Here is a 57,671-nt window from a genome sequence, read left to right as displayed (position 1 = left end):
ATTATTGTTAACATAACATAAAGTTTTACGGTTTTAAAGGGGGGAAAACGTTTTCACATATTTTTATAACTTTTGTTTGTAGAAAATATGTTTTTTTATTTCATTCTTTTATTAATTTCGCACTCAAATGAGAGTAATTATAAATACAATATGGCTTTGCCTTTTTCTGCTTGTAGGTGGACAAGATCTGCATGCAGATACATCGTCTATAGTCATAAAAGATTTCTCTCCGATTACTTTCATTAAAAAAGGGCAAATAAAACATAAAAAAATAGAACCCGGTAGCGTACTAATCGAGGAAGAGGGTGTTGATTTAGACGAGGAATTCCATCGAACTGATAATATCAATAACGGCGCTTCTAAACTTATTCCTGTTAGACACAGTTTATTGGACAGTTGGTATTTAACCTTTTCCGATAAATTTCTTTTAAAGGATTCTACTAAAAAGTTCGAAATAATTACGCCCAATTGTGGCTATTCCAGCCCTATTTACCTACGAATAGGAGTTTTACGAATTTGATTTTACATGACACATCGGTTTCCGAAGATGTGATCATGTTTTGCAAATAAACATTTTCTGATTTTTGATCTTGTAAACGGTTCATATTCTGTACCGGTAACTGATGGTTTTTATACCTAAAGGAATTTTTATTCCATTTACTTATTGCTTAACTACCATTTTATTTTACAATGAAAAAAACACTCGTGTTAACTGGTTTAATTGCCATGTTGTGCCTAACAAGCTGTACAACAAAAAAAGAAGAGAAAGAAGAAGCTGTGAAGTTTACGGTTACTAATCCCGTTCAAATTGATACTTCATTTACCAAGCAGTATGTTTCGCAGATTCGTTCCGTTAGAAATATTGAAATCCGTGCTCAGGAAAAAGGTTTCCTGCAAAATATTTATGTTGATGAAGGACAATTTGTAAAAGCCGGTCAGGTTTTGTTCAGAATTATGCCAAAAGTGTATGAGGCTGAATTATTAAGAGCCAGAGCAGAAGAAAAAGCGGCAGAAATCGAACTTCAAAATGCTAAAACCTTAGCTGATAAAAATATTGTTTCAAAAAATGAACAGGCTGTAGCCCAGGCAAAATTAGACCAAGCCAGAGCTGAAGTTTCATTGGCAAAACTTCATTTGTCATTTACCGAAATCAGAGCTCCGTTTGACGGAACTATTGACCGTATCCCTAAAAAATTAGGAAGTCTTATAGACGAAGGAGAATTATTAACCAGCCTTTCGGACAACAGCAATATGTTTGCTTATTTTAATGTATCCGAACCCGAATATTTGGATTATCAAGTCAATAAAAGTGACAGAGCAAGCAGTACGGTAACTTTGCTTTTGGCAAATGGTCAACCTTTAAAATACAAAGGGCAGGTTGAAGTTATAGAAAGTGAATTTAATAGCGAAACTGGTAATATTGCCTTTAGAGCAAAATTCCCAAATTCGGAAAAATTATTGAGAAACGGTGAAACAGGTTCTGTTTTAATGACTGTTCCGTTGAGAAATGCATTGGTTATACCTCAAAAAGCCACTTACGAAATACAGGATAAAAAATATGTATTTGTAGTAGATAAAAACAACGTAATTAAATCCAAAGAGATTACGATTAAAGGGGAAATGCCTGATTTATATGTTATCGAATCTGGTATAACTGCCAATGATAAAATAGTTTTTGATGGTATTCAAAAAGCGGATGATAATGAGAAAATTCAGTATGAGTATCTAAAGCCGAAAGAAGTATTGTCTAGCTTAAGATTAAAAGCAGAGTAGTCATTTTAACTATTTAAAAAAAGATAAAAAATGTTTAATAAATTTATACAGAGACCCGTATTATCGATAGTAATATCGTTAGTTATTGTCTTTTTAGGGATATTGGCAATGACTAGTTTGCCGGTAACACAATTCCCTTCCATTTCACCTCCAAAAGTAAATATTACTGCCGATTATCCTGGAGCTAATGGTGAGTTGATGATTAAAGCGGTTGTAATTCCTCTTGAAAGAGCCTTAAATGGAGTTCCGGGAATGAAATACATCACATCGGATGCAGGAAATGATGGAGAAGCAAACGTTCAGGTGATTTTTAATCTTGGGACCGATCCAAACCAAGCAGCTATTAACGTACAAAACCGTGTATCTTCAGTAATCAATAAGCTTCCTCCTTTGGTAGTGAGAGAAGGTTTGAAAATCACACGCGAAGAGCCTAATATGCTTTTGTATATTAACTTATTCAGTAAAGACCCAAAAACAAGTCAAAAATTCCTTTTCAACTATGCGGATATCAATATTCTTTCTGATATTAAACGTGTAAATGGTGTTGGGGTTGCTGATATTTTAGGAAATCGTGAATATGCGATGCGTATTTGGTTGAAGCCAGACCGAATGTTGGCTTACAAAATTTCGGCCGACGAAGTTATGGAAGCATTGAGTAACCAAAGTTTGGAAGCTTCTCCCGGTAAAACAGGGGAAAGTTCCGGTAAAAGATCTCAGGCTTTTGAATATGTATTGAAATACAAAGGGAGGTACACTACACCTCAAGGATATGAAAATATCGTAGTACGTTCCAATGCTGACGGTGAAATGCTTCGATTGAAAGACGTTGCCGATGTAGAGTTTGGAAGTTCCATGTATGATATTTATTCGAGTATCGACGGAAAACCATCTGCGGCAATTACTATAAAACAATCGTATGGAAGTAATGCCAGTCAGGTAATTGAGGATGTTAAAGCCAAAATGGAGGAATTAAAGAAATCGTTCCCAAAAGGAATGGATTATGAAATAAGTTATGACGTTTCTAAATTCCTTGATGCTTCGATTGAAAAAGTAATCCATACATTAGTAGAAGCTTTCATATTGGTGGGTCTTGTGGTGTTCATTTTCCTTGGAGATTGGCGCTCAACACTTATTCCTGCTATTGCAGTACCCGTTTCGTTAGTAGGTACTTTTGCTTTTATGCAAATGTTCGGAATTACCATCAACTTGATTACGTTATTTGCGCTTGTGTTGGCAATTGGGGTCGTGGTCGATGATGCGATCGTTGTTATTGAAGCCGTCCACGCCAAGATGGAAGAAGAACATCTCTCGGCCAGAAAGGCAACCAAAAAAGCGATGAATGAGATTGGTGGAGCGATTATCGCAATTACCTTCTTGATGGCCGCGGTATTTATTCCTGTAGCATTTATGTCTGGTCCGGTAGGGATTTTCTATCGTCAGTTCTCGATCACGATGGCAACTTCAATTATTTTGTCAGGGATAGTAGCATTGACATTGACTCCGGCATTGTGTGCTTTGATGCTGAAAAATGTTCATGGGAAACCACGTCCTAAGAATTTAGTTAATAGATTCTTGGATGGTTTCAATAAACAGTTCAATTTCTTATCAGAGAGATACCAAAAAATATTGGCGATGGTCATCAATAGAAGATCAGTTTCTATTGGGGTTTTAGTTGGATTTTGTATCGGGATATTTTTTATAAATAATAGTCTTCCTTCAGGATTTATTCCGAGTGAAGATCAGGGAATGTTTTATGCAATTATTCAGACTCCTCCTGGTTCATCATTGGAAAGAACCAATGCGATAGCTGAAAAACTTCAAAAAGTTGCTGAGAAAGTTGAAGGAGTGAAATCGGTATCTGCTCTTGCGGGTTATGAAATCTTATCTGAAGGAACTGGTTCTAACACGGGAACTTGTTTGATCAACTTAAAAGATTGGCATGATCGTAAACACAATGTTGAGGAGATTATCAAAGAATTAGAGGAAGAAACCAAAGACATTTCGGGTGCTACCATTGAGTATTTCCAACCTCCGGCTGTTCCCGGATATGGAGCTGCAGGTGGATTCGAATTACGTTTATTGGATAAAGCTGGCTCCGGGGATTATAAAAAAATGGAAACGGTAAGTAGGGAATTCGTTAAGGAACTAAAAAAACGTCCTGAATTAACTTCTGTGTTTACATTTTATAGTGCAAGTTTCCCTCAATACATGCTTGATATCGATAATGATTTGGCACAACAAAAAGGTGTTAGTATCGATGATGCCATGAATACTTTGTCAACACTTGTGGGTAGTAACTATGAAACAAACTTCATTAAATACGACCGTCAGTATAAAGTAATTGTTCAGGCATCTCCACAATACAGAGCGCTTCCTGAAGACATATTGAAATTGTACGTGAAAAATAACAGAGACGAAATGGTACCTTTTTCTTCTTTTATGAAAATGAGAAAAGTATATGGACTTTCTGAAATTACGAGACACAATATGTACAATGCAGCCGAAATTAGTGGAGCTCCTGCAATTGGTTACAGTTCCGGAACTGCTATTGAAGTGGTAAAAGAAGTTGCTGCCAAAACACTTCCTAGAGGATTTGGTATTGACTGGGCAGGTATCTCTGCCGATGAGGTTGCCAGAGGAAACGAGGCGATTTATATTTTCTTAATCTGTCTTGGCTTCGTTTATTTGGTTCTTGCAGCTCAATACGAAAGTTTCATATTGCCGCTTGTTGTTATTTTATCATTGCCGGCAGGTATTTTTGGAGCCTTCTTGTTCTTGAAATTATTTGGTCTTGCTAATAATATCTATGCTCAGGTTGCTTTTGTAATGCTCATCGGATTGCTGGGTAAAAATGCTGTACTTATTGTAGAGTTTGCCGCGCAGAAGCATAGTCAGGGCGCGTCGGTACTCGATGCAGCGATGCAAGGAGCAGCAGTTCGTTTCCGTCCAATTTTGATGACATCGTTCGCGTTTATTGCAGGTTTGATTCCGTTGGCAATTGCTTCCGATCCGGGTAAAATTGGAAACAGAACACTTGGTTCTGCGGCAGCAGGGGGGATGCTTATTGGTACAATTTGCGGGGTATTAATTATTCCTGGCTTGTATTACATTTTTGCAAAAATTTCTGAAAGACATCAGTTCTCTAAAAAAGATGATGAAAATCCATTTACCGAATATTTGAATGATCATGAATAAAATAAAGTCCTATAAATATATTGTCCCGCTAGGTATTTGCCTGGCGGTGGCAAGTTGTACTCCGGCTCTTGCACCTTTGGCAGAAACCAAAGCTGTTCCTCAATCTTTCGATAAGAGCACTGATACGACTAATACATCTACCACATCTTGGCGTACTTATTTTAAAGATCCAAATTTGGTAAACCTGATTGATATTGCTTTAAAAAACAATCAGGAGTTGCAAATTACTTTGCAGGAAATCGAAATTGCAAAGAATGATATCCGAGTAAGAAAAGGTGCGCTTTTACCATCAGTTGGTATTGGAGCAGGAGCAGGGATAGAAAAAGTAGGAAGATATACTAGCCAAGGAGCTGGTGATGCTTCTACTGAAATTAAACCTGGTCAGGAAATGCCTGATCCATTGGGTGATTTAAAAATCGCTGCCTATGCACACTGGGAAGTAGATATCTGGAAAAAACTGCGCAACTCTAAGAAAGCTGCCGTTAGCAGATATTTATCAACTGTTGAAGGTAAAAACTTTGTGATTACTAATTTAATTGCTGAAGTAGCCGATTCGTATTATGAATTATTGGCTCTCGACAGTCAGTTAGAGATTGTAAGAAAGAATATTGAGCTGCAATCAAATGCTTTGGAGGTTGTAAAAATCCAAAAGCAAGCAGCAAGAGCCACTGAATTGGCGGTTCAAAAATTCCAGGCAGAGGTTTTAGCTTCCAAAAGTATGGAGTTCGATATTCTGCAAAACATAAAGGAAACCGAAAATAAAATCAATTTTCTGTTAGGGCAATATCCACAGGAGATAAAAAGAAGTAAAGGCAGTTTCATGGACTTGATGCCTGCGATTGTAAAATCGGGTATTCCGTCTCAATTATTGGCTAATCGTCCTGATATTAAACAAGCCGAATTGGAATTGGAAGCTGCAAAGTTAGACGTGAAAGTGGCTCGCGCCGAGTTCTATCCTTCGCTTGACATTACTGCTGCAATTGGGGTAAATGCATTCAAGCCTTCTTATTTGTTTACGCTTCCTGAATCGTTGTTGTATTCCCTGGCGGGTGATATTGCTGCTCCGTTAATTAACAGAAATGCGATTAAAGCAGAGTATAGTTCTGCCAATGCAAGACAAATTCAGGCTTTATATAATTATGAGCGAACTATTTTAAATGCCTATTTGGAAGTATCAACTCAACTTTCGAAAATCAATAATTTGGAAAAAAGCTATGATTTAAAATCACAGCAAGTGACTGCGATGAATCGCTCGATTGATGTTGCGGGCGATTTGTTCAAGTCAGCCAAAGCCGATTATTTTGAAGTTTTGATGACTCAGCGTGATGCTTTGGAATCTCAACTTGAATTGATTGATACCAAAAAAGAACAACTAGCAGCCTCAGTCCATGTGTACAGAGACCTGGGAGGAGGTTGGAAATAATACCATTTTTTTAGTTTGCCAAAGCCCTAAACATGTCAAAGTGTTTGGGGCTTTTTTTTACTTCGTCATAAGTTGGTTGGTATAATTGCGTTTAGGGGTTTCCAATAGATTAAAAAAATTTTTATTATTTGTAATCTTTTTCTGCTATTTTTGGAGATAAATAATTTGAAAAGAAGTATGCGCATAACATACCAATTTGGAATAAAACTGGTTTAATTTATGCTTGTATAAACTAGTTAGCTGCCATTTTAAAGCACCCGTTACGACAAAAATAACTTGAATAAAAATAAACTTGCATATTATAAGCGCACTTATTATATTTGCACTGACAAATTTATTTAACTTTTAAAATTCAAGAAAATATGTGGACTAAATCTCACTCAATCGTAACAAATGAAGTTACAAAAGAACAAATTTGGAAACTCTTTGCAGATGTCAATAATTGGCATACTTGGGACAACGGAGTTGAATTTGCAAAATTGGAAGGCAGGTTTGAAAAAGGAAATCATTTTATGTTTAAGCCGAAAGGCGGACCAAAACTTAAAATTGGAATTGTAGAGGCAACCGAGAATAAGAGCTTTACGGACTTTACAAAATTTCCATTGGCTAAAATGTATGGAGAACATATTTTTGAAGAAACGCCAAATGGACTGAAACTGACAACAACAATGACAGTAAAAGGAATTTTGAGTTTTTTATGGGTAAAAATTGTAGCTCAAAAAATTGTTGATACATTGCCAGAAGATATGCAACAACAAATAAAAACTGCAAAAAATCTATGAAAAAAGACGATAACACTTTTAGCGTAGAAAAGGCGGAAGATAGTTCAGGTTTTTTATTGTGGCAAGTAACAAATCTTTGGCAACGTGAAATCAAAAAAGCATTAGAACCTTATGACTTGACACATTCGCAATTTGTTTTAATGGCAAGTATTCATTGGCTGACATTGCAGAAACAAGATGTAACACAAATTTTGTTGTCATCACATACAAAAATTGACCCAATGACAACTTCAACAGTTTTGAGAACGTTACAAAAAAAAGGGCTTGTTCTGCGACAAGAACACTTAACTGACACAAGAGCAAAAACCGTTGGACTTACTGAAAATGGGAAGAAAATTATCAAACAAGCAGTAAAGACAGTTGAAACTTTTGACAAGACTTTTTTTACAATACTTGGCGCCAAGACACGAAAATTTAATGAACAATTATTAACTTTACTCGGACAGAAAAAATAAAAACGGCAGGTAACAACGGTTTGGCGAAAGTGGGGCATTTGGGTTAAATTGAACATTAGTATTTCTATTGTACATTTTTGCTAAACTGAACATTTGTGCGTGTAAATCCCCACATTCGCCAAGCCGCAAAACGTTATAGGCAACCAACCAAACGTAGCTTAACAAAAAAGCTGTAAAAATTAAAAAAAAATAATTTCTTTGCATCTTTAATTAAAAATAATTTAATATTTAGTATAAATAAATGAAAATTTTACAAAAATTAACTGTATCTTTGTCACTTATTAATATAATATTTTTATGAACGAAGGAACAATTAAATTTTTCAACGAAGCAAAAGGCTTCGGATTTATCACTCCAAACGGTGGTGGTAATGATGTATTCGTGCATGTTACTGGTCTTAATGAATCAGTACGTGAGAACGACTCGGTAACTTACACCGTAGAAAACGGACAAAAAGGACCAACTGCAACTAATGTAAACGTTATCTAAGATATATTTTACTTATTACAAGTAAAGCCAGTCTCTTGAGATTGGCTTTTTTCATTTAATTAATTCTGCAGCTTATAATAGCGGTTAGGCGCAATAGTTACTATCTATTCCGCCAGAAACCTAACGATTTACTGAAACTTTTTCTTCATGCAAAATATTTTTTCTTAAATATACCGCTAATACGCCTAGTCGCGGCACGTTAAAAAAAAACTCAATATCGAAACGTCTAAAAAAGCAAAGCCATTAACATGTTAAAGTGTTTAGGGCTTTTTTCAAAATATTGAGGATACAAAATGGATTAAAGTTTTGTATTATTACAAAAAAATAATGAAGATGAAATTATCAACAACTATCAAAGTGGCTATTGTAGCTCTTATGACTCAACAATCGATACTGTCGCAAGAGGTAATGAAAGAAGTAACTGCGACTGATCAAAAATATACCATCGAAAATTGTGTTAACCATTTCGAATTGGATAAGGCTGTTAAAACCAAAGTGGGTTACCAATATTGGTTTGCCGATAAAAATTTTACTCTGGAAAATACACTCAAAATGAGTATCGTTGAGCCTGGGAAATCAACTCATGCGCCACATCATCACATTGAAGAGGAACTTTTCTATATTCTTGAAGGTACAGCCGAGTTTTTTTTAGATGGAAAAACGGTAACTGCGGGGCCTAACACTAGTTTTTATTGCCCATCCAATGTTGAACACGGCATCAAAAATGTTGGAAATACCAATTTGAAGTATTTGGTTATAAAGAAAGATCTGAAATAGTTTTTTCAGTGATTAGTGACAGCTTTTGGTAAGCGACTTCCAATATTCACTAATCACTATAAATCTACAATGATTTGCGTTCAATATAGTTAAACGGATTTTTGTAGAATTTCTTTTCATTGCTCAATACCATTTTAGCTGCTAGTTCGCCCATTACTTTAAAATCGCTGCTAACTACTGTAATATCCAATAAAGCTTTTAGGGGAGTTTCGTTGTAAGAAATAACTCCTACATCTTTACCCATGGTCAAATTTTTGTTTTTAATTTGTTGCACCAAATTCACCAAATCTTCCTCAATAACCGTAATATAAGCTTCTTTGGATTCGAATTCCAGATGATCGTAAATTTGGTCTAAAACTTCGAAATTCAATTGATGTAGTTCGCAAAATTGTATAAATCCCGTCAGAATTCCTTTGGGGTAGGGGAATACCGCTTTTGGTGAAAATACTAAATTTATTTTGGAGTAATTCTTTATTCTTTCAAGGCCTTGTTCCAAAGCTTCCATTATATCCTTTTCATAATCCTGATAAATAGAGACAAAATTTCCCGAAATTTCATCATGAGTATTGTCTATTATTACGAGCTGGTCTTTGGGGATCGATTCAATCGCTTTAATCACTTTTGGCGTATAGTTAACATGGGTGTTTGCCTTGTTTTTAAAGTGAGGCATAATCACGAAATAGCTGTAGTTATTGATGTTGTTTTTTAATGTATCTATAAAAAGGTTTTCGTCGCAATAGTACAGAGACATGTTTACATGTCCTTTGGATCCTATAGTGTCTACAAATGCATTATAGACTTCCATTTTATAGGAACTGGGCTTATTCATGAAAAAGAAAATATCAGTACTGGATTTTGATTTCTTTGGATTTACAAAATTACCTACGCCCATAACCGAAAAAACCAATTCCTGATCCCTTAAAAGTTTGTATGCTTTTTCGATAGTGTCACGTGACAATGAATTCCATTCGCTTAGTTCATTAATAGAAGGAAGTTTTTGATCAGTTCTTATTTTACCGGTTATAATATCATTTGTGATACTGTCAGCTACTTGGATGTATTTGGGGATGCTGGAATCTTTTTTTATATTAATTAAAATACGTTCAGTTTCTTGTGCCATTTGCAATTGTACTATTAATTATGTGGTTTGAAAAAATGGTTTGGTTGAGTTAATAAAATTGAAACAAAAAACAGATAAAACCAGAATCTTATTTTGCTTGAATTTTTGTAAATATATCGTTAAAAAATTGGTTAACTGTCATGTGCTGTCCTGTACGCGAGGTGGTTATTTTACTCGTTTTTAAAATATTGTAGCTTGGGATTACACCTGTTTCTTTAAATTGGTTTAATTATTATTTGTTTTGGTTTGTAATCATTGTTTTCTGTTAAAATATAATTAGTGATTTTTTTATTTTTTTTTGAGAGTGAATTAAAATTATTTTGACGTTATAAGTAAGAATGTTTTGAAACTAGCTAAAAAGCAAAAAACTCGAAATTCATATGAATTTCGAGTTTTTATATCTATTAAATTTAAATCAGCCTAATACTCCCATCTCACAAAAGCCTCCATTGCGGCATAAGTCGCCAATCCAAGCTGTTTGTAGAAGTTTGCAGTTTCAGCGTTTCTATCCTCGGCTCTTTGCCAAAATTCCCTTGCATCAGTGCCTTGGAATACCACACCGTCTTTTTGGGACTGGTGTTTGAAGATTCCGTGACGTTTTGCCAAAACTTGGTCAGGGCTCATCGGAACGGCCATTTCTATTTCGTCAATACCCCATTCTTGCCATGCGCCGCGGTACAACCACAACCAGCAGTCTTTCATATAATCATTTGGTTTTAGTCGCTTGCAAGCTGCAAAAACGGCATCCAAACATACTTTGTGCGTCCCGTGTGGATCTGCCAAATCGCCTGCGGCATAAATTTGGTGTGGTTTGATTTTGTCGATCAAATCCATTGTGATTTGGATGTCTATTTCTCCGATAGGATTTTTTTCAATGGCTCCCGTTTCATAGAAAGGAAGTTCCATAAAGTGGATCTGACTGTCAGGTAATCCCACAAAATGGCTTGTGGCGCGGGCTTCCCCTTTTCGGATCAAACCTTTGATGTAACGCACTTCGGGAATGTCGATTTCGCTTGCTTTTTTGTTTTTAAGGAAGTTTTTTGCCTTTTGGAAAATTGCATCTGCCTCAGGACTTTTGATTCCGAATTTTTCATTGTAATCGGTAACAAAATGTGCAAAACGAAGTGCCTCGTCATCGGCAACGGCAATGTTTCCTGAAGTTTGGTACGCCACATGTACCTCATGTCCCTGATCTTGCAGCCTCATGAAAGTACCTCCCATACTGATGATGTCGTCATCGGGGTGCGGACTGAAGATAAGCACCCTTTTTCTAGCAGGCTCGGCTCTTTCAGGTCTATTGGCATCATCGGCGTTGGGTTTTCCTCCCGGCCATCCGGTGATGGTATTTTGCAGTTTGTTGAATATTTTGATGTTGATATCGTAAGCAGGACCGGAATCGGCCAGTAAATCGCTCATCCCATTTTCGATATAATCGGCGTCGGTAAGCATCAAAATTGGTTTTTTCAAATGAAGTGCCAAACCTAGAACGGCTTTGCGGATCAACTTATCAGTCCAAACCACTTCCTCCACCAACCAAGGCGTGTTGATTCTCGTTAGTTTGGAAGAAGCCTCTTTGTCCAAAACAAAAACGGCATTTTTGTGTTCCTGCAAAAACGAAGCGGGTACTCTATTGGTTACTTCACCTTCTACAGAAGCCTTGATGATGTTGGATTTTCCAACTCCCCAGGCCATCAGGATCACATGTTTGGCTTCCATGATTTTTTTCACCCCCAATGTGATGGCTGTTCTTGGGGTATTGTTCAATCCAAGGAAATCACTGCTGGCAGCAACCCTTGTGATGTGGTCCAAAGCCACCAAACGTGTTTTGGAATTCTGTAACGATCCCGATTCATTGAACCCAATGTGACCGTTTCCACCAATTCCCAAGATCTGCAAATCGATTCCACCTAAAGCTTCGATCTTAGCTTCATAATTGGCGCAAAAATCAGCGATTTCTTCTTTGGATAATGTTCCATCAGGGATATTTACGTTTTCAGGTAAAATATCTACTTGATCGAACAACAATTCTTTCATGAATCGTACGTAACTATTGATAGAATCTGGTTCCATCGGATAGTATTCGTCCAAATTAAAAGAAACCACATTTTTAAAACTTAAACCTTCTTCTTTGTGCAAACGAACCAATTCAGCGTACAATCCCTTTGGTGAAGACCCCGTTGCTAATCCTAAAACACACAGCTCGTTGTTTTCCTGCTTGGATTTAATAAGTGCCGCGATTTCCTGTGCCACTGCTGCCGAAGCCACTTTTGAGTTTTCAAAAACCACTGTATTAATGTTCTCAAATCTTTTCTCAAACCCGGTGGATTTGTCAATACTACTTTTTAACATTTTTTGTTTTGTTATGATAGTTTCCATTTTTTTGTTTTGTAGTTGTTATAGTTAAGCTCTTGACCAGCTTCTGTATTTATGTCCTTTGATGGCGAAAAACAGAATCATGAAATAGCAAGGCAATAATATCAAATAAGCCAATTGATTTCCGCTTTTTACAGCTATGTCATTGGTCTGAGTTGTTATGTTGATAGAATCGGCCAGTGCCCCGTATAATAATGGAAATATAGCCCCACCTATAATAGCCATAATCAACAGAGCACCGCCAATCTTTGTATATCCTCCTAAATCTTCAAGAGCCATTGGCCAGATTGCCGGCCAGCATAATGCATTTGAAAGGCCCATTAGTGCAACCAAAATAATTACCAGCGGAAGCTCAGGAAGTCCAGGTAATGTGACCATTGTACTAGGAGAGATGGCTATAATTGCCAGTACTAAAACAATTCCCAGTAAACCAGATAATTTTAATGCGGTTACCTGAGAAACATATTTCGGAATCAAAGTCACTCCCAAAATGTAACCAATAACCATCGCAGTCATCGTAAACGAAGTGAGTTTTAGATAGAAATCACCGTTATCACCATACACTCCTAATTTTTTTCCGAAACTTCCGATGGAATCTCCCGCCAAAACTTCAGCTGCAACATAAAGCATCAAGGTAATTACGCCCAAGACTAATTGTGGGCGTTTCAATACTTCTCTTATTTGTTGAAAAAGGCTTTGATGTGCCACAGTATCCTCTTCATCCAGATTGATTTCAGGAAGCGGTGAATATTTTATGAGTACCGCCATAACCAGTATAACCAATCCCATATAGATATACGGTGCTTGTAGTTGTAAGGCAAGTGAATCCAGTGCTGTTTCTTTGGCTGTGGCGTCCAGAGCCGCAATTTTATCGGCTGTATAATCGGCCATGTTTGATAATACCAAAGTTGTTAAGGCAAGCGGAGCAATAAATCCGGCAAACTTATTGGCCATTCCCAAAACGCTGATGCGCGCCGCTGCACTCTCGCGTGGGCCAATCACCACAACATAGGGATTGGCAGCAGTTTGTAGTACTGCCAAACCAGTTCCCATGACAAACAAGGCTCCTAAAAACAATCCAAAGGTTCTTGTTTCGGCGGCAGGGTAGAACATGAATGCTCCAACTGCAATAATGATGAGTCCTAATGACAATCCGTTTTTATACCCCACTCTTTCAATAAGTCCCGAAGAGGGGATAGCCATCACGAAATAGGCGATATAAAAGGCAAAAGTCACGAAATAGGCCTGCGATTCCGTTAGTTCACAAGCTAATTTGAAGAATGGAATCAATGGTCCGTTTAACCAGGTTACGAATCCAAAAATAAAAAACATAAAGGTTAAAATAGCCATTGCTATTAGCGTGCTATTTTGTTTGTTTGCTGAAGAATTACTCATGGTGTTAATGTCTTTATTATTTATAATTTTAAATCAATGTTTGTGGGGTAATTTGATTTTAAACAATACTTCCATGTAGGGAATTACTATTTAATCTGTATTAATTCATTCTCATCCCAATTTGCTTCTTTGATGATTTTGTAATTATTTATTTTATTTTTTTTAAAGTAGATACCTTCTCTGAAAAGCTTTCAATTAATTTGAATTGATTTTTTGCCCTATCAAAATTATGTTCAGGATATTTGGTTTTGTAATAAATATCGCCGTTTAAATAATCGGTGAGAAAGCGAAGCCCCATTATGAATATCATTGTTTTGGCTCCCAGCGGAAGGTATTCCAGTTCTATTGGAGACAAAAAGGGTTTCATTTTTTTTAGAAAACCTTTGGTATAGGCTTTATAAAAATCGACATTAAACTCTACTAAATCTAAATTGGTTTCATCTTCAGCGGCTGTATTGCAAATAGTTCGTATTGCATCACCAAAATCATAATGAACAATTCCAGGCATCACCGTATCAGTGTCTATAACACAAAGTCCTTTATTTTTTGAACTAAAAAGAATATTAGATATTTTGGTATCGTTGTGGGTTACTCGGGTTTTGATTGCCCCAGATTCTTTTAAACGCTGGATAATATGCATTTCTTTTTTAAGGTTTTCAACCAGTTTAATTTGTTCTTTTGCGTTGTTCAAACGTTCTTTAGAAGCTACTTTTAATGCATCTTCAAATTGTGCATAGCGAAAAGACATGTCGTGAAATTTCGGAATGACCTCTGTCAATTTAGAAGCATTAAAATCATTGGTAAGGGTTAAAAATTTTCCCATCAAGCGCCCTCCTTCGTAGGCTATTTTTTGATCTCTTACGATTTCAAAAGTTACGCTGTCATCAATAAAGTACATTATATTCCAATAATTTCCTTCTTCGTCTTTATAGTACGATTCTCCTGTATTGGTTTTTGCAAATGTCAATACACGGCGTTTTCGTTTCTTTTCAGGTAAATCTTTAAGTTTTTCCTCAATATGACGGCTTATTGCAACCTTATTTTCAATAAGTCCGGGTACGTCCTTAAAAACACCGTGATTTATCCTTTGCAAAACAAAAAAAGGTTTCTCTTTTGTTTTTATCAAATAGGTATCGTTTATATGGCCCGATGCTAATTCCTGATAAGAATCAAATTCGCTTTCATGGTCGAATTTGTTAAAAATGTATTCCAGTTTTTGCTCTAACATTTTACCAAAGATTACGTGGATAAGAATTTTGCTTTTTCAACTCGTTTATGGCGACCTGCACTATTTCTTTGTCCTCTTTATAAGTAACTCCAAACCATTTGGAATCTGATTTCAAGACTTTTACAGTTGCTTTTCCCGATTTTAATATTTCATTTACAATTGAAGGTAAATAGAATTCAGCTTTTAAATCGTCTTTGGTTTCTTCTAAAAATTCTTCAAACAATTTTCCTCCGAAATCAAAACATTTAGGTGTAAAGCCCCAAAAATTCATTGATACAACACAGTTTTCATCAATTGGAACAAATTCATCGTTATCGTCTTTTCGCATTAACTTGCTATCAATCTTTTCGATATGTGTGCGTTCGGTAACACCTGTTAGATACCCATCTTTATTTACTTCACATTCCCCTCTGGAAACAAAACCGTGATCGGACACTGTGTTTTTTAGCAAATATGCCATTGTATTAAAATTATAGGACTCTTTGTCTGTTTTGGCCAAAGTTTTAGCCATTACTTTAAAAGCTTCTGTACCATAAAAATCATCAGCATTGATAATGGCAAAATTTTCCTGAACAGCATCTTTAGCCATTAAAAGTGCATGTCCGGTACCCCAAGGTTTTGTTCTCTCAGGATTGATATATTTCTCAGGTACATTTTCCAGTTCCTGATATACATAATCTACTTCTGCTTTTCCTTCCAGTTTTTTATTGAAAATTTCTTTAAACTCTTTTTCAAAGCTTTTTCGTATTATAAATACGAATTTTCCAAAGCCAGCTTGTAGAGCATCATAAAGTGAAAAATCTATTATGGTATCTCCTTCCGGTGTAAACGTGTCTATTTGTTTTAAGCCTCCATATCGGCTACCCATACCCGCAGCCAAAATCACAAGGGTTGGTTTGTTTTTTTGTATATTAGTCATGATATAAATAATTGAAAATCAAATGTTTGTTTGTTTTTTAGGTTGTTAAAAACGTTCTATTTGTTTATAATAACACAGCGAAAGTATAGATTAAGTTTTAATAAAACAAGGAAAAATATAAAAAATGTGCTCGAACACACTAAATTTGTGTTTTCGAACACATTTTTAGCAAACTATTCTTAAATTTGTGAAATTCTATATTGATTCAAGGCGATGATTTTTAAAAGCGGGTTAGAATCGTTTTAGTCAAATTTTAAATAAATTTTTGGAAGGAGTCTATTTGAGAAGTTACTTAAATGTAAAAAAAACATGAATCTTTTTTAAGAAACAAATATATTTGTGATTATGAATAAAAAATATACTATAAAAGATATTGCCCAAATGGCCGGAGTTTCAAAAGGAACTGTCGATAGGGTTTTGCATAAAAGAGGAAAAGTTTCTGAGGATGCATTAAAAAAGATAAATGAAGTCCTGGATGTAATAGACTACCAGCCTAATCTTATAGCCAGAAATTTAAAGAACAATAAAGTATATCGCATTTATATATTGCTTCCAGATCCTAAAATTGATCCTTTTTGGGAACCATGTATAAAAGGGATTGAAGAAGCGAGGCAGGAATATAGAGCTTATAATTTTTCTATTGAAACGTTTTTCTTTAATCCCGAGGAAAAGAAATCTTTCTTGAAAATTCATGACACCATTTTGGAAAAGTCACCAGATGCTGTTTTGTTACCGCCTTTATTCCAAAAAGAGACATTGGAAGTTATAACGAAATATGAGGAATCAAATATCATTATGAATACTTTCAATAATCAAGTTCAATCCGATTTTGTAAGTGGCTTTGTAGGTCAGGATTTATATAAGAGTGGTCGCGTTGCTGCAAAATTAATGGAATCTATTACTTCAAATGGTAAAATTGCCATTGTTCATATAGATGAGTCATTGAAGAATGCAAGTCACTTGCAGGAGAAGGAGAGAGGCTTCCGAAATTATTTTGGAGAAAAAGAAAAACAGGACTATTCTATAGTAACCTTAAAATTAAAAAGTCCAAATGTTGAGGTTAATTTCGAAAATTTCCTCGGTGAAAATCCAGATTTGTCAGGAATATTTGTTTCTACATCTAAAGCCTATCAAATAGCCAAAATTATAGCTGAATCAAACAACGAAAAGATTGCATTGATTGGATATGATTTGATTGATAATAATGTGAATTATTTGAATCAGGGAGTAATTGATTTTTTAATACATCAAAATCAAAAAAAGCAAGCCTATTTGGGAGTTACTTCCATAATTGAGTTTTTCCTTTTTGAAAAACAAATTCCTAAAACTATTCTTTTGTCTATAGACATTGCTAATTCTGAAAACGCTGCATACTATATCGGATAGTTATTTAAGATTAGTATTCCGAAAGATGAAGCGATATGGAAATTTGGTGTTTCCGTGTTTGGGTTTGCCCATGTTATCCAGGTAGGTTCAAAGATTCCGTCTTGATTCGGAGAATATTTAGCCCTGAAAATTCCGGTTTCGATTTTATTGTCTTTAATTAGTTTAAAACCTTTTAAAGATTGTATAGAAATCCAGCCTTCAACAGTAAAAGAATCTTGATTTACAGATGACTTGATGTGGATGTCATCTTTTGGCCAATTCCAGCTAAAATCCAAGTTTTTCTCCGGATAAGCAATAAAATCCATTAATCGTGCCTCAGTATCCATTTCCAGACAGTAATATGGGTTTAGGGACTCGTCCTGTCTAAAAAACAATTCGACTCTATCAGAATCATTGATACTAGCAAAACTGTCATCTGTTTTTACTATATGAATTGAAGAATCATGAACGGTAAAGTTGAAAAAGAGCTTTTCGGAATCCCAAAGTGCTTTAAATATAATTTTTGAGACTTCCGTACTGTCCCATGGAGAACAAAAATCGGTCAGTTCTATTGCTTGATTCCACAAAATATCATCGCCTTTTCCAGTGATAGTAAGTGAGGCTTTTTCAATCGAATTAACTACGTATTCTTTCATTTTTGGATTTGTTTTAAGCTGAATTATTTTTTGTTGGATGTTAGAATTAGAAACCTTTTAAATTTTTCTATTTCAAATCAATCAAATTTTTTTGAGCAAAAATAGGTTTGTTTTTTTGTTTTTTGCAAGAGTTTTTTATTTTTTGTGTTCGAGAACATGAAATAAGTGTGTTCGAAAACATTTTTATTAGTTTTTCCAGCGTGAAAAAAATGTTATAGATAGTTTCGTAACAAAATTCAAAAATTAGCTGCAGTTTTTTATAATTTCAAATAAAACGATTTGATGGGTTTTAATAATTAATTTGAATAAATATGAGGAAAACTTTTTTTAAATCCATTCTGCTTATCTGTTGCACTTCTTTAGGATGGATCGGGGCAAGTGTCCAAATGATAAAAACGAATGCCCCAAAACGCCCGAAAGGACAGACTGATGTTTTGAGAATGGTTTGTGTACCAATCCCAAAAGTTCGTTTGCGTTTATTGGTTTAGGAATGCACGGACCCGATGCTGTTGAACGTATGAGACATATTAATGGCGTTGAGATTGTTGCTCTTGGTGAGATGTGTGAAGAGAAGACGAAAGCTGCGAATCAAATATTAGAGAAGGCAGGACTTCCAAAAGCTCAAGAATTTTTTGGAGATGAAAATTATAGATAGTTTTACTGTTCATTGGCATTGTCATTTTAGGTGGAAACTATTTTGAAAGACTTACTAAAAATTAACCTGAAATGCCTTGTATAATTGAAAAAAGGAATAATTTTAAAGAGATATTTATCTTTAATATTGATAAAATTGGTTAATAATTGTACTTTTCAAAATTAATTCAGTTGGTTAATCTCTAAACTTTTTTCCTTGAAGAATTCTGTATTATATATCTTACTGTTATTCATACTTTCCTTAACTGGCTTTTCGCAAGAGTATTCGGTTAAATTTCTTGATATATCAAATGGGCTGTCTAATAATTCAGTGACAACAATTTATCAGGATAGTGACGGTTTTATGTGGTTTGGAACCTATGACGGATTAAACCGTTATGACGGCTATAATTTTAAAGTGTATCGCAATAAGATTAATGATAAAAATTCATTATCGTTTAATACAATTTATCATATTGAGGGAGATTATAAAAAAAACATATGGATAGGCGGTGCAAACGGAGCTTGTGTTTTTGATAAAAGAGAAGCCATTTTTCACCCGCTTACTTTTGTAACAAAAAATAATACTACTCAAGTCTTAAAAGATGTAGTTCATCAGATTCGGTCAGTTTCAAAAGAGCAGGTATTGGTAGCTTCACAAAATTTTGGAGTGCTTCTTTATATGAATGGCTCTTATACGGGAAAGCCTGTCGGTCTTGAACAATCGAATAAGCTACTGTTTAATTATAATTCTACGGTTCTTGAAAACGATTCCAAAAATAACCGCTGTTGGGTCTATGTGAGAAATGTAGGTATTTGTCAATATAACTATAATTCCAAAAAATTGAAGGTTGTTTATTCATTGTCAAGGGAAGTAAAATGCATGAAGCTTTCCGACGATGCGGTTCTTTGGTTAGGTACAGATGACGGACTTTATTTTTTTGATACACGAACCAACTTTTTATCGTCTAATTATCTGCCGGTTAATTGTACGGTTTCGGATATCCGTATCGACAAAAAGAAAGAAATGTGGGTAACTACTGATGGCCGTGGGATTTATAAAGTGACTGGCCAAAGTAAAAAAGCAGTTCCTTATAGTTTATCTAAAGGCAAACAGCTTGTGAAAAGTAATTCAATATGGAGTTTGCAAGAAGACGCATCGGGAAATATGTGGATAGGCACTTTACGCGGCGGTATTAGCATGATAGAAAACAGCCCGAAATATTTTAAAAATATTCGATATAATGTAAAAGACAGCGATCCTGCAGAAAATTTTATATTGTCTTTTTGCGAAGATGAGAAAAAGAATCTTTGGATAGGAACAGATGGTGCAGGTTTGAAATATTGGAACAAAAAGAACAATACTTATACTATCTACAATACTACAGCTTCATCTCATAAAATCAGTAGTAATTTTATCACCGGAATAATTAGAGATAATAATAATGAAATCTGGGTGTCAACTTGGGCAGGAGGAGTAAACCGGATTAATCCTGTTACCAATTCCATTACTCAGTTTTCATGTTACAATCCATTTACCAAACAGATTGAAAAAAACATCTGGTTTGTATATAAAGACTTCGATGGGGATATTTGGGCAAGTGCAACAAATGAGGGCTCATTGTATTTATTTGACAGAACTAAAAACAGTTTTGTACTTTTTAATAAAGCCATTGATAATTTACAGTGTCTTATTGAGGCTAGTGACGGTAAGTTTTGGGGCTGTAATTATACATCATTATTAGCTATTGATAAAAAGAGTAAAAAATTCCAGAAGTTTTTAATTGGTAACCCTATCAGGTGTATACTTGAGGATAAAAACAAAAATCTTTGGTTGGGTACTCAGGAAGGAGGGCTACTGCTGTTTGACCGTAAAAAGAAGACTTTCAAAAGGTTGAGCACTGATGATGGCTTGCCTTCCAATACGATTTTGAGACTGCTGGAAGATAGATCTGGAAATTTATGGATGAGTACTTACAACGGAATTTGCCGATTTGATAAAAAAAACAAAACGTTCAGAAATTTTTCGGTAAATGACGGATTACAAAGTAATCAGTTCAGTTTTAATGCAGGATTGAAATTGTCCACTGGGGAATTTCTTTTTGGTGGAATTAATGGTTTTAATTCTTTTTTTCCAGAAGATATAAAAGAATTTAATCAGAAGAACAATCTATTGCTTACCGATTTTTATGTAAACAATCAACCAATTGAGGAAAGCAAGAATGAACTAATTTCAGAATGGGATTCGGGAAGAATCAAAGAGGTGGACTTGCCTTATGATCAAACAACCTTATCGATCGAATTTGTAGCATTGAATTATAATAATGCCGACAAAATAAATTATGCCTATTATTTGGAAGGTTGGGATAATCAATGGAATTATGTTGGCCAAGCGCGAAAGGCTAATTACGCAAAACTGACCGAAGGGAAATATGTATTCAAAGTAAAAACAACAAACTTCAGAGGTGGCTGGAATAAAGAAGAAAGCCTTGTTACAGTTATAGTTTCGCCTCCTTGGTATAGAAGCTGGTGGGCGTATAGCCTTTATTTATTGCTGGGAGCGGGGATTATTTTCGCTTATATTACATATAATAAAAACAAAGAAAAATTAAAATATAAAGTAAAAATTGCCGAATTAGAGCGAGCAAAAGAAAAGGAAATTGCCGAAAAACAATCGTCAATGTTCACCTATATCTCCCATGAGTTCCGTACTCCGCTTTCTTTGATTATTAATCCGTTAAAGAAAGTGATTCAAAAAGGCAATGTTGAGAACAGTACTTCCATAAGTGATTTGGTAATTGCACATAGAAATGCCAAAAGGCTTTTGAGTTTGGTAGATCAATTGTTGCTTTTCCGTAAGGCAGAAAATGACGGGGATGAATTAAGGATGTCAGCCATAAACGTAAACAATCTTTGTTATGAAGTGTATCAGTATTTTGTAAACCAAGCGAAAGATAAGAAAATTGATTACACTTTTCAGATACCTGAAAGTAATATAGAAATAATAGGAGACTACGAAAAAATTGAAATATCCTTATTTAATTTGATTTCCAATGCATTCAAATTCACTCCTGCGGGAGGAGAAATAAGTCTTCATTTATCAGAAACTCAAACCGATGTAATCATCGAAGTCTTTGATAGCGGGACAGGAATTGGTGCAGAGGATTTGGAAACTATTTTTGAGAAATTTAAAAGGGTAAATTCAAAAGCGCCTGTAGGTGGAAGTGCAGGTTTTGGAATAGGGTTGTTTATAGTTAGATATTTTGTCGAAAAACATAAAGGTACCGTAAGCTGTACTAGCGAAATAGGGAAAGGAAGTGTTTTTAAATTGACTTTCTTAAAAGGGGAAGATCATTTTAAAGACTTGCAGATTAATATTGTTGCTCCAAAATTGAGCCCATTGGTCGAAGAATTAATGACTGATGATGTAGAAGAAATTATTGATGTAGCTGCCAATTCTGTTTCAGAACAGGAACTGCATAAAGTGATGCTGACTGATAAACGCACACTTTTAATCATAGATGATAATACGGATATCAGAAATTATCTAATCAGGCTTTTCACAGATACTCATATAATATATAGTGCTGATAACGGTGAGGAAGGTTTAAAACTAATTAAAAAGCACATGCCTGATTTAGTTATCAGCGATATTGCCATGGACGTTATGGATGGTCTTGAATTGTGCCGAAAAATAAAAGAAAACAGCGATCTGTCCCATATTCCGGTTGTATTGCTGACTGCATCAAAGAATCCTGAGACGCATCTTCAGGGAATAAGTGATGGAGCTGACGATTATATTACCAAACCGTTTGATGATGATTTATTGGTTGCGCGTGTCGAATCATTATTGAAGAGTCGCAGTAATTTGAGATCCTATTTTCTGGATAGTATTACTCTTAAAGAAAATACTCAGAAGGTTCCGGCCGAATATCAGGAGATTTTAAAAAAATGCATTGATATTATAGAAGCCAATATTCATAAGCGTGATTTTACCATTAAGAATTTCGCAACCGAGATGGGAATGAGCCATAGGACTCTTTATACTAAAATTAAAATCATTTCAGGGCAAACACTTAATGCGTTCATACGTTCTATTCGTATTCGTAGAGCAGCCATGTTGATGCTTACCGAGAATATGAATATTGCACAGGCTAGTGTTGAGGTTGGTTTTGAAGACCCAAAATATTTCAGGCAGCAGTTTGTTAAGCTCTTCGGAATGACACCTTCAGAATATATCAAAAAGTATAAAAATTCTTTTAACTCAGATTTGAATATTATAAAATAAGCTTTATAAACTATACTTGGCTTTTGTATCTAAGACGGTATTCTCGGGGAGATATTTCCATAACCAACCTGAAAGATTTTGAAAAGTGAAATGGGTCGTAATAACCCAATTCATAAGCTATTTCTTTTATTTTCATGTTGCTGAACTGCAAAAGTGAGCATGATTTCTGGACTTTTAATTGATTATAATATTCCATTGGGGTAAATGAGGTTTTCTCTAAAAATAAAGTGCCAAAATAAGAACTCGAATAGCCAACATGTTTAGCAATATCATGAAGCGTAATTTTGTTCATTAAGTTGTTTTTCATGTAAATGATACTCATTGGTATTACATCTAAAACTTCTGTGTCGGCTGTTTTAATTTTTAAAAACTGATCCGTGTATTTTATGCTGGCTAAAAAATGTTGCAGGCAAATACTGGAATATTCAAGGTTGTCAGGACTGAAACCCATTTCCAGATTCTGATAAATTTCTTCGAATAAGTGTAATCTGTCTGCTGAACGGCTGTCGTTTAAGTTGAGGATTTTTCCAGAAACAGCAGCGTGTAATGAGTTTGAAGTTCCTTTAAAATGAAGCCAGTAAATGCTCCAGGGCTTAGATATTTCAGCTTCATAACTGTGAGCTTTATGTGCCGGAATAATAAAAGCCTGATCTTTTGTAAGCGAATATTTTTCGTTTTCAAAAGTTATAAACCCTTTTCCGTTCTCACAATAAATAAGAATATGTTCTTGCGCACCTTTTGATCGTTTCCGGAAATGATATTTTGCATTGGGATAATAGCCAATGTGCGTTATGAACAGGTTTTTTGTCAGTTCATTTTCAGACTGAAAGTTACGCACGCTATACGGAACAACGATTGCTCTTTCTCCTTTAAAACCATCTGCTATTTGATCCATAATACGGTTACGAGTTTTTTTAAATGAAAAATAGTTAAAGACAAATTACAAATATATAAAATCATGGTAATTTACATATTCTGAAATAATAACACTATAAAATGGACAATGGGTTGAGGTGAAATGTTTTTAGAAAGATATTTTATTGGTTGTTAAGTGTCAAATAATTAAAATTTGTTTCAGATAAATACAGTTACTATAAAAAAAGGATTTATTGTTTTTAGAATGGTAAACTTGATTCGAAAATCAATGTTTTATACATGTTTTATATGAATATTACATTTTTGGATGTGTGGCATCTAACGATATTTGTAATGATAAATAAATTTAAAAATTAAAATATATGAGTAAGTATAATTCTTCCTATCTGCTTTTTATTGCACTGGTTTCAGCTATGGGCGGCTTATTATTTGGTTATGACTGGGTTGTAATTGGTGGTGCAAAGCCTTTTTATGAAGTTTTTTTTAATATAGCCAATTCACCTTCTATGCAAGGCTTGGTTATGGGAAGCGCCATTTTAGGCTGTTTGCTGGGTGTAATGATTTCCGGGAGTTTATCTGATAAATACGGAAGAAAACCACTGATGATAGTCGCTTCAATATTTTTTACGCTGGCAGCTGTTGGTACCGGAATAGTCAATACTATCGAATGGTTCATCATCTGGAGAGTTGTTGGAGGTATTGGTATCGGGATCGCTTCGAATCTTTCACCAATGTATATAGCCGAAATTGCGCCAAGTGAATCCAGAGGAAAATTTGTTTCGATTAACCAATTGACGGTTGTAATAGGGATATTGGCAGCTCAGATTGTAAACTGGTTGATTGCTGATCCAATTATAGAAGGTCAGGATATTTTGAATTCATGGAACGGTCAGTGGGGCTGGAGATATATGTTTTGGGCTGGAGCCATTCCGTCAGTAGCTTTTTTTATTTTGATACTAATTATACCCGAAAGCCCAAGATGGTTGGCGAGTCAGCGTAAATATGATAAAGCCGAATCCGTTTTCACTAAAATTGGCGGGTTAGCTTTTGCAAAAGAACAAATTGAACAACTGAAATCTGGATTTGATGATGTCAAAGAAGAAGCCAATTATAAAATGCTTTTTGAAGGCAAAATGCCAAAGATTCTGATGTTGGGAATCGTGATTGCAGTTTTTCAGCAATGGTGCGGTATCAATGTGATTTTCAATTATGCTCAGGAGGTGTTTTCAGCAGCCGGTTATGGTGTTTCGGATATTTTGTTCAATATCGTAATTACGGGTGTAACCAACGTAATTTTTACATTCGCAGGAATGTATTTTGTAGATAGATGGGGACGAAGAACGCTGATGCTTATCGGTTCAATCGGGTTATTCTTTGTTTATACAATGTTAGGTGCCTGTTATTATTTTGAAATAACCGGAATTGCCGTTTTAGCACTTGTTATTGCAGCAATTTCATTCTACGCCATGACATTGGCACCGATTACTTGGGTCGTATTATCCGAAATATTCCCGACAAAAATACGTGCCATGGCAATGGCAGTTTCGACTTTTGCCCTTTGGATAGCCTGTTTTGTACTTACTTACACTTTCCCCATCTTAAACAGTAGTCTTGGTTCTTATGGAACATTCTGGCTTTATGGAGGTATCTGCCTGGCCGGATTCTTTTTTCTTCGTGTTTCCCTTCCGGAAACCAAAGGAAAGTCTTTAGAGGAAATAGAAAATGAATTGATAAAATAATAACATATCATAAAATGGAAAATACAATTGCTGATAATTCGCAAGCAAAACAATCAATAAATGAAACTGCTCAGGACGAAAAAATCACGGCTTATTTAATTCAGTCTACCGTTAATGAAGACGGTGTGGTTCGCGTTTGGGAAGAAGATATTTTACTCCCGACCTATCAAATTGGCGAAGAAGAAAAAAATCCAATATTTCTTGAAAAACGTGTGTATCAAGGAAGCTCTGGATCGGTTTATCCTTATCCTGTAGTCGAAAAATTATCTGATGAAAAGGTTGATAAATCCTATCACGCTGTTTTTTTAGAAAACAAATACATCAAAATAATGATTCTGCCAGAGTTGGGCGGGCGTGTACACATGGCGTATGACAAAGTAAAACAGCGTCATTTTGTGTACTACAATCAAGTTATAAAACCTGCCCTTGTGGGACTTACAGGCCCGTGGATTTCGGGTGGAATTGAGTTCAACTGGCCACAGCACCACCGTCCGAGTACTTTTTTGCCAACCGATTTTAGTATTGAAGAAAATGAAGATGGAAGTAAAACAATGTGGTGCAATGAAGTAGAGAGAATGTTCAGGACCAAAGGAATGCAAGGATTCACGCTGCATCCTGACAAAGCTTACATCGAAATTAAAGTAAAAATCTATAACCGTACTGCTTTTCCGCAGACATTCCTTTGGTGGGCAAATCCAGCTGTGGTGGTGAATGACGGTTATAAATCGGTTTTTCCGCCGGATGTAAACGCCGTATTTGACCACGGAAAAAGAGACGTTTCCAAGTTTCCGATTGCAACTGGAGAATATTACAAACAGGACTATTCTGCAGGGGTTGATATTTCAAAATATAAAAACATTCCGGTTCCAACATCGTATATGGCGGTACAGTCCAAATATAATTTTGTTGGAGGTTATGAAGATGATGTGCAGGCAGGATTATTGCACGTTGCCAATCATCATGTATCACCGGGGAAAAAACAATGGACTTGGGGGAACGGAGATTTTGGTTTGGCTTGGGACAGAAATTTAACCGATAAAGACGGTCCGTATATCGAATTAATGACAGGAGTTTTCACAGATAATCAGCCTGATTTTTCTTGGCTTCAGGCTTATGAGGAAAAATCCTGGGTACAATATTTCATGCCGTATGCCGAAGTGGGTTATGTAAAAAATGCAACCAAAGATGCGATCATAAACATCGAAGTTGAAGGAAACGAAGCGGATCTGATTTTGTACACAACAAGTCTTTATGAGAACTTAAAAATCGAATTAAAAGACAGTCAAAACATGGTATTGTTTGAGGATGAAATCACGATTTCTCCTGTAAACCCTTATAAAAAAAAGGTTTCAATTGGAGAAACAGCATCTGAGGATTTAATTTTTACAGTTTATACTTCGAATGGTAAAATTCTGGTGCAGTATCAGGAAGAAAAAGCAGAAATTAAACCGGTTCCTGATCCTGCAAAAGCGGCTTTAGATCCGAAAGATATTGCTTCAATGGAGCAATTATATTTAACAGGGCTGCATTTGGAGCAATACAGACATGCGACTTACAATCCGCTTGATTATTATTTTGAAGCATTAAGTAGGGATTCTAGAGATGTGAGATGTAATAATGCTGTTGGTTTATTAATGCTAAGAAGAGGTCAGTTTGAAAAAGCTGAAACCTATTTCAGAACCGCAGTTGAAGTTTTAACAGAACGCAATCCAAATCCGATTGACGGTGAACCACTTTACAATTTGGGGTATTGTTTAAAATTACAAGGAAAATTCGATGACGCTTATAATTCCCTTTTCAAATCGACCTGGAATGCAGCGTGGCAGGATGCAGGTTTTTATGCATTGGCACAAATTGACACCATAAAAGGAGAATGGTCAGAAGCGTTGGAAAGAGTGGAGTCGTCATTGATCCGCAACTGGCATAATCACAAAGCGCGTCAATTGAAAGCTTCTATTTTAAGAAAATTAAATAGAAATCAGGAAGCTTTGGTATGGATCGACGAATCGCTTAAAATTGACCGTTTCAATATGGGATGCCGTTTTGAGAAATATCTGCTGACAAAAGACCAAGCTGTATTGGACGAAATGAATACCATCATGCGCCAATGGTCACACGGTTATATCGAGTATGCGTTGGATTTTGCGGGAGCAGGACTATATGCAGAAGCTTCTCAATTACTGCAGGAATCGATTAATGATACGAAAGAAGTTTATCCAATGGTGTATTATGCGTTGGGTTATTTTGCTTCAATGGCTGGAAATAAAGAGAAAGCTTTAGAATGGTATAAAAAAGCGGCTTTAGAATCACCAGAAAAATGCTTTCCAAACCGAATTGAAGAAGTTACTATTCTGCAGGACGCAATTCTGTTAAATCCTAAAGATGCAAAAGCACCTTATTATTTAGGGAATTTCTGGTATGCTTTCCGCCAATATGAGGATGCTGTAAAATGCTGGGAGCTGTCATACAGCATTGATGATAAGTTCCCTACCTTGTTAAGAAACCTTGCTCTGGCTTATTTCAACAAAATAAATGACAAAGTTAAGGCTCAGGAAATGCTAGAAAAAGCATTTGCATTGGATACAGCCGATTCAAGGATTTTTATGGAGCTGGATCAGTTGTATAAGAAAATTGGAAAATCGCCTGAATATAGATTAGAAGTTTTAAATCAATATCCAAATTTGGTTGAAGAACGTGATGATTTGTGCATCGAACGCATTACACTTTATAATCAAATATGGAAATATGCTGTTGCAAAAGAATTGATTTCGCAGCGAAAATTCCACCCTTGGGAAGGCGGAGAAGGAAAAGTAACAGGACAATATACTTTTTGCAGAGTAGAATTGGCAAAGATTGCAATTGCAGAAAACCGATTTGCAGATGCTGTACAATTATTGAAAGAAACCGAAGTTTATCCGCATAATTTAGGAGAAGGAAAATTGAAAAATGCTGAAGAAAATGAGGTTTTTTATTATAAAGGCTTAGCTTACAAAGGTCTTGGAGATTTAGAAAATGCAACTGCAAATTTTGTAGAGGCGACACTCGGATCTTCAGAACCGGTTCAGGCCTTTTTCTATAACGATCAGCAGCCGGATAAGATTTTTTATCAAGGATTGGCATGGCGCGAATTAGGTGATGAAGACAAAGCCCGAAGCCGTTTCAATAAACTGCTGGCTCACGGAGAGAAATATTTATTTGAAAAATCAAGAATCGATTATTTCGCTGTTTCGCTTCCGGATCTTGCGATTTGGGATGATGATTTGAATGTTAGAAATCAGGTGCATTGCTATTATGTAATGGCTTTAGGTCACAGCGGATTAGGAAATGAAAAGGAATCTGAAAAATATTATCAGAAAGTGAAACAATTAGATATCAATAAACAGACCTTTCGTAAATAGAAAGGTTTTGTTTCCGATATCATAATTATAAAATTTAATAAAATGAAAATCAAACATATCATAACAGCTGTTCTTTGTCTGCTGTTTCTCTCTTCATGGGATTCGAGAGAGAAAACAGTTATGGACATTTCCGGTGAATGGACCGTACAGCTAGACAGCACCGATATTGGACTGAAAAACGGCTGGCAGAATATGAGTTTTAAGCAATTAATGAAATTGCCGGGGACTACTGATGATGCGGGTCTTGGAGTTCCTAATAAACTAAAACCAAGTTTAGAGAAACTTCAAATGAGTCATCTAACGCGGAAAAACAGTTATCTGGGAGCGGCTTGGTACACGCGCGAAATCTTGGTGCCGAAAGATTGGAAAGGGAAAGAATTTATTCTAAAATTGGAGCGCGTTATCTGGAAAACCAATGTTTGGATTGATGGGAATGAACTTCCATCGGAACAAAACAGTCTGATAGCACCGCATTATTTTGACCTCACAAAATATCTTACCGCCGGAAAAACGCATCGTATAACGATTCGTGTGGACAACCGAAAACAGTTTGATATCAGTGTTGATAATATGGCTCATGCTTATACCAATGAAACACAGATTATGTGGAACGGAATTATCGGTAAGATAGAAATTGAAGCTTTTGATGCCGTTCGGATTGCAAATCTTCAGATAAAACCTGAAATCAGTACCGGAACTGCAAAAGTGAAAGTGACGCTTAATAACAGTGCTAAAAACACAAAAGGAATTCTAAGCATTACTGCAGTAAATAAAAAAACTACCATTCCAACAGAAACGCTTCAAAGGGAAATTCAGATTAAAGCAGGGCAATCTGTCGTTGAGGTGGATTATAATATGGGGAAAGACATAAAGCTCTGGAGTGAATTTTCTCCTGAGTTATATGAATTGAAAACTGAATTAAAAGCAGGAAAAAATCAATCGGATTCTTCAGTTGATTTTGGAATGCGAAGTTTTTCCAAAAAAGGTTCTGTACTGACGATTAATGAACAGCCGGTATTTTTGAGAGGAACTTTAGAATGCAATATTTTTCCGCTTACAGGGCATCCGCCAATGGATAAAGAAGGCTGGAGAAAAGTTTTTGGAACTGCAAAAGAATGGGGATTGAATCACCTGCGTTTTCACTCTTGGTGTCCGCCACAGGCAGCATTTGAGGTTGCTGACGAAATGGGTTTTTACTTGCAGGTTGAACTACCAGTTTGGAGCCTTAAAATCGGTCAGGATCAAAAAGCCACCGATTTTCTATACGCCGAAGCACAGCGTATGATTGATGAATATGGTAATCATCCTTCATTTTGTATGTGGTCGATGGGGAATGAATTGCAGGGCGACATGACTGTTTTGACCAAATTGATGAATAGTTTAAGCGCTAAAGATGACAGACATTTGTACACGACAACTTCATTTACTTTTGAAAAAGGACATGGTGACTGGCCGGAACCCGCCGATGATTTTTTTATTACACAATGGACTAAAAAAGGTTGGGTTCGCGGGCAAGGTGTTTTTAACAGTGAATCCCCAACTTTCAATAAAGATTACGTTGCTTCTGTAGAAGGAATGACAGTTCCTTTGGTGACGCACGAAATCGGTCAGTATGCGGTTTATCCTAAAATTGATGAAATTTCTAAATACACAGGAGTTTTGGAACCTATCAATTTTAAATCGGTTAAGGAAGATTTGGAACGTAAAGGTTTAATAAGCAAAGCTGCTGATTATACAAAAGCTTCAGGGAAATTAGCAGTGATTTTGTACAAAGAAGAAATCGAGAGAGCGTTAAAAACAGCAGGAATCAGCGGTTTTCAGTTATTGGATCTGCATGATTTTCCGGGGCAGGGGACTGCATTGGTTGGACTTTTGGATGCTTTTTGGGATAGCAAAGGATTGATTACGGCTGAGGAATTCAGGCAGTTTTCAGCTCCTGTTGTTCCGCTTTTGCGTTTTCTTAAAGCTACCTATACAAACAACGAATCTTTTACGGCTTCTTTGGATATCAGTAATTATTCGGATGCAGTTTTAAAAGATCAGGAAATTGAATGGTGTATTAGTGACGGAAATACTGTAGTAGCTTCAGGTAGTACAAAAGCAGTTATTTCTATTGGTTACAATCATAAAATATTGGATATAAATGAGAGTCTCCAGAAAATAACGAAAGCGGCAAAATTAACAGTTACTGTAAATCTGAAAGGAACAAATTATAAAAACCAATGGAATATCTGGGTGTATCCGCAGCAACAGCCTGTAGATTATGGAAAAGTGGTGTATACAAGAAGTCTTGATGAAGCCTGCAAACTTCTGAAAGCGGGTAAAAAAGTATTGCTAAATCCTGATTGGAAAAAAATTAAGGGAATAGAAGGAAAATTTGTTCCTGTATTTTGGAGTCCTGTTCATTTTCCGAAACAGGCAGGAAGTATGGGGGTGCTTTGCGATCCTTCGCACAAAGCTTTGGCCGATTTCCCTACAGACATGAATACCGACTGGCAATGGTGGGATTTGAATGTAAATTCGACAACGCTTATTACCGATCGAATAGAAGGTGGAAATCCTATTGTAGAAATGGTCGATAATTTTGCGAATAACCGTAAGTTGGCATCACTTTTTGAAGGAAGTATAGGAACTGGAAAATTGATAATCGCATCTTTTGATTTAGCAACAGATTTAGACAAACGACCTGTGGCAAAACAAATGCTGATTTCGATATTAAATTATATGAATGGCACATTTTTTAATCCCCAAGAGATTAAAAATCCTGAGATTTTGAAAACAGTTTTAACAGAGCAAAAGGAGAAAGGGAAGGAGGACGCGAAGAGTATTTATTAAAGAACAATACACAAGGTTAACAGATGCAAACCTATTTTCACTAATTAATCGCGTAGAGATTTAATTGTGTAAATAGGTTTTTTTGCTTTATGTATTAAAATGCGCGTCTATTATTGTTTATGTCTTTTATTGCTAAATTAAGTGTTTTTAGAAGTGAATCAGAGAGGATTCTTAAACGGTTCATTTCATTTTTTTTAATAGAAGAATGTGTTTTTTGAAAATTTCAATCGTTTTAGTTTCAAAACTAGGTCTAATTTGAAAATTATTCATTGTTTAAAAAAAAGTAGTTATTTTTCTATATTTCATAATTTTTATCATGTAATAATTGGTGATTACAAATTTACCCTCCTTTTTTTTCCATTTTACCCCTCATGAAACCTTATAACTAACCATTACTTTGCACTTGTTGTTAGAGTAATATTATATTATTGTCAATTTTACCTCCTTTGATTTTCTAAATATTCAAAAAACAAATTTGAGTTTTAAAAAAATCGATTTAGTGAAAATCCCAATAATCAATTTTACTTAACTCAGGATTATCATTTGAATAATAAAAGAAAAAGAAAACGAGACGGAAATGATTGATGCTTTTTTTTTACAATGAAAACTATATCGATTGATTTTTTTTTAAATTCTAAAAATGAAAAATAAACACTTAATAAGTGGTCAAAATAAAAAACTTTAATTAACCTAATGAGAACCTATGATGAACCCCCTTAAAAAAAGAGCTGTTATTAGAGATAGCAGCGCAGGACCACCAATGAATGAATTGATAGAAGTATTGATTCGAAAAGAACTAACCATTTTGGGTATGTTCAAATGCAATAATTAACCGAAGATATTGAGTGAACCAAGCATTTATATCTTAAAAAACCTAAAAAAAATAACCATTAAAATTAAAGAGATGAAAAAAATTAAATTTTTATTTTTTCTTGCTTTTTTTGCCGTCCTTTTTACAGGATGTCAGGATAATGAAACAGGCTTTCCAAGTTCGGCAGCTCCAACGCTTGTTGTTGGGACAACAGAAATTTATGGAGCACCTAATAGAAAATTTGAAATTAAAGCTGCTTTGGCAGATGACTTAGGATTAAAGAGCGTAAGAATTCAAATACCGGAATTGTCTTTGGATAAAGTAATCACTTATGCGACAGATCCATTACTTACATCGTATGATTTGAGCTATTTCTTCACAATTCCCTCTGATAGAGGAACATCTGAGGCATTCAAAATTAAGCTGACGGTAACGGATGTTTCAGGGAATTCAGTAGATAAGGATATCAACTTGCGTTTAGATGGAGAATTTGATGCTCCTGCAATATCTATGGTAACACCAAAAGAAGGAGCTGTTGTCTTGTTGTCAACAAGCAATAAAATGCCGGTTAACTTTACTGTTAATGATAATTCAGGAATCGATTTTGTTCAAGTACAGTGTGCGGCACTTGGTATCAATGATGTAATTCAATTGACAGGCGCTCCTCAATCTTATACATTCAACAAAACATATACATTGCCTGTAACAGCTGCGAATTATGTGTTGACAATTACTGCAAAAGATAAATTTGCTATACCAAATACAGGTTCGTTAAATATCAATGTTGTAGCAACTAATGAATATCCTGCAATTTATCTTTGTGACCAACCAAAAGGTACTAACCTTACAACAGATGCAGTTGGGGTGCCAATGTATTTCCATAATAAAAACGGACAAGATTTTGAATTCAAATATTATGCTGATTCAGATAATAAACAAGTTTATTTCTTAGGACAAGAATCTGATTTTGCACCACACTGTTTCGGATTGACAGCTTCAGGAAGTTTGACTGATGATGTAAATTCTTCTCCAATTATTTTACCTACAAAAGGATATTATTTAATAAAAGTAAATCCAAATACACTAGCTTATACTGTTACAAAATATACACCATCAAGCAAAGTGTGGGCTGATATTGCAAACGGAGTATGGAATGACAATGAAGCGTTAAGAAAACCTTTTGTAAGTGTTTGCGGTGAAGGTGTTAAAGACGCTAACTGGGATACTTGGAATGGTTGGGTTATGGCTGGCTTACACTTAAAAAATAATCCAGATAATCCATATCAATTAGTTGGAGAGATTACGCTTACAGGATCAACTATGAAAATTACTTTCTCAGGTCAATGGTGGAATCCACAATGGAGATTGATTAATAATGGTATTGCTACTATGTCACCAGGAGACAATGGTAATGGAGCATACACAGCAGCTGCTGGGGTTTACAAAGTTATTGTTGATACCGAGTTGGAAAGAGCCTTTATAACAAAAAAATAGTTTGTTATGACTTTGTTATAACATTTAATAAATAAAATATTTAGATATGAAATATAGATTTATATGGTTATTTATAGCCATGTTGTGCAGTGCTGCAACATTTGCGCAAATAACAATAAAAGGAACTGTTAAGGACAAAAGTGCTTTGCCTGTTCCCGGAGCAAATATTGCTGTGAAAGGAACAGCGACTGCAGTATCAACTGATTTTGATGGTAAATATTCTATTGTAGTTCCAAATAAAAATGCACAACTTCAATTTTCTTTTATTGGTTTTACTACTAAAACAATAGAAGTTGGAGATAGAACAGTTGTTGATGTTGTTTTGGAACAAGCAGGTCAAAACTTAGAAGAAGTTGTAGTTGTGGGTTATGGAACTGTGAAAAAGAAAGATATAACTACTTCAATTTCTTCTGTAAAAGGTAAAGAGCTTCAAACAATGACTGTTGGTAATGCAACCGAATCATTACAGGGGAAAGTTGCCGGTGTTCAAATTACCGGTGCCGGAGGTCCAGGAGCCCAGCCGAGAGTACTTATCCGTGGTATTTCTACGGTAAACTTGAGTACAGACCCTCTTTATGTTGTGGATGGAGTTCCAATGGGGACAAATATCAATTTTTTGAGCAACAATGAAATTGAATCCATGGATGTATTGAAAGATGCTTCTGCGAGTGCTATTTATGGTTCTCGTGCTTCCAATGGGGTAATCCTTATTACAACTAAAAGAGGTAAAATAGGAAAACCAAAATTCAATGTTGATTTGAGTAATGGTTATCAAATGATGAATAACCCATACCATATGGCCGATGCTGAGGGATATGCCAACATTATGAATAAAGCTTATACCAGTTCTGGATATCCTGAGTATTTGCCAAATGCGGAGCAATACAGAGGAAAAACTACTGACTGGTGGAGAGCTGGAATTGATAAAGGTTCTCCTGTAAGAAATGCTTCTATCGGTGTTAGCGGAGGGTCAGAAAAAAATACGTACGCTGCTAGTTTGAATTATTACAAATCGGATTCTTTTTATAAAGTTGGTGGATGGGAAAGAATTACAGCAAGAATTGCCAATGATTTTAAGTTTTCGGATAAAGTTTCTATGGGAATTACTTTGAACCCACGTTTTGAAACTTGGGGTTCACCGGGCAACTGGGCCGATTTTGATAAAATTGATCCAATCACGCCAATTTACAAACCGGCAGATCAATTGACCGGAACAGAAAATGAGTACAGCATCTATGCACGTTCGCCTTCGTATGTTTGGAACCCGGTTGCTTCTGTAGCCAGATACGATGATTTCACAGATCAATATAGTTTGAATACCAATGCTTATTTGCAATACGAACCTATCAAAGGATTGGTTTTCCGTACTCAAGGTTCTATTGAAGTGGGTGATAAAACACAAAGTATTTTTAGACCAGATTTCGTAATTGATGCTGCACACGAAAAAGCAGAAATCAATAGTGTTGAAAGAAAGAATACTACTAATCACGACTGGACTTGGCAAACAACAGCAACGTATTCTAAAACATTTGCTGATAAACATAATTTGTCTTTGATGGTAGGTGCTACAATGGAAGAGTACAATGGAAATGATGTTTGGGCTTATGGAGAAGGTGTTCCTAACAACTCTGATTTGATGAGAGAAGTAAATGCCGCTACCAAAAACCGTAACAGTGGCGGTAACAGCTGGTCTAGTTCTTTGGAGTCATATATTTCGCGTCTTTCTTATAACTATGACAGCAGATATTACTTGACAGGTACTTTCAGACGTGACGGTTCTTCAAAGTTTATGGCAAATAATAAATGGGCTAATTTCCCATCTGCTTCTGCTTCTTGGAGAATTTCAAATGAAAGTTTTATGGAAAATGCAAAATCAGTTGTTAACGACCTTAGATTAAGAGCTGGTTGGGGTAGAGTGGGTAACCAAAACTTACCAGGTTCTGTTTATCAATCAAACATCGGTCAAGGTTATTATGTGATTGGTGGTGAAGTTGTAGATACTTCTTACCCTTCATCTATGGCAAACAAAGATATCAAATGGGAGACTGTTGAAGATATCAACTTCGGTCTTGATTTTGGATTATGGAAAAACAAAGTTTCTGGGTCTTTGGAATATTACGAAAAAACAACAAAAGATATGTTGTTCTTGAAACAATTTCCAACATATAGCGGTTTTCCAGGGTATTCAACTATGTGGACAAACGTAGGATCTATGAAGTCTAATGGTATTGATTTGCTTTTGTCATACAAAGACAAAAAAGGGGATTTCTCTTATGGAGCTGATGTAACTTTTACGACTGTGAATGTTAAGATGGTCTCTTTGTCTGCTGAGGATGAAAAATTATACGGATCAAGCAACAGAACGTTAACTGTGAAAGGTGATGAGCCAGGATATTACTACGGATATGTAGCTGATGGTTTGTTCCAAAATCAAACAGAATTGAATTCTCATACTGATGAGCACGGAAACAAGTTGCAACCTTATGCACAAGTAGGTGATGTTCGTTTCAAAGATGTGAATGGTGACGGAAAATTGGATGATAAAGACAGAACAAAAATTGGTTCTCCTTGGGCTGATTATACTGTGGGATTGAATTTGAGTTTTGCTTACAAAGGCTTTGATTTGATTGCAAACTTCTACGCAAGTATTGGAAATGAAATTATAAATCAAAATATCTCTGATTTATATAATGGTGCAAGTTTGACAAATAAAGTAGCCGGACTTGAAGATATGGCTTGGCATGGTGAGGGAACTTCTAATTATGTTCCTCGTTTGTCGAAAAATGATAACAATGAGAACTTCACGAAATTCTCTTCTATGTATGTTGAAGACGGTTCATACATGCGTATGAAAAACATCCAATTAGGTTATACATTCCTTAACCAATTTGGTTTGGATAAACTAAGATTGTCTGTGTCAGGTCAAAATTTATGGACTGTAACCAACTATACAGGTGTTGATCCTGAAGTTGGTGGAGGAGTTTTAGGATCAGGTTTTGGAGGATGGAATTATCCAGTTCAACCAACAATCTTATTGGGTCTTAATGTAGCATTTTAATATAAAAGAACATGAAAAAAATAATAGTATCAATAATCGCTTTTGCTGCATTTGCAGTTTCCTGTGATGATTTTATCGAGAAAGAAGCGAGAGGAACTCAAACTTTAGAAAACTACTTTCAAACAGCACAAGAATGCGAAAATTATGTAAACGAATTAACGCATAGATTGTTGTTAACAAACGACTGGTACACATTACTGGCGCCAAGATTAACAAATGAAACAGCTACCGATGATGCTTGGATGGGGAATACAGGACAGGACAGCGGTGCTTTCAGACCTTGTGCGCAGTACATCGTTACACCAGAAAATATGGGATGTATGAACAGTATCTATACAGCTCATTATTATACCATTCAATCGGTTAATATTGGTTTAGAGAAGATGGCTTTGTCACCGCTTTCCGAAACTCAGAAAAATCAATATATAGGTGAATCATTATTTGTTCGTGCCTATTGTTATTATGAATTGGTAAATGATTTTGGAGCAGTTCCATTATATACAACATCTCTTGGAACAGGTGATTTGAAATTGCAACGCAGTCCAGTTACTGCTGTGTATGCACAAATTGAAGCTGATCTTAAAGAATCTGCAGCAAAATTGGAAAAAATCCCAGTTGACAGAAACGGTAGAGTTAACAAATGGGCAGCTTATGCTTTATTGGCACGTGTGTCACTGTTCCAGGAAAAATGGGCAGAAGCAAAATTATATTCAAACAAAGTGATTACTGAAGGACCTTATGCTCTTGAAGCAGATTTCTTGAAGATATGGGATGTAAATAATCATAACGGTGTAGAATCAATTTTGGAAGCTCAGTCATCTTCTGTACAGGATAAAAGTTTAGGATCTATGCTTCCAACTTTCTCGGGAGCAAGGGGCGAAGACAAGAAAAATTTCCCAAGTAATGACGCAAAAGATGTTATTGATGGTTGGGGATGGTGTATGCCAACGAGTGACTTGGAGAATGCTTATCTTTCTGAAAATGATGTGGTACGTCGCAGAAGCACAATTACTAAATGGGGTGAAGCAGCTTATGGTGATGAGGTTCTTAACCCAACTCATAAATTTAGCTTGAACGACAATAAATCAGGACGTATCTGCCGTAAATATTACATTCCAATTGCTACACGCCGAGCATTGGACAAAAAAGACGGTCACTTACCATTGAATGTGCCTTTGATTCGTCTGGCCGAAATGTATTTGACAAGAGCAGAAGCAGCTTATCAGTTGGGAGATGCAGGAGGAGCTTTGGCAGATATCAATGTTATCAGAGCGCGTGTAAAACTTGATCCTAAAGTTGGTTTGGCAGGTCCTAATCTTTTGAGACAAATCTACAAAGAGCGTCGTTTAGAATTAGCTTTCGAGGGATTACGTTTGTTTGATATTCGTCGTGAAAAAGACCCAAGTACAGGAAAACCGGTTATCGAATCTTTGATGGGACCAAATGGAACTTTTGTAAAATACAATTTAAGTTCTACAGACCAATATGAAACTACCAATTTGAAAGAGGCACAAGACAAAGGGATAAATTTCAGTCCTACTAAAAACTTGTTGTGGCCAATACCTCAGTTGGAAATCGATTTGAGCGGTGGTTTAATTACTCAAAACGCTGGTTACTAGTATGGATTTTTTTAAAAACTATAAAGCAAGCCTGCTATTTGCAGGTTTGCTTTTCATTAATTCAACTTTAATCACGAGTTGCAGCTCATCTGATAATACAAATGATTCACAACCTGTTTCTTCCACAACCAAGGATTTGAATGTGAATCTTGATGCAAATCTTCAGACTATGGAGAGTTTTGGTGCATCAGATGCCTGGCAATGTAACTTTATAGGTAAAAATTGGCCTTCTGATAAAAGAAACCGAATTGCAGATTTATTATTCAGCAAAGAAGTTGATGCTGATGGAAATCCAAAAGGAATTGGTTTGTCATTATGGCGTTTCAATCTTGGTGCCGGAAGTACAGAACAGGGAGATGCAAGTGATATAGGTGATGAATGGAGACGTACAGAATGTTTTACTACCGATGGTGTTACTTATAACATGAGTAAGCAAGCAGGACAAGTATGGTTTATGAAAGCCGCTAAGGAGCGCGGAGTTGAAAAATTATTGGCTTTCGCAAATAGTGCTCCTGTTTATTTAACCAATAATGGCAAAGCACATGCAAGCATAAAAGAATTTTACAATTTGAAAGATGGTAAAATGCCTGACTTGGCTGATTTTTGGGTAAATGCTATTGACAAGTTAAAAACAGAACAAGGTTTGACAATAGATTACATCAGTCCTTTCAACGAACCACAATATGAGTGGGATGGAACTAGTCAGGAGGGGTCACCGGCAACCAATGCCAATATTTACAGTTTTGTAAATATTCTATCTCCAAAATTGCAGGCAAAAGGACTTAGTTCCCAAATTGTAGTTGGCGAAGCAGGAGCTTATGAACCGCTTTATAAAACAGTAAGCGGTACAGAAAGCAGATCCAACCAGATTGATTATTTCTTTGGACCAAATTCTACCAAAAACATTGCAGGCTTGAGTAACGTGAAGAAAACAATATCTGGACACAGTTATTGGCAGGCATGGCCATTGAGTACACTTGTTTCTTCAAGACAATTAGCAGCCTCAAAAATTCTAACAGCACCGGGACTTAGTCTTTGGTCTTCTGAATATTGTGTTCTCGAAAGCCCTGGAACTTCTGAATTGCCAGGCGGAGCAGGAGCAGGAAGAGACTTGGGAATGCAGTTGGCGCTTTGGACAGCTCGTATTGTAAGCACTGATATCGCTGTTGGAGGTGTTACTTCTTGGCAGTGGTGGACAGCAATAAGCCGTGGTGATTACAAAGATGGATTGATACACGTAGATGATGGAGCGAGTAAGGGAGCGGGCGGAGCTGATTATTGCAAAAATGACGGTTACATTAGGGATTCTAAAACACTTTGGGCTTTAGGAAATTTCTCTTTCTTTGTAAAACCGGGAATGGTAAGGGTTCAAATACCAAATTTAGATAACTCGACAGCTACTACTGATGTAATGGTAACAGCTTATAAAGATGTGATCAATAAAAAACTGGTAATCGTGGCGGTTAATTTTAGTTCTTCTGCGAGAACATATAAATTGAATCTTTCAGGTGGGACGTTAACTAATAATAAGCTTACACCATATACAACTTCAGATGCTAAAAGTTTGAAAAAAGGAACTGATGTTGATGCTACAAATTTTGAAATAGAAGCTAGATCGGTTGTAACATACGTTGGTAATTATAAATAATAAGCTGAAAAAAAATAAATCAGTAGTTTTATAAAGGATGGTTTTACGCAATTTATGTCATTTCAGGGAAGAAGGAAATTAATAAATAAAGAAGATTACTTCTTGCTTGGAATGACAAGGTTGCTTCAATAAAAAAGAAATAGAATGAAAAAAGTATATGTCTCGCTTTTATTGTTAATGAGTTCACTGTTTTTTGGACAAAGAACCGCTACAATTAGTATCGATAATGTCATGCAAACCATGGATGGTTTTGGAGGATCTGATGCGTGGAGATGTCAATTTGTTGGAAAAAATTGGCCACAGCAAAAAAAGGATGCTATTGCCGATTTGCTTTTTAGCAAAGAAATCGATGCGCAGGGAAATCCAAAAGGTATCGGACTTTCGATTTGGAGGTTCAATCTTGGGGCAGGAAGTATGGAACAAGGCGAAAACAGTAAGATTTCGGATGAATGGAGAAGAAGTGAATGCTTTTTAAATGCCGATGGGACTTATGATTGGTCAAAACAAGAAGGACAAAGATGGTTTTTGCAAGCGGCCAAAAAGCGAGGAGTAGAAAAATATTTGATTTTTACCAATAGTCCTCCTGTTTTTATGACCAATAACGGATTGGCTTTTTCTTCTCAAAAAAACAAACTGAATCTGAAAGAAGGAGCACTTCCAAAATTTGCCGATTTCCTAGTGAAAAGCATTCAGGGATTGGAGAAAAAAGAAGAAATTAAATTCGATTATGTAAGTCCTATAAATGAGCCACAATGGGAATGGATGGCCAACAACGGAGATAAAAACAGTCAGGAAGGAACACCTGCTACGAATGAAGAAATATTCAATTTAACCAAGGCGCTTTCTGATAAACTCAAATCTCAAAAAATGAGTACAGAAATTGTTCTAGCCGAAGCGGCACAAATTAACTATCTGTATGAAAATGTAAATGGAGAAAACAGAGATAATCAGATTGATTACTTTTTTGGAAATTCAAGAAACAATATTTCGAAGTTACCAAATGTAAAGAACGTCATTTTGGGACATAGTTATTTTACCACTTGGCCTGTTGACAAACAAGTTTTAAGTAGAAAATTGATTGCAGCAAGTGTAAAACAAAAACCAGGTTTAAAATACTGGCAGTCGGAATACTGTATTTTGGAAAATCCGGGAGAAGCTGAAATTCCAGGAGGTGCCGGAGGGGGAAGGGATTTGGGTATGCAAACTGCCTTGTTTGTTGCCCGTTTGATACACAATGATATCGCTCTTGCGAATGCGGCTTCTTGGCAATGGTGGACATCACTTACGCGAGTAGATTATAAAGATGGTTTGATTTATTTGGATGACGGAAAAAGCAATGGTGGAACAGCTCCTGATTATGTTAAAAATGATGGGAATTTCCATGATTCAAAACTGCTTTGGGCTTTGGGGAATTATTCCTTGTTTGTGCGTCCGGGGATGCAGAGAGTTGATGTGCCAAATCAGGATGAATTGGGTTCTGCAAACGATGTGATGCTGACCGCATACAAAGATATCAAAAATAAAAAATTGGTTATTGTTGCTGTTAACTGCGGGAAATCGGTCCAGAAATATAAGTTTGATTTAACAAAAGGGACAGTTAAAAAAAATGAATTGACACCTTATGTTACCTCCGAAAATACCAATTTAAAAAGAGCGGACATTCAGAAAATCGATGCGGTTGAAATTCCTGCAAAATCAGTTGTCACTTTTGTTGGTGAATTGCAATAAAATTGGGCAGAGATAAATCGCATATTAATCGGATTTCTTATTAAAAATATGAACTATAATTCAAAAATATTAACCCAAAAGAGAAGCATTTTTAGGTTTGCTGTTTTGACGGTTGCTTTGTCTTTTTTTGGCATAGCCAATGCACAGCAGGTTTCGAAAAAGAAATTGCCTAAATCGGAAGCAAAGAGTTCAGTCATAAAAACCACGGCTTATTTATTTGCTTATTTTACAGGAAATTCAAATGATGAGGAAGCGATTCGTTTTGCGGTAAGCAACGATGGCTACAATTTCAGGGCGCTAAATAACAATCAGCCGGTTATTGATTCCAAACAGATCAGCTCATCGGGAGGAATAAGAGATCCCCATATTTTGCGTGGAGTTGACGGCAAAACTTTTTACATGGTGGCAACCGACATGGTTTCTGCCAAAGGCTGGGATTCCAACAGAGCAATGGTTTTATTGAAGTCGAATGATTTGGTAAACTGGAGTTCATCAGTAATTAATATTCAAAAGAAATACCCAAACAATGAAAACTTAAAGCGTGTCTGGGCGCCGCAGACCATTTATGATACTCAAAAAGGAAAGTACATGATTTACTGGTCAATGCAGCACGGAAACGATATTGACAAAATTTATTATGCTTACGCCAATGCTGATTTTACCGATTTGGAAACCGAACCGAAACAATTGTTTTTTAGTCCGACAAATGGTGCCTGCATTGACGGTGAAATTATTTTTAAAGACAATAAATATCATTTGTTTTTCAAAACAGAAGGAGCAGGAGCGGGGATAAAAATAGCGGTTTCCGACAAATTGACCGAAGGTTATGTTTTGAGAGACAAATATGTTCAGCAAACAAAATATCCGGTGGAAGGAGCTGGGGTCTTCAAACTGAATAATTCTAATGATTATATTCTGATGTATGACCTTTATACAAAAGGAAAATATCAGTTTACAAAAACGAATGACTTAGAAAATTTCTCGGTTATTGACAATGCGGTTTCAATGAATTTCCATCCGCGTCATGGAACGGTTATGCCTATAACTGCGAGTGAATTGGCACGATTGGAAAGCAAATGGGGAACTGCAAAAGATATTTTAAGTTCGCCAGAAGCCAAAGACGTAAAGAAAACAAATGTAAAAGTTGATGATGTTGCGAAACAAGTTCATTTACCGGTAAAATTCGGAACCAATCTTGCTTCTTTTAAACCTGATTTTACAAAATATGCAGGGGTAAATATTGAACCAAAAACGGCTCAGAATTTTACAAAAGGAGCTGTAAAATATACCGTTGCAATTGAAGGAAAACCAACTGAAACATGGTTGGTTACTGCTTCGGTGGCAAATAATCCGGCGTTGAACGGTTTTTATGCGGATCCGGATATTTTGTATTCTGAAAAAACAGGCAAATATTACATCTACCCTACAAGTGATGGATTTGATGGCTGGTCTGGTACTTATTTTAAAACATTCTCTTCTCCCGATTTGGTAAACTGGACTGATGAAGGAATCATTCTTGATTTGGAAAAAGATGTAAGTTGGGGAAATAGAAATGCCTGGGCTCCCTGTATTACGGAGAAAAAAGTGGGAAATGATTATAAATACTACTTCTATTTTACCGCTGCCCAAAAAATTGGTGTGGCTGTTGCCGATAACCCAAAAGGACCTTTTGTGGATTCAGGAAAACCATTGGTGGAAAAATTGCCAAATGGGGTTTCGGGCGGACAGCAAATTGATCCTGATGTTTTCACAGATCCAAAAACCGGAAAAAGTTATTTGTACTGGGGTAATGGTTATATGGCTTGCGCCGAACTCAATAACGATATGATTTCGATCAAAGAGGAATCAATCAAGGTTATGACACCAGACAATACTTTTCGCGAGGGGACAACTGTCTTTTTCAGAAATGGTAAATATTACTTCTTATGGTCTGAGGATGATACTAGAAGTGAGAATTACAAAGTCCGCTACGGAACTTCCGATTCTCCGACTGGAAAAATCAGTATTCCTGAAAACAATTTGGTTATAGCCAAAGACAAAGAAGCTGAGATTTATGCGACAGGTCATAATTCGGTAATTCAAATACCGGGTAAAGACGAATGGTATATCGTGTATCATCGTTTCAATTATCCAAAGGGAATTACTATGGGAGATGCCGCAGGATTCAACAGGGAAGTTTGTATTGATAAAATGGAGTTTGACAAAGACGGGAATATTGTAACAGTGAAACCCACTCATGCCGGAATTAAGCCAGTAAAAAAATAACATTCTTAAAAGGGATTGCTAACAGATTAGATTTAAATGAATAACAAAAACTTTATATAATGGTTACTAAAAAATTATTATTACCAATTCTTCTTTTTTCCTGTATGTCTGCTTTTAGCCAGATATCGTTTGGAGATTCAAAAAAAATTAATGACAATTGGAAGTTTACACTTGAGGATGCTCAGAATGCTCAAAATACTACTTACAATGACACTAAATGGCAATCTGTCAATGTGCCTCACGACTGGAGTGTCGAAGGGAGATTGAGTCCCACTTTGGCGAGTTGTACAGGTTATTTGCCTGGAGGAATTGGCTGGTACCGAAAAACATTGAACATTCCCCAAGAGAAACGTGGAGAAAAAGTCTATTTATATTTTGAAGGAGTGTACAACAGAAGTGAAGTTTTTATAAATGGCCACTCTTTAGGTAAACGCCCTAACGGATTTATTTCGTTTGCTTATGATGCTACTCCGTTTGTAAAATACGGTGAAGACAATATCATTGCTGTACGTGTGGATCATAGCAAGAGCGCCGATTCACGTTGGTACACCGGTTCAGGAATTTACCGTAACGTATGGTTAGTGTATTCAAACCCGGTGCATATTGGTCAATGGGGAGTTTATACTTATCCGGAAGTTACTAATGGAACCGGAACTTTGAATGTGGAAGTGGCTTTGGAAAACGGTACATCTGCCAAAACAAACCTTACAGTTGTAAACGAGCTTTTGGGCAGTGATGGAAAAGTAGTTGCTAAAAGTTCTCAAAAAGTTGCTGTTGAAGCAAATGCAGCTAACAAAGTTGAAGCCAAAATAAAAGTACAAAATCCTAAACTATGGGATTTGGAGCATCCTAATCTGTATCAGTTGAAAACAACAGTTTTGAAGGATGGAAAACCAATCGATAAAACGGTTACTTCAACAGGTTTTAGAACTTTTACTTTTGATGCTAATAAAGGTTTTGCGCTTAACGGCAAATGGATGAAAATGAAAGGTGTTTGTTTACACCATGATGCAGGAGTTTTAGGTGTTGCTGTGCCAAGAGATGTCTTGAAAACAAGACTACAAACTTTAAAAGAAATTGGTGTAAATGCAATCCGAACTAGTCATAATCCGCAGGCTCCTGATTTTTATGCTCTTTGTGATGAATTGGGATTGTTAGTTCTTAACGAAGCTTATGACGAATGGGAATTCCCTAAACGCAAATGGTTAACAGGATGGAATGTTGGAACACCTGGTTTTGAAGGTTCCAATGATATATTTGCCGATTGGGGTGAGAAAGATTTGGAAGATATGGTTCGTCGTGACCGAAATCATCTTTCGGTATTTGGATGGAGTATAGGTAATGAAGTGGATTATCCAAATGATCCTTACTCGCATCCTGTTCTGGATAAAGGAACAGAAGGTTTTGGACAAGCGAATTATGGAGGTTACCAAAAAGATGCTCCAGATGCAATGCGTCTTGGCGGTATAGCCAAACGTCTTGTTGCGGCGGTGAAAAAATACGATAAATCTCGTCCTACAACTGCTGGATTGGCTGGAGTTGCAATGTCTAACGAAACAGAATATCCGGGAGCTTTAGATATTACTGGATACAATTATACAGAAAGCAAATATGGTTCGGATCACAAAAAATACCCAAACAGAGTGATTTTCGGAAGTGAGAATGTTCATGATATGGGGCCATGGCTGGCAGTAAAAAATAACGAGCATATATTTGGACAGTTCTTATGGACAGGAATTGATTATTTGGGTGAATCTAATGCTTGGCCATCAAGAGGATTCTACTCAGGATTAGTAGATTTTGCAGGTATGATTAAACCAAGAGGGTACTTTCGTCAGTCATTATGGTCGGATAAACCAATGATTTATGCAGGAACTTATCCGGTTAATAACGATGCAGCACTTTCTAAAGATGCTTGGCCGTTGTGGAATTATACTGATGGGCAAATGATTAGAGTGGTTTGTTATACCAATGCTCCTAAAGCGCGTTTGGAACTAAACGGAAAAGTGGTTGGTGAGGAGAAAAAATATGATGAACAAACTGGAATTATTTACTGGGACATTCCTTTTACTTCGGGTAAACTGGAAGCCATCGGATTAGGTAATGATAATAAATTGGTTAGCCGATATGCAATAGTATCCTCCCAACAGCCAAATGCTTTAGTGATTAATGAAAAAAACATAACTATCAATAAGGACAAAGGTGTTGCAAAAGTAATTGTGCAGGTGTTGGATGAAAAAGGTTTACCGGTAATGCTTTCAGATAATGAAGTTACCTGCAATGTAAGCGGTTCAGGAAAATTATTAGGACTGGAAGCTGGAAATAATACAGATATGGGTGATTATACCGATAATGTTCAGAGAGTATTTCACGGTCATTTGGTAGCTTATATTCAGGCTACAGGAGGTAACGAACCAATAACAGTGAAGTTTAGTAGTAACTGGTTAAAATCGGCTGAAGTGACTATTCTGGTAAAATAAGTTTTGGTATAGGCCAAAACTTTAAGAGATTGAACTCTTTTTGGTTAGAGAGATTAATAAGTTTAGTTAGTTAAGGCTGCTCCTTTTGTTAGGAGCAGCCTTAATTTTTTTACAAGAATTAGTCTTGTTTTAATCTTTTAGAAGAATTTCTTTTTAACAAGACTGGTTTCAAAACTATAGTTTCAGGTGCAGTTGGTTCATTTTTATTTTTAATTCGGGACAGAAGTAAATTCATAGCAATTTTTCCCATTTCAAATCCCGGCTGATCAATAGTAGTCAGTGATGGCTCAATAATAGAAGAAATAGGTTCGTTACTGAAACCTACGACTGCTATTTCTTGAGGAATTTTAATTCCTTGCTCTTTTAAATACTGCAAAGCACTGATAGCAGCAGTATCATTAGCAGAGAAGATTCCGTCTATTGGTATGTTCAGCGCAAGCATTTTTTTTGCATTTTCAATACCATCTGCTTCCATTAATTTTGAAGATATAATCAATTCCTTTTTCAAAGGAATATTATGTTTTTTCAAAGCTGCTTCATAACCAAGGAATCTATTTTTGTAAATTTCTAGCTCTTGTGGCCCTGAAAAATGGGCAATATTTTTACATCCCTGAAGAATTAAATGTTCAGTAGCATCAAATCCTCCCTGAAAATCGTCAATAACAACGCTACTGTATCCCGACATATTGATATTTCTGTCAAAAAGGACATGTGGTGTGTCAGTATTTTTTAAAAATTGTAATGATTCGTCGTCTTTGGTTTCCATTGATATAGACATCAAAACACCATCAACCCGATTTGCAGAAAGCGACTGAACTATTTTTTTTTCTCTTTCAAAATGATCCAATGATTGACATATAATAACGTTGTAACCTGCATCATAAGCCGTTTCTTCAATTCCGGCAATTGCCGAAGAAAAGAAATGACGTGAAATTCTGGGAACAATAACTCCAATTGTATTGGTTTTCTTGCTGCGAAGATTGGAGGCCAGTAAATTTCTTTGGTATCCAAGTTCAAGAGCTTTGGCATTGACAAGGTCTTTTGTCTTTTGCTTGACCCTGCTATTGTTACTTAATGCTCTAGAAACTGTAGAACTGTCAATGTTTAATTCCTTGGCAATATCATGGATAGTTATTTTACTGTTCTTCATTTTTTGTTGCAATGTTTTCATCATTCGATTTGCTTTTTGCGAAACTTCTATACTTTTTAAAAGGTAATTTTTTATTGCAATTGTTGCAAATCTGTTTTATTGGTAACAAAGATATTAAATTTTGTACAATCGATTGGATTTTTTTGTACAATCGATTGTATTATTGAAAATAAATATTACTTTTGAAAAAAAATAAAAGCTTTAATAGATTTAATTTTTGTTTTAAAAAGAATATAAATATTTGAATAATAATTTATTATGACAAAATACAGTTCAAGATACGCTTCAAGTCCACAAGCAGTAAAGCAATATGATACCAAACAATTAAGAGAAGAATTCTTAATTGACAATTTGATGCAAGAAGGAGAAATAATCCTTACTTACTCACACTACGATCGTTACATTGCAGGATCAGCAACTCCGATCACCCCTTTAACTCTTGAAACAATCGATCCTTTAAAATCGACTTACTTTTTAGAAAGAAGAGAAATGGGGATTATCAATGTGGGAGGAAATGGCACTGTTGTAGTTGAAGGAACTGAATATCCTTTAGGTTTTAAAGACGCATTATATATTGGAAGCGGAAACAAAGAAGTAATCTTTAAAAGTGATGATTCTAAAAATCCGGCAAAATTCTACATAAACTCAGCTCCCGCACACAAAAACTATCCAACCAAAAAAGTAAGTTTGGCAGAAGCCAATAAACTACACTTGGGTACAATGGAAACAGCCAACCACCGTACGGTAAACCAAATGATTATAGGTGGAATAGTTACTACTTGTCAGTTGCAAATGGGAATGACCGAATTAAAGCCTGGAAGCGTTTGGAACACCATGCCAGCTCACGTACACGACCGCAGAATGGAAGTTTACTTTTACATGGACATTCCAGAAAACCAAGCCGTTTGTCACTTCATGGGTGAGCCGCAAGAAACAAGACACATTTGGATGAACAATCACCAAGCTGTAATTTCTCCACCATGGTCTATCCACTCTGGAGCCGGAACCAGCAATTACACATTTATATGGGGAATGGCAGGTGAAAACCTAGATTATGCAGATATGGATGTTTGTAAAATAACTGATTTAAGATAAACAAAAAAACTAATTAATATGTCGATAAATTTATTTGATTTAACAGGTAAAACAGCTCTGGTTACTGGAGGTGTTCATGGTTTAGGAATGTCTATGGCTAAAGGGCTTGGTCACGCCGGAGCTAAAATTGTAGTAAACGATCGTTCTTCATGGGAAGCGGTGAATAATGCAGTTGCAGAGTACAAATCTGTAGGGATTGAAGCTTACGGATATATTTTTGACGTAACTGACGAAGCCGCAGTAATTGAAAATATTAAAAAGATAGAAGCCGAAGTTGGTCCTATCGATATTTTGATCAACAATGCAGGAATCATCAAAAGAACTCCGATCATCGAAATGGAAGTGGAAGATTTTGCGCAAGTAATCAATGTAGATTTGATCAGCCCTTTTATTGTTTCTAAGACTGTTGCTAAAGGAATGATTGAGCGCGGAGGAGGAAAAATCATCAACATTTGTTCAATGATGAGCGAATTGGGAAGACAAGATGTTAGTGCTTACGCTGCCGCAAAAGGAGGTTTGAAAATGTTGACCAAAAATATGGCTACAGAGTGGGCTAAATTTAACATCCAAACAAATGGTATCGGTCCTGGTTATTTTGCAACTAGTCAAACAGCTCCAATTAGAGTTGATGGACATCCTTTCAACGAGTTCATCATCAGCAGAACACCTGCAAATCGTTGGGGAGACCCAGAAGATTTACAGGGAGCAGCGATCTTTTTGTCATCAAAAGCGAGTGACTTTGTAAATGGACACATCCTTTATGTAGATGGTGGAATCCTTGCTACCATTGGAAAACCTTCTAATGAATAATATCATAAAATTCAAAACATGCTGAAAATATAATTTTAGATTGTATTGTTTTTTAGAGAAGTTAAGTATGTTTTTTTTAAAGAAATGACAGATAGTTGTCTTTATCAGTTAGCTGATAGTTTTAATATTTGATTTTTGGTTTTCACGTGGTTGTGAAATTTGGTTTGGTTTTCAAATAATAAGCAAAAGACATTATAACTATTTGTTGTTTCTTTTTTATATTAAATCAAGAAATTATTACTGAAAGAGGCTTTATCACGTTTTGTGAGATAAGCTTCTTTTTTTATTCATCTGCCCCAATTAAAGGCAATAAAAAGTGTAAAATTGTTATTTGTAATGTTTTACTGAGACAATTGAACTTATAAATTAAAGCGTAGTTATAATTATCAGGTATTTTAACTTATTCTATTATTTCATCCTGATTATTTTTAATTTTAATGCACATTACATTTTTAAATAATTTAATCCAATGGGTTCTCTTTATTATATTTGTAATCCATATCCTTTAGCCAGTATTAAGTTTGAAAAATTACCTGCTGTTTTTTTTATTTACGTTAAGTTATTCGGTTTTTTCATCGAATAGTAATGATTCTATTTTTGATAATTTAAATGAAGCTATAAAAAATAAACAACGGTACGTTCTGCTAAAAGAAGAACGTATTTTAAACTTCAAAAAAAATCAATTAGAAAATTTATCGAAAGAACAGGAATACAATTACAACAAAACTTTATATACCGAATATCAAAAATTCAATTCTGATTCTGCGATTTTATATGTCAAAAAAAATCTTGTAATTGCTGAAGAACTACAAAATAAGACTTTTTCAGATTTAGCTAATTTGCAATTGGCCAACCTATATTCTTCATCCGGAAAATACCGGGAATCGGAGGCCATTTTGAAAAGCATTAACAAAAAGACATTAGCCAAATCACTGCTTCCAAATTATTATGTGGTGTACAGGGAATTTTTCGAGCATTATAATGCAAATAGCAGGAGCATAGAATATATTGAGCAAATAGGGAAATATAGAGACTCTCTGTTAGGTGTATTAAATCCTCAGACTTTGGAGTTTAAAATTAACCAGGCTCAGAAAAATGTTTTCAATAGAAAATATGCTCTTGCTCTAAAACAATTATCTTTTTTATTAAAAAATACAAAAGAGCAAGATTCACAGTATGCCATGATTACATATCTTTTTGGTAAAATTTATGAGGCAACAAAGCAATTAGAACTACGGAAAAAATATTATGCGCTTTCTGCCACTGCAGATATCAAAAATGCTATAAAAGACAATGCTTCACTTCAGGAACTGGCATTGGTTTTTTATGAAATTGGGGATGTTGATATGGCTTATAAGCTTACACAGTCAGCAATTGAAGACGCGCTTTACTGCAATGTCCAGTTCCGTACACTGTTCATGTCTGAGATTTATTCCATTATTAATACCGCTTATTTGGAAAGGGAAGCCCAGAGAAAAAGTGAGCTGCAAATTTATCTTTTATGCATCAGCCTGCTTTCTGTTTTCCTGATAGCGGCGGTGATTTATGTCTACAGACAAATGAAAAAAGTATCCAGAATTAGGGGAGAACTTTTTACAACCAGCCAGAAGTTAGCCGAATTAAATAAGGATATTACAGAAACAAACAGCCAGTTACAGGAACGAAATGCCCAATTATCGGAATCCAATCATATTAAAGAAGAATATATTGCGCATTTTTTCAGTCTGTGTTCCAGTTATATCAATAAGCTGGAAAATTATCGTGTTATTTTAAACAAAAAAGCAGCTCTCAAACAGTTTGATGAAATTTTCAAGATGCTTAAATCGACTACTCTGGTTGAAAAAGAACTGGAAGAACTGTATGAGAACTTTGATGTAATTTTTCTAAATCTGTATCCAACTTTTGTAAAGGATTTTAATGCATTACTCATCAGTGAAGAACAGGTTGTATTGAAGCAGGGAGAATTGCTGAATACTGAACTCCGCATTTTTGCGCTAATCCGCCTTGGGATAACTGATAGCGTAAAAATCGCAGCATTTCTTCGTTACTCTTTAAGCACGATTTATAATTATCGGACCAAAGCCAGGAATAAAGCCGCTGTCTCTCGAAATGATTTTGAGGAAAGAGTTATGAAAATTGGATTATTCCCCTCGAAAGGCTGATTTTTTATTTTAAAAGCACTACTTTTTTTAATCTTTATTTTGTTTTAATTGTTTGTTTTTAAGTGTTTTAGTTTTTTACTCTACTACTTTTTTTGTTCAAAAATCCTGCACATACTATTACGTTTTAGTTTTACAATATTATTAGGAAATGCTAAAATGCCCTAATGGTATTTTAATGATTTAATAAATTAAGTGGTATGTTTAAAAATGTTAAAACAATTGTTTTTTTACTTTTATTAGGTTCATTCGGAGTGAATGCGCAGAATAAAGTTCCAGTTTATCTTGACGATAAAAAACCTATTAATGAACGTGTAGAAGATGCACTTTCAAGAATGACAACTGAAGAAAAAATTGCCATGATTCATGCGCAGTCTAAATTCAGTTCGCCAGGCGTTCCGCGTTTGGGAATTCCAGAAAACTGGATGACTGACGGACCGCACGGAATTCGTACCGAAGTAAAATGGGACGAATGGGATCAGGCAGGCTGGACAAATGACTCTTGTATTGCATTTCCCGCACTTACTGCTTTATCTGCAACATGGAATAAAGAAATGGCTTCTCTATATGGAAAATCTGTAGGAGAGGAAGCGCGTTATAGAAATAAAAACGTACTGTTAGGACCAGGTGTAAATATCTATAGAACACCATTAAACGGCCGTAACTTTGAATATATGGGCGAAGATCCTTTTCTTAGTTCAAAAATGGTGGTTCCTTATATTAAAGGGGTGCAGTCAAACGGAGTTGCAGCCTGCGTAAAACATTTTGCTTTAAACAATCAGGAGACAAACCGTAATTCAGTAAATGTAATAGTTGATGACCGTGCGCTGTATGAAATTTATCTGCCGGCATTTAAAGCGGCTGTTCAGGAAGGTGATGCTTGGGCTATTATGGGTTCATACAATAAATACAAAGGGCAGCACTGCTGTCATAATGAGTTTTTGTTAAATAATATTCTCCGTGGCGAATGGGGATTCAAAGGGGTTGTAATCTCAGACTGGGGAGGAGTTCATGATACCAATCAAGCAATTCATAATGGTTTGGACATGGAGTTTGGTTCTTGGACTAATGGACTTTCATGGGGAACAAGTAATGCTTATGACAACTATTATTTGGTAAAACCTTATGCTGCTATGATTGCAAAAGCTGAAATAGGAACAAAAGAATTAGATGAAAAGGTACGTCGTATTTTGCGTTTATCGTTCTTAACTACGATGAATAGAGAAAGACCTTTTGGATCATTTGGAACAAAAGAACATGCCGAGGCTGGTTTAAAAATCGCTGAAGAAGGAATTGTACTGCTTCAGAACAAGAACAATATTCTTCCAATTGATTTGAATAAAACTAAGAAAATTGCTGTCATTGGAGAAAATGCAATCAAAATGATGACTGTTGGCGGAGGAAGTTCTTCGCTTAAAGCAAAATACGAAGTATTGCCTCTTGACGGATTAAAGAAAAGAATTGGCAGCCAGGCAGAAATTGTTTACGCCCGCGGCTACGTAGGAGATCCGACAAGTAAGTATAATGGAGTTGTGGCAAAAATGAGTTTAGAGGACAAACGTTCTCCAGCTGAATTAACTGCCGAAGCTTTAAAAGCAGCAAAAGATGCTGATGTAGTTTTATTTTTCGGAGGTTTGAATAAAAGCGACAATCAGGATGCAGAAGGAGCAGACCGAAAAGGGTTAGGCCTTCCATACAATCAGGATAAATTAATCAGTGAATTGGTTAAAGTAAATAAAAATGTAGTTTTTGTAAACATTTCAGGAAATGCTGTGGCTATGCCTTGGGTAAATGAAGTTCCGGGAATTGTGCAGGGGTGGTTTTTAGGTACTGAAGCAGGTACAGCTTTGGCTAAAGTTCTGGTTGGAGATGTGAATCCGTCAGGAAAACTGACTTTTACTTTCCCGGTTAAATTAAATGATAACGGAGCACATGCTTTAGGAGAATTCCCAGGCGGTGACGAAGTAACTTATAAAGAAGGAATTTTTGTAGGATACCGCTGGGCTGAAAAGCAAAAGATAAAACCATTGTTTCCTTTTGGCCACGGTTTAAGCTATACAACTTTTGAATATGGTAAAGTGACTGCAGATAAAAAGCAATTGTCAAGCGGAGACCAGATTACATTTTCGGTTAAAGTAAAAAATACAGGAAACCGTGATGGGGCAGAGGTGGTTCAGCTTTATATCAGTGATTTAAAATCGTCTTTGGTTCGTCCGATAAAAGAATTAAAAGGTTTTGAGAAAATTTCTCTTAAAGCGGGAGAAGAAAAAACGGTAACTTTTGCAATAGACAAAACAGCCTTGAGTTTCTTTGATGATAAAAAGCACGAGTGGGTTGCTGAACCGGGAGATTTTGAGGCTCTGATTGGAGCATCATCAGCAGATATCAAATCAAAAGTGATTTTTTTACTTAAATAATTTTTTATGAGTTATACTATTTTCGCATATAAAATAGTCTAAAGATGCGAAGTTATATTGCTAAATCTTCTATAGGCAAAAGAGGCTTTTGGAAGCATTTTTAACCATGATGACGACTAATAATGTTTCGTTTTAAATATGTTTTAGTTTGATTTTTAATATTTTAAGGATCATAAAAATAGGGGATATAGATAATACGAAAAGGCTGCATCAAATTATTTTTGGATGCAGCCTTTTTTCTTAAAATTTGTAAACCTAAATTTACTAATTAGCTTCTTTTGAAAATGAAAGTGCTTTTTTAGATTTATGTTAAATAGAGATAATCATGAAATTTAAAAATTCCAGCCTAATGTTGCTCCAAAAGAAACTGGTCGAATTTCAGCATTTTTATTCATACTGTAAATACCATTGGCCTCTCTATTTGAAACCGATGTAGGATTATAACCTATAGCGGATTTATTGCTGTCTTGATCAAGTATAGATCCATATCCATTTTCAAGGAACATTGCAGCATATAAAGAATTCTTTGCTCCCATATCAAAAGCAAAACCTAATTCGAAAGAGCTCATTATAATCCCCTTCGTATTATATTCTCCTGTTGCTGAATAATTGTTCTGTACTCCAAAACCATATTCTGGCAAATCATTAATATTTAAATTGACATCTGGATAATAAGCGCTTGCATTCACAGAATTTGCAGTGGCTTCTATTTTATACTTTACAGGCAAAAAATATTTTGCACCTGCTCTAAAAATGAAATCAATCCCTTTATTAATATTGGTTTTATATTGCAGGAAAAGTGGAATTTGAACAGCATGCAAGGTTTGTTTTTCTTTATAATTGCTTATGGCGATATTATAAATGAATGCTGAGCCAGTTGCATCAATCTCATAACTAGAGAGATTATAGGATGAATTAGTCAAAAAGACTTCTTGTTTATATTGAGAGAATTCTAGCCCTGTACCAAGTCCTATATGATTTGTAAATGAATAGATGTAGCCTGCTTTTACGGCTCCTCCAAGTCTATGTCCGGCCGTTGTGCCTTCCACATCACTTTGAATGTTTCCTATTCCTGCTTGGACACCTACGTAGAACTGAGCAGTTATTCCTTGAGAAATCAGGACTAAAGCGATACTAATTATATTTTTTATATTATATCTCATTTTTATATTTTTAATATTAAAGTAGTCCATCCTCATTTATAGCAAATGAGGATTTCATACTTTTAAATTATTTAGTTTTTAACTAGAAGGGTTTTTGTAAAAGTTTTGCCATTTGTCAAGGTCAATTTTACAATATAAATGCCTTCAACAGATGGAGCTTTTAAAGTTACTGTATTTTCATTGTTAATTTTATTGTCGATTAACAATCCAATAATGCTAAATACCTCAATATGTGAATTTTGTAGTTTTGAGGCAGATATATTAGTGATAAGTTGATAATCTGAATTGATTTTAGTTGGATTAGGAGCAATTTTAATATATTCTTCTTGTACTGTTGAAGAAAAAGTCAACGGACAAGTAGTAATCAGTGTGCCATCTAGTTTTGTCGCTATAGCATAGTAAGTACCATTCAACCCTTCGGTATCTTTAAAATACTGAGTAGTTTGACTTGGAACTAAAACTCCATTTTTATACCAACTGTAAGCTTTAAAATTCTTAGAACTATTATCAAAGAAAATAATATTATCAAAATGTTTTTTAATCAAATTTGGCTGGCTATTTACAGTAGGCAACACAACTGATGGCGCTGGATTGTAATTGTTGTTTCCTAATTGTGATGCTGTAATAGTTGCTGAACCATAATTTTGAAAAATTAAAGAACTATTTGAAACGGTTACAGTATTAGTATTAGAAGAAACATAGCTTATTGGCAAGCCACTGCTTGAAACAGCTGTTAAGGTAATCGTATTCGTTCCATCACAGCCTGATCCAAGAGCTTGATTCCAAGAAATTATCTGATCTGCCTTAGAAATGGTAAAAACTGTACCGATATAAGTAATGGTATAATTTGAGCCAATGCTTAATGTTCCTTGTGTAATAGCATACGTTCCTACATTCTCTCCAGTAGCTCTTGTCAAAGCTCCTACAAATGAATCACCGCTTATTAAACTTGGCGAGACTGAATAAGTCAGAACGGGATCCGCTGTGCCATAAACCTTTTTCTGAGAGGCATCTGCGGTAACAGTAATTGGCTTGGCTGTTATAGAAAAGTCTTTGCTGACATACGTAATCGTATAATTTGAGCCAGCGCTCAGACTTCCTTGTCCAATTGCATATGTTCCTACATTATTTCCTGCAGTTCTCGTCAAAACTCCAGTAAATGAATCACCGCTTACTAGACTAGGAGAAACGGAATAAGTGAAAATAGGATCCGTTGTACCATAAACTTTTTTCTGAGAAGCATCTGCGGTAACATTAATTGGTTTAGCTGTGATTGAAAAGTCTTTGCTGACATAAGTGATTGTATAATTTGAACCCGCACTTAAGTTTCCTTGTCCAATCGCATACATTCCTACATTGTTTCCAGCAACCCTTGTTAATGCACCAGTGAATGTATCACCGCTTACTAGACTTGGAGAAACTGAATAAGTAAAAATAGGATCCGTTGTACCATAAACCTTTTTCTGAGAAGCATCTGCGGTAACAGTAATTGGTTTAGCCGTGATTGAAAAGTCTTTGCTGACATAAGTGATTGTATAATTCGAACCAGCACTCAAGTTTCCTTGTCCAATTGCATACGTTCCTACATTGTTTCCAGCGGCCCTTGTTAATGCACCAGTAAATGTATCACCACTTATTAAACTTGGCGAAACTAAATAAGTTAAAACAGGATCTGTAGTTCCATAGATTTTATTTTGAGAAGCATCAGCAGTAACTGTAATTGGTTTAGCAGTAATAGCAAAGTTAGCACCAACATAAGTAATCAAATACTTAGACCCCGCTGAAAGCGAACCTTGATTTATAGCATAAACACCTATATTTTCGCCTACTGCTCTAGTTAAGTTACCTGAAAAGCTGTCTCCAGGCAATAAACTAGGTGTTACAGTATAGGTCAAAACGGAATCGCTTTGTCCATATATTTTTGTTTGAGAAGGTGTTGCAGTTACTGTAATTGGAATTTGATTTAATTTCATCACAAAATTATATGAAGCAGTACAACTATTATCATCAGTAGCGGTAACCGTAAAATTACTATCAGCAATTTGAGTTGAAGTA

General features: G+C 35.6%; 37 protein-coding genes (1 of these 37 only partly in view). 27 read left to right on the top strand and 10 right to left on the bottom strand.

What is annotated here, in order from left to right:
- The first annotated feature begins 127 nt into the window (after positions 1-127).
- From OZP12_RS14470 to OZP12_RS14435, 8 genes are all read left to right on the top strand, one after another.
- Positions 128-520, top strand: coding sequence for a hypothetical protein (locus OZP12_RS14470; RefSeq protein ID WP_281225739.1), 393 nt, complete (start codon positions 128-130; stop codon positions 518-520).
- Between the two features lie 170 nt (positions 521-690).
- Positions 691-1,773, top strand: coding sequence for an efflux RND transporter periplasmic adaptor subunit (locus tag OZP12_RS14465; RefSeq protein ID WP_281225738.1), 1,083 nt, complete (start codon positions 691-693; stop codon positions 1,771-1,773).
- 30 nt (positions 1,774-1,803) lie between these two features.
- Positions 1,804-4,968, top strand: coding sequence for an efflux RND transporter permease subunit (locus OZP12_RS14460; protein ID WP_281225737.1), 3,165 nt, complete (start codon positions 1,804-1,806; stop codon positions 4,966-4,968).
- The gene (locus OZP12_RS14455) at positions 4,961-6,391 is read left to right on the top strand and encodes a TolC family protein (protein ID WP_281225736.1); all 1,431 of its coding nucleotides are present in this window, start codon (positions 4,961-4,963) and stop codon (positions 6,389-6,391) included. Before OZP12_RS14460 ends, OZP12_RS14455 begins: the two co-directional genes overlap by 8 nt.
- 362 nt (positions 6,392-6,753) lie before the next feature.
- Entirely contained in the window at positions 6,754-7,173 is a 420-nt protein-coding gene (locus OZP12_RS14450) for an SRPBCC family protein (protein ID WP_281225735.1), read from the top strand.
- Positions 7,170-7,628 (top strand): MarR family winged helix-turn-helix transcriptional regulator, encoded by a 459-nt coding sequence (locus OZP12_RS14445; protein ID WP_281225734.1) that lies wholly within the window; start codon positions 7,170-7,172, stop codon positions 7,626-7,628. The genes OZP12_RS14450 and OZP12_RS14445 overlap by 4 nt, the downstream gene beginning before the upstream one ends.
- 297 nt (positions 7,629-7,925) lie before the next feature.
- The gene (locus tag OZP12_RS14440; RefSeq protein ID WP_281225733.1) at positions 7,926-8,117 is read left to right on the top strand and encodes a cold-shock protein; all 192 of its coding nucleotides are present in this window, start codon (positions 7,926-7,928) and stop codon (positions 8,115-8,117) included.
- A 333-nt stretch (positions 8,118-8,450) separates the two neighbouring features.
- A complete protein-coding gene (locus OZP12_RS14435; RefSeq protein WP_281225732.1) occupies positions 8,451-8,894 on the top strand; it encodes a cupin domain-containing protein in 444 nt (147 codons plus the stop codon).
- Between the two features lie 64 nt (positions 8,895-8,958).
- On the opposite strand, the gene OZP12_RS14430 is transcribed toward OZP12_RS14435, so the two are convergent.
- From OZP12_RS14430 to OZP12_RS14410, 5 genes are all read right to left on the bottom strand, one after another.
- Positions 8,959-10,014: a GntR family transcriptional regulator gene (locus OZP12_RS14430; protein WP_281225731.1), complete on the bottom strand. Its 1,056-nt coding sequence runs from the start codon at positions 10,012-10,014 to the stop codon at positions 8,959-8,961.
- A gap of 420 nt (positions 10,015-10,434) precedes the next feature.
- On the bottom strand, positions 10,435-12,363 hold the full coding sequence (nagB, locus tag OZP12_RS14425; RefSeq protein WP_281229078.1) for a glucosamine-6-phosphate deaminase: 1,929 nt from the start codon (positions 12,361-12,363) through the stop codon (positions 10,435-10,437).
- Positions 12,364-12,414: 51 nt separating this feature from the next.
- Complete coding sequence (locus OZP12_RS14420; protein WP_281225730.1) at positions 12,415-13,782, bottom strand: sugar MFS transporter; 1,368 nt, start codon at positions 13,780-13,782, stop codon at positions 12,415-12,417.
- Between the two features lie 148 nt (positions 13,783-13,930).
- The gene (locus OZP12_RS14415; RefSeq protein ID WP_281225729.1) at positions 13,931-15,010 is read right to left on the bottom strand and encodes a phosphotransferase enzyme family protein; all 1,080 of its coding nucleotides are present in this window, start codon (positions 15,008-15,010) and stop codon (positions 13,931-13,933) included.
- Between the two features lies 1 nt (position 15,011).
- Positions 15,012-15,929 (bottom strand): nucleotidyltransferase family protein, encoded by a 918-nt coding sequence (locus OZP12_RS14410; protein WP_281225728.1) that lies wholly within the window; start codon positions 15,927-15,929, stop codon positions 15,012-15,014.
- Between the two features lie 345 nt (positions 15,930-16,274).
- Here OZP12_RS14410 and OZP12_RS14405 point away from each other — a divergent pair, with 345 nt between their 5' ends.
- Entirely contained in the window at positions 16,275-17,315 is a 1,041-nt protein-coding gene (locus tag OZP12_RS14405) for a substrate-binding domain-containing protein (protein WP_281225727.1), read from the top strand.
- On the opposite strand, the gene OZP12_RS14400 is transcribed toward OZP12_RS14405, so the two are convergent.
- Positions 17,303-17,950, bottom strand: coding sequence for a sugar-binding protein (locus OZP12_RS14400; protein ID WP_281225726.1), 648 nt, complete (start codon positions 17,948-17,950; stop codon positions 17,303-17,305). The two genes, OZP12_RS14405 and OZP12_RS14400, sit on opposite strands and share 13 nt — an antisense overlap.
- 311 nt (positions 17,951-18,261) lie before the next feature.
- Here OZP12_RS14400 and OZP12_RS14395 point away from each other — a divergent pair, with 311 nt between their 5' ends.
- The 3 genes from OZP12_RS14395 (at position 18,262) to OZP12_RS14385 (ending at position 22,871) form a co-directional block, all read left to right on the top strand.
- A complete protein-coding gene (locus OZP12_RS14395) occupies positions 18,262-18,438 on the top strand; it encodes a hypothetical protein (RefSeq protein ID WP_281225725.1) in 177 nt (58 codons plus the stop codon).
- 2 nt (positions 18,439-18,440) lie between these two features.
- The gene (locus tag OZP12_RS14390) at positions 18,441-18,605 is read left to right on the top strand and encodes a hypothetical protein (RefSeq protein WP_281225724.1); all 165 of its coding nucleotides are present in this window, start codon (positions 18,441-18,443) and stop codon (positions 18,603-18,605) included.
- 195 nt (positions 18,606-18,800) lie between these two features.
- Positions 18,801-22,871, top strand: a complete 4,071-nt coding sequence (locus tag OZP12_RS14385) for a hybrid sensor histidine kinase/response regulator transcription factor (RefSeq protein WP_281225723.1) — start codon at positions 18,801-18,803, stop codon at positions 22,869-22,871.
- Positions 22,872-22,881: 10 nt separating this feature from the next.
- On the opposite strand, the gene OZP12_RS14380 is transcribed toward OZP12_RS14385, so the two are convergent.
- On the bottom strand, positions 22,882-23,766 hold the full coding sequence (locus OZP12_RS14380) for an AraC family transcriptional regulator (protein ID WP_281225722.1): 885 nt from the start codon (positions 23,764-23,766) through the stop codon (positions 22,882-22,884).
- A 343-nt stretch (positions 23,767-24,109) separates the two neighbouring features.
- Between OZP12_RS14380 and OZP12_RS14375 the strand changes: the two genes are divergently transcribed.
- The 11 genes from OZP12_RS14375 to OZP12_RS14325 all read left to right on the top strand — a co-directional run bounded on the left by OZP12_RS14375 (position 24,110) and on the right by OZP12_RS14325 (position 46,822).
- Positions 24,110-25,486 carry a sugar porter family MFS transporter gene (locus OZP12_RS14375; protein WP_281225721.1) on the top strand — a complete coding sequence of 459 codons (1,377 nt, stop codon included), beginning with the start codon at positions 24,110-24,112 and terminating at the stop codon, positions 25,484-25,486.
- 14 nt (positions 25,487-25,500) lie between these two features.
- On the top strand, positions 25,501-28,884 hold the full coding sequence (locus OZP12_RS14370) for a DUF5107 domain-containing protein (protein WP_281225720.1): 3,384 nt from the start codon (positions 25,501-25,503) through the stop codon (positions 28,882-28,884).
- Between the two features lie 42 nt (positions 28,885-28,926).
- Positions 28,927-31,719 carry a glycoside hydrolase family 2 protein gene (locus tag OZP12_RS14365; RefSeq protein ID WP_281225719.1) on the top strand — a complete coding sequence of 931 codons (2,793 nt, stop codon included), beginning with the start codon at positions 28,927-28,929 and terminating at the stop codon, positions 31,717-31,719.
- A 703-nt stretch (positions 31,720-32,422) separates the two neighbouring features.
- Positions 32,423-32,551, top strand: a complete 129-nt coding sequence (locus OZP12_RS14360) for a hypothetical protein (protein WP_281225718.1) — start codon at positions 32,423-32,425, stop codon at positions 32,549-32,551.
- 72 nt (positions 32,552-32,623) lie between these two features.
- Positions 32,624-34,024 carry a hypothetical protein gene (locus OZP12_RS14355; RefSeq protein WP_281225717.1) on the top strand — a complete coding sequence of 467 codons (1,401 nt, stop codon included), beginning with the start codon at positions 32,624-32,626 and terminating at the stop codon, positions 34,022-34,024.
- Positions 34,025-34,070: 46 nt separating this feature from the next.
- A complete protein-coding gene (locus OZP12_RS14350) occupies positions 34,071-37,082 on the top strand; it encodes a SusC/RagA family TonB-linked outer membrane protein (protein ID WP_281225716.1) in 3,012 nt (1,003 codons plus the stop codon).
- Between the two features lie 11 nt (positions 37,083-37,093).
- The gene (locus OZP12_RS14345) at positions 37,094-38,701 is read left to right on the top strand and encodes a RagB/SusD family nutrient uptake outer membrane protein (RefSeq protein ID WP_281225715.1); all 1,608 of its coding nucleotides are present in this window, start codon (positions 37,094-37,096) and stop codon (positions 38,699-38,701) included.
- Between the two features lies 1 nt (position 38,702).
- Positions 38,703-40,349 (top strand): glycoside hydrolase, encoded by a 1,647-nt coding sequence (locus tag OZP12_RS14340; protein ID WP_281225714.1) that lies wholly within the window; start codon positions 38,703-38,705, stop codon positions 40,347-40,349.
- A 144-nt stretch (positions 40,350-40,493) separates the two neighbouring features.
- Entirely contained in the window at positions 40,494-42,077 is a 1,584-nt protein-coding gene (locus OZP12_RS14335) for a glycoside hydrolase (RefSeq protein WP_281225713.1), read from the top strand.
- Positions 42,078-42,125: 48 nt separating this feature from the next.
- Entirely contained in the window at positions 42,126-44,342 is a 2,217-nt protein-coding gene (locus tag OZP12_RS14330; protein WP_281225712.1) for a glycoside hydrolase family 43 protein, read from the top strand.
- 59 nt (positions 44,343-44,401) lie between these two features.
- Positions 44,402-46,822: a glycoside hydrolase family 2 TIM barrel-domain containing protein gene (locus OZP12_RS14325; RefSeq protein WP_281225711.1), complete on the top strand. Its 2,421-nt coding sequence runs from the start codon at positions 44,402-44,404 to the stop codon at positions 46,820-46,822.
- A gap of 118 nt (positions 46,823-46,940) precedes the next feature.
- Here the strand turns inward: OZP12_RS14325 and OZP12_RS14320 are convergent, their stop codons facing one another.
- Complete coding sequence (locus tag OZP12_RS14320) at positions 46,941-47,996, bottom strand: LacI family DNA-binding transcriptional regulator (protein ID WP_281225710.1); 1,056 nt, start codon at positions 47,994-47,996, stop codon at positions 46,941-46,943.
- 234 nt (positions 47,997-48,230) lie between these two features.
- On the opposite strand from OZP12_RS14320, the gene kduI reads away from it, so the two are divergent.
- The 4 genes from kduI (at position 48,231) to OZP12_RS14300 (ending at position 54,453) form a co-directional block, all read left to right on the top strand.
- Positions 48,231-49,067 (top strand): 5-dehydro-4-deoxy-D-glucuronate isomerase, encoded by an 837-nt coding sequence (kduI, locus tag OZP12_RS14315; protein ID WP_281225709.1) that lies wholly within the window; start codon positions 48,231-48,233, stop codon positions 49,065-49,067.
- Between the two features lie 18 nt (positions 49,068-49,085).
- Entirely contained in the window at positions 49,086-49,877 is a 792-nt protein-coding gene (locus tag OZP12_RS14310) for a gluconate 5-dehydrogenase (RefSeq protein WP_281225708.1), read from the top strand.
- A 521-nt stretch (positions 49,878-50,398) separates the two neighbouring features.
- Positions 50,399-52,039, top strand: coding sequence for a SusR family glycan utilization regulator (gene susR, locus OZP12_RS14305; RefSeq protein ID WP_281225707.1), 1,641 nt, complete (start codon positions 50,399-50,401; stop codon positions 52,037-52,039).
- 197 nt (positions 52,040-52,236) lie between these two features.
- Positions 52,237-54,453, top strand: a complete 2,217-nt coding sequence (locus OZP12_RS14300) for a glycoside hydrolase family 3 C-terminal domain-containing protein (RefSeq protein ID WP_281225706.1) — start codon at positions 52,237-52,239, stop codon at positions 54,451-54,453.
- Between the two features lie 332 nt (positions 54,454-54,785).
- Here the strand turns inward: OZP12_RS14300 and OZP12_RS14295 are convergent, their stop codons facing one another.
- Together OZP12_RS14295 and OZP12_RS14290 are read right to left on the bottom strand one after the other, a co-directional pair.
- The gene (locus OZP12_RS14295) at positions 54,786-55,616 is read right to left on the bottom strand and encodes an outer membrane beta-barrel protein (protein ID WP_281225705.1); all 831 of its coding nucleotides are present in this window, start codon (positions 55,614-55,616) and stop codon (positions 54,786-54,788) included.
- Between the two features lie 71 nt (positions 55,617-55,687).
- Positions 55,688-57,671 carry the 3' end of an MBG domain-containing protein gene (locus tag OZP12_RS14290; protein ID WP_281225704.1) on the bottom strand. It continues 5,015 nt past the right edge of the window, so only the last 1,984 of its 6,999 coding nucleotides appear in the window; the start codon falls outside the window, past its right edge — the gene reads right to left on this strand; the stop codon is at positions 55,688-55,690.

Source organism: Flavobacterium aquiphilum, assembly GCF_027111335.1.
GTDB classification, from domain to species: domain Bacteria; phylum Bacteroidota; class Bacteroidia; order Flavobacteriales; family Flavobacteriaceae; genus Flavobacterium; species Flavobacterium aquiphilum.
The sequence above is the reverse complement of the archived record's forward strand: the minus strand, read 5'-3'. Positions and strand labels throughout refer to the sequence as shown.

What these genes read in the sequence shown, in the direction of transcription:
- OZP12_RS14470 (WP_281225739.1), top strand. Translation starts at nt 128, where the DNA reads ATGAGAGTAATTATAAATACAATATGGCTTTGCCTTTTTCTGCTTGTA.
- OZP12_RS14465 (WP_281225738.1), top strand. Translation starts at nt 691, where the DNA reads ATGAAAAAAACACTCGTGTTAACTGGTTTAATTGCCATGTTGTGCCTA.
- OZP12_RS14460 (WP_281225737.1), top strand. Translation starts at nt 1,804, where the DNA reads ATGTTTAATAAATTTATACAGAGACCCGTATTATCGATAGTAATATCG.
- OZP12_RS14455 (WP_281225736.1), top strand. Translation starts at nt 4,961, where the DNA reads ATGAATAAAATAAAGTCCTATAAATATATTGTCCCGCTAGGTATTTGC.
- OZP12_RS14450 (WP_281225735.1), top strand. Translation starts at nt 6,754, where the DNA reads ATGTGGACTAAATCTCACTCAATCGTAACAAATGAAGTTACAAAAGAA.
- OZP12_RS14445 (WP_281225734.1), top strand. Translation starts at nt 7,170, where the DNA reads ATGAAAAAAGACGATAACACTTTTAGCGTAGAAAAGGCGGAAGATAGT.
- OZP12_RS14440 (WP_281225733.1), top strand. Translation starts at nt 7,926, where the DNA reads ATGAACGAAGGAACAATTAAATTTTTCAACGAAGCAAAAGGCTTCGGA.
- OZP12_RS14435 (WP_281225732.1), top strand. Translation starts at nt 8,451, where the DNA reads ATGAAATTATCAACAACTATCAAAGTGGCTATTGTAGCTCTTATGACT.
- OZP12_RS14430 (WP_281225731.1), bottom strand. Translation starts at nt 10,014, where the DNA reads ATGGCACAAGAAACTGAACGTATTTTAATTAATATAAAAAAAGATTCC.
- nagB (WP_281229078.1), bottom strand. Translation starts at nt 12,363, where the DNA reads ATGTTAAAAAGTAGTATTGACAAATCCACCGGGTTTGAGAAAAGATTT.
- OZP12_RS14420 (WP_281225730.1), bottom strand. Translation starts at nt 13,782, where the DNA reads ATGAGTAATTCTTCAGCAAACAAACAAAATAGCACGCTAATAGCAATG.
- OZP12_RS14415 (WP_281225729.1), bottom strand. Translation starts at nt 15,010, where the DNA reads ATGTTAGAGCAAAAACTGGAATACATTTTTAACAAATTCGACCATGAA.
- OZP12_RS14410 (WP_281225728.1), bottom strand. Translation starts at nt 15,929, where the DNA reads ATGACTAATATACAAAAAAACAAACCAACCCTTGTGATTTTGGCTGCG.
- OZP12_RS14405 (WP_281225727.1), top strand. Translation starts at nt 16,275, where the DNA reads ATGAATAAAAAATATACTATAAAAGATATTGCCCAAATGGCCGGAGTT.
- OZP12_RS14400 (WP_281225726.1), bottom strand. Translation starts at nt 17,950, where the DNA reads ATGAAAGAATACGTAGTTAATTCGATTGAAAAAGCCTCACTTACTATC.
- OZP12_RS14395 (WP_281225725.1), top strand. Translation starts at nt 18,262, where the DNA reads ATGAGGAAAACTTTTTTTAAATCCATTCTGCTTATCTGTTGCACTTCT.
- OZP12_RS14390 (WP_281225724.1), top strand. Translation starts at nt 18,441, where the DNA reads ATGCACGGACCCGATGCTGTTGAACGTATGAGACATATTAATGGCGTT.
- OZP12_RS14380 (WP_281225722.1), bottom strand. Translation starts at nt 23,766, where the DNA reads ATGGATCAAATAGCAGATGGTTTTAAAGGAGAAAGAGCAATCGTTGTT.
- OZP12_RS14375 (WP_281225721.1), top strand. Translation starts at nt 24,110, where the DNA reads ATGAGTAAGTATAATTCTTCCTATCTGCTTTTTATTGCACTGGTTTCA.
- OZP12_RS14370 (WP_281225720.1), top strand. Translation starts at nt 25,501, where the DNA reads ATGGAAAATACAATTGCTGATAATTCGCAAGCAAAACAATCAATAAAT.
- OZP12_RS14365 (WP_281225719.1), top strand. Translation starts at nt 28,927, where the DNA reads ATGAAAATCAAACATATCATAACAGCTGTTCTTTGTCTGCTGTTTCTC.
- OZP12_RS14360 (WP_281225718.1), top strand. Translation starts at nt 32,423, where the DNA reads ATGATGAACCCCCTTAAAAAAAGAGCTGTTATTAGAGATAGCAGCGCA.
- OZP12_RS14355 (WP_281225717.1), top strand. Translation starts at nt 32,624, where the DNA reads ATGAAAAAAATTAAATTTTTATTTTTTCTTGCTTTTTTTGCCGTCCTT.
- OZP12_RS14350 (WP_281225716.1), top strand. Translation starts at nt 34,071, where the DNA reads ATGAAATATAGATTTATATGGTTATTTATAGCCATGTTGTGCAGTGCT.
- OZP12_RS14345 (WP_281225715.1), top strand. Translation starts at nt 37,094, where the DNA reads ATGAAAAAAATAATAGTATCAATAATCGCTTTTGCTGCATTTGCAGTT.
- OZP12_RS14340 (WP_281225714.1), top strand. Translation starts at nt 38,703, where the DNA reads ATGGATTTTTTTAAAAACTATAAAGCAAGCCTGCTATTTGCAGGTTTG.
- OZP12_RS14335 (WP_281225713.1), top strand. Translation starts at nt 40,494, where the DNA reads ATGAAAAAAGTATATGTCTCGCTTTTATTGTTAATGAGTTCACTGTTT.
- OZP12_RS14330 (WP_281225712.1), top strand. Translation starts at nt 42,126, where the DNA reads ATGAACTATAATTCAAAAATATTAACCCAAAAGAGAAGCATTTTTAGG.
- OZP12_RS14325 (WP_281225711.1), top strand. Translation starts at nt 44,402, where the DNA reads ATGGTTACTAAAAAATTATTATTACCAATTCTTCTTTTTTCCTGTATG.
- OZP12_RS14320 (WP_281225710.1), bottom strand. Translation starts at nt 47,996, where the DNA reads ATGATGAAAACATTGCAACAAAAAATGAAGAACAGTAAAATAACTATC.
- kduI (WP_281225709.1), top strand. Translation starts at nt 48,231, where the DNA reads ATGACAAAATACAGTTCAAGATACGCTTCAAGTCCACAAGCAGTAAAG.
- OZP12_RS14310 (WP_281225708.1), top strand. Translation starts at nt 49,086, where the DNA reads ATGTCGATAAATTTATTTGATTTAACAGGTAAAACAGCTCTGGTTACT.
- OZP12_RS14300 (WP_281225706.1), top strand. Translation starts at nt 52,237, where the DNA reads ATGTTTAAAAATGTTAAAACAATTGTTTTTTTACTTTTATTAGGTTCA.
- OZP12_RS14295 (WP_281225705.1), bottom strand. Translation starts at nt 55,616, where the DNA reads ATGAGATATAATATAAAAAATATAATTAGTATCGCTTTAGTCCTGATT.